We start from the raw sequence: 57,671 nt of genomic DNA, 5'->3' as shown, positions 1-57,671 counted from the left end.
GAACGACCTACTTCTGGGGAATATTTGTTGGATGGAAAAAAACTGTTTATGGAATGGGAAACGGCAGACAAATACACTTATAAAATATTAAAAATAAATGCTTCAGAACTCGTATTGAAAGATGTGGATTTGAAGGTTATTTATTATTATAAAACCAAGGCTGATTAGTTCATACAAACAAATTTATTATAAAGATAGATCAATCAATTAACATCATTTTCACAAGTAACATGAAACATTTTAATAGAGACTAAATGACACAACTATTACTCACCGCTGCTGCACTTCTATTTTTCCTGAATATTCCTGCTCAGCAAGAAAAACCTTTTCTACTTATTAGTCGGTACAATATGGAAAAAAGTTTTATGTGCAGTCCTCGTGCATGGATAAGTGAAGAAGTAAACGACCGTCAAGAATATGCCTTAAAAAGGAATGAATTTGTCCAAGAACATAAAACAAGCAACCCAAGCACTGAATTTATCTCAGCAAAAGAATGTGTGACCGTTTATGAATATAAGAAAAAACAATCAGGTTTTGATTGTCAACCAACAGTGCATGGCATTGTAAAAGGGATGACAATCGAAAGTTATAAGGAACAATTAAAGAATCGTATAGAAAAAATGCTAGTGAATATGCCCCCCAACCCAAAATAGTATTTACCTGGTCAGGCAAAAGTGCGGGAATGCCGTAGCATCAATAATGAAAACTGTCATAAAATTCCCAATGAATATTATAAAGTGAAATTTCAATACCAATCCATAAGGATGAAAAAAAGCCTCTAGAAAAGGAGCTAACATGTCCAAATAAAAAAATAAATCCGATCTAATCATGAAAAATCTACTCGCCCTTTGCTTTATTATGGCAACAACAGGTGCACTTCATGCACAAAATAAAGAATTTTTAAAAATAACAAACGCCTTACAAGAAGAATTGATCGGCAAACAGTTCCTTGGAGGAATGTATGACCCACCATGCTATAACATAGAAAAAATAAGTGTTTTAGAAAACGGTGAAATTTCCATTATAGGAAGCGATAAGGGATGCACAAAAACAATTTTAATAAAGGATTCCCAAACAACCATCAATAATTTGAGAGTTAAAATTTATCAGGCAGAACCAAGAATAAACATAACCTTTTTTACAGAAAATGGCGATAAAGTCTATAGATCGTTGATAGAATTAAAAAATATTTTGAAAAGATAGCATGATCGGCCGTTATTTTCTCATAACGGATGCGCCGTGAATTATAATTTTAAATGTCTACACTAATAATAAAACTGGCTTATGAAAACAATAAAAATAGTATGGGTTGTTACCATCTTCTTATCATCACTGCTATCAAATTCACAGGATTTTGATAGCGCTGATCCCGATCACTGGAAATACTTAATAGAGAATACCACGTATGATGATATAAAAGAATTCATGACATCTCTAGAATATGCTCTACAGGAAGAAACTGCTGAGGGTGCAAAGGAAGTACTTACATTTTCCAATAAAAGTGATCATAAGATCAAAATGATTTATATAAACAAAAAGCTCTCTAAAGTGGGGAGTCTTATTTTTATTATGAGTTTACCGTTATTTTATACTGAATTAGAGGAAAATGCTTATACCATCATCGCCAAAGAAAAGGTAAAAATGAATGGTAAAAAGGAAGAAGCTCGTACTTGGGGAAAGGCCAATTCCCGATATAAGTTCACGACGATAAGCGGTGGCGTTTTCTTTACATTACTTCAAATAGATATTTTGGATGATTCTAAAATAACACACGTAAGTGCTGAACCTTTTCCGTCTGTTCAAAAATACTTGGATAAAATTGAAGGTAAAATATTTGAGGAGAACTCTTCTGTTGATAAGATGATAAGTCAGCGTCTTTCAGTCAATACACACACAAAAAATTCAATAACTATTTCTTCTAAAAACATATATAAATCTGTTTATTCAAATATCGACTGGAATAAATTTTCTCGTGTTACAATGCATTCTGTAAAAAATGAGAAAAAATATACGGAATGTGTTTTTCATTTTTCTAGTGATATAACCTATACTTCATTTAAAAACGGAGAACAATTTGCGACAGGCAACCTAGAAACATTTTCATGCTTTATTTATAAAAAGGATGAAGAAGCCTTCTTAAAAGCGGTCAAATATTGGGGAAAAAGCAGAAGCCTAAAATAAATATTTAATACATAAACACTAAACCTATGAAAAAAATAATCGCAATCTGTATTTTCATTATTTCATCCAATATAGCCGTTGCACAGGATAGACCTGCAACAATAAATAAGCTCAAAGAGCTTATAGGATATAAGGCGAAAGAAGTAAAGAATAATTTAAAAAGTAAGAAATATAAGTATGACGAAGACGATACTGATGACGAAGGGTATTACCATCAATATTTTACAGATAAAAATTACGATGCCGAAATAGATATTTTATATTTTAATAATATTTCACGAGGTGCTGGGTTTGAAGGAATATCTGAAACTGAATACAACCAATTAATACGTTGGCTGAAAGAAAATGACTTTTATTTAAAGACTAAAGGTGATTCAGGAATTAAAAGGCAGGATTTGTGGGAAAGCACAAATCAAAATTGGCGTTTAATAATAACTTATAACGTATACCCAGAGCTGGAACCTCTTAAAATTATGCTTTATAAAACTAAATAGACAGGTAAAAAGCTTTAACGCCATTGTGGTACCACATATGTTACTCAAAAAAGCAGTCAAAGATGGAGCCAACAGTAGGACCTGATATTAATATAGAATACATAAACACTAAACCTATAAGAAAAACAGTCACAATTTGCCTATTAATCTTAGCATCGATAGCAAGCACTAGTTTTGCAGTAAATGAAGCAAACAGTATTCCTCCTATTCAAAAATTTTTAGATAAAATTAAAAGGGATGATAGTTATACAAAACCCACAAGAGTTTCTCAAAAACTCACCGGCAACACCTTCATTGTTACCTTAAATTCTAGCAGTATGAATTTGCAAGAAACCTATTCAGGGATGGACTGGAGTGAATTTTATAGATATAGTTACAAGGAATATAAAGATTATTTCGTTGTCGAATTCTGTTTTTTTAATAGTATAGCGTACCAATTGGATGATGAAGAATTAGGTATTACAAATGAAGTGGTCGATTCCTTTAAATGTAATTTTTTGCCAGAAGATAAAGAGGAGGTTTTAGCAGTTCTTGAAACTTGGGAAGAAAATCTAGAGGATTAAAAATGGAGTATTTTAATGCTGATAAAAGCCCATCAAAATTAAGAATATGAAAATAAAACTAATCATTTTAATTTCAAATATTGCTTTTGCGTTGAAGCATTTGGCGGATTATTGTAATGGTACTGTATACTTCTCGTATTTCCTGATCTATAAATCTAAACTGCCGTAGTTTACTTTCCATTGTCAGGCGAGCGTCTTGAAATTCAAAATCCAGATCGTCTAACCAATTGCGGTAGTTCTTTACCAGATCATTTCTTCTTCTAAAAAGACTGCGCAGCTCTTCTCTCCTCTTATCTGTAACGTGAATACTGTCTAAACAACCATCTTTCAGCTCCTTTGCGATGAGCTGTGCATCGATGCGATCGGTCTTTGTATGGCGTTCTTTACCTTTTCTGAAGATATCGGTTGGATTGACCACTAAAGAGCTCCAACCTTAAGATTTAAAACAACGGTGAGTGACATAACCACAACAACCAGCTTCGTAAGCTGTTGTTACTTCGTAGTCAGAATAATACTTGTCAACGTACCCTTGCAGCTGTTTGGGCAATGGTGGCACGGAGAATGTCTTTCCACCTGAGAGATCTGTGGCACGGTGTATTTTCCAGCTTCGCTTGTGTATATCAATACCAATGAATAACTTAGGTGTCGCAGTTTGTGGAGTGTTCATATCTTTTAGTTTTTGTGAATCTTAAAGATACTCGACAGGCTGCTTTTACATGGATACTAAAAATAATAGGGCAATTGTGGCTTAACCCACTGGTAAAGGAACTTTTGCAAGGGCACCAAATTTTTAAAGCTTGTGCTGAGCTTTGGTCGAAGTATGGCTTATTGAGAAAAAAGATAATAAGAAATCCGCGTGGGGCTTACGGCTTGTGCTTATCCGAAAAGTAGTGGCCTATTTTCCGCCCTAGGATTCTTATACAAGGAAAATGTGCAACCCTAAAATGACTCACATTGCTAACATCAAAATTCGTAATATTGACCCAATAGGGAAGATACAAATATAACAGATGACAGACAGTATATAAAAAAATCAAAATGGCTACTTCAAAAAAAAAATAAAAATAAACCAGAACCTCCTGCCACCGTGCAGAACTTCCCTATTGTAGGTATTGGCGCATCTGCTGGAGGATTGGATGCTTTTAAGCGGTTGCTCGCAGCAATACCCGAAGTTTCAGGGATGGCGTATGTGCTGGTTCAGCATCTCGACCCTACTCACGAAAGTGTTTTGCCAGAAATTTTACAACGGGTAACAACAATTCCTGTACTCGAAATTACGGATGATATACACCTTGCTCCTGACCATATTTATGTAATTCCCTCCAGTAAAATGCTTTTCTCAACCGATGGTGTGCTCAAACTTATCGAACGAGAGAAGAATGCGCTCAACCTGTCCATTGATATTTTTTTTACTTCTCTTGCCGAAGTGCATAAAGAGTTTGCAGTAGGTGTCGTGCTATCTGGCACAGGCAGCGATGGCACATTAGGACTGAAAGCCATTAAAGGACACGGAGGCATTAGCATGGTGCAGGATTCAGAGTCGGCAACTTACGACAGTATGCCGCAAAGTGCAGTAAATGCAGGCGTAGTAGATTTTATTTTAGCACCTGAAAAAATTCCGTTACAGCTTTTGGAAATCAGAAGTACTTACAAAACGAGTCATTTTTTCAAAGAACATGAAGAAATGCCAAAAGACGATGAAGGTATTTTTAAACAAATTCTTTTGCTGCTTCGTCAGCGAAGCGGAGTTGATTTTACTTATTACAAGCAGCCCACTTTTCACAGGCGTATAGCACGGAGAATTGCCATTGTAAAAAAGAAAGACCTGGCCGACTACCTGAAATTTTTACGAACCAACAAGGCCGAACAAGATGCACTTTTTCAGGATGTGCTCATTCCGGTTACTTCTTTTTTCCGCGACCCGAAAACATTTCTCGCATTAACCGAAACAGTTTTTCCTGCTATTCTAAAAAATAAAGCGGCAGACAAACCCATTCGCATTTGGATTGCGGGCTGTTCTACAGGAGAAGAGGCCTATTCTATTGCCATTTGTTTGCACGAATTTTTGGGAGAGAAATCGGCTTATCCTAAAATTCAAATCTTTGCTTCCGATATTTCTGATAAAGTAATTAAAAAAGCGCGTACAGCCTTTTACACCAAAGCCGATGTAGAAAAACTTTCTGAAACTCAAATCAAGAATTATTTTATAAAGAATAACAATGGCTACGAAGTGAATAAACTTATACGCGACATGTGCGTGTTTGCTCCACACAATTTTTTGAAAGACCCGCCATTTGCAAAAATGGATTTGATTAGTTGCCGTAATGTGCTTATTTACATGGATTCTTTTTTGCAAAAGAAGGCATTCACTACATTTCATTACGCGCTTAAAGAAAACGGTTTTCTGCTTCTTGGAAAATCCGAAACTACAGGCGCAACGTCCGATTTGTTTACACAAGTTAATAAGCCCGAAAAAATATATTCGAGAAAGCCCGTTCCAGGTCGGTTTATGCACGTAGCCTCGGAAAAAGGGGATTTAAAAGCTTACTCGTTTAAGGCAAATGTTACCCATAATTCGGTGGTAGTAGAGTCTGATTTTAGAAAAAGCGCAGAGGAGATAATGATTTTAAAATCTCCTGCAAGTGTAGTTGTGAATGAAGATATGGACATCGTTCATATTCATGGAGACATTACACCTTTTCTACAAGCCCCGCAAGGCAAGCCCACGCATAACCTTATAAAAATGGCACGTGAAGGATTAGCATTTGAATTACGCAACGCCATTCATAGAGCAAAAAAGGAACAAATAGCCGTCATTAAAGAAAATATTCCTGCCAAGGTCAACGAAAAACAATTTTTAGTTACAATAGAAATTATTCCTATTACCGATACCGTTGAACCGCATTGCTTAATTCGCTTTGAGCAAAAAGCAACTCCTATTGCGGAAGAACAAAAACAATCTTTTTCAGGAAAAATGGCTGAAACATCTCGAAAACTTTCGGGAAAAAACCAACAATTGGAAAAAGAGCTTTCGCAAAACCGCGATGACATGCGCTACTTAACCGAAGACATGGAAGCCACGAACGAGGAACTGCAAAGCGCCAATGAAGAATTGCAAAGCAGCAATGAGGAAATGCAAAGTTTGAATGAAGAATTAGAAACCTCAAAAGAAGAACTGCAATCAACCAACGAGGAACTCATTATTGTAAATCAAGAGTTGCTTGATAAGCAGGAACAAATCAATGTAGCGCACGCATTGCAGTTGGAAGCCCACAGCCGAATTGAAGAAAGCGAGAAGGAACAAATAAAATTGGCAAGTCAATTAAAATTAGCCACTGATTCTGCTAAAGTAGGTATTTGGTCATTAGACGTTAAAACAGAAAAATTAGAATGGAATGGGCTGTTAAAAAAAATGTGGGGTTATGATGAAAATCTAGATAACCTAATTTTTAAAGATTGGGCAAAATTAGTTTTAAATGAAGATAAAGAATTGGTCTTTCAAAAAATAGAAGAATCAAGAATTAATCACAGTATTTATGATGCAGAATATCGTATAAGACGTGCCAATGATGGCGCTATTGTGTGGATGAAATCGACTGGGCAGTATCAATATGATGAATTTGGTGAAGCTATTACCCTTACAGGAATTAACCTTGAAATTACCCAACATAAAGAAGCAGAAGAAAAAATTCGCGAAAGCGAAGAATTGTTTAAATCTATTTTTGACAATAGCCTTGCGGCAATATTGGTGGCCAATGACCAAGGAAATTATTTATCTGCTAACAAAGCAGCAAGTGAACTTTTGGGCTATTCGGTTAAAGAATTATTGAAAATGAATGTAGGCGATTTAAATACGACTGAAAAACATGGAGCAACTGAGCGTTTTGAGCAATATATGATCAAAGGTGAAGAAAGAGGTGAATTTGACTTTACAGCAAAAAACGGTGAACGTAAATTTGTTCAATACCAAGCAATTCGTATTAAGGCAGATTTCCACCTAAGCATCATGATGGATATTACGGGGCAAAAATTGATTGAAAAATTATTGGAAGAAGCAAAAAGCAAAGCTGAAAATGCACAAGAGATAGCAGAAAATGCGGTAATAGCGAAACAGCAATTTTTATCAAACATGAGCCATGAAATTCGTACTCCAATGAATGCAATTATTGGTTTTACAAAAGTGTTGGCTAAAACAGATTTGACAGAAAAACAAAAGGAATATGTAGGAGCCGTAAAATCAAGCGGGGATACTTTAATAGTGCTTATTAACGACATACTTGATTTGGCCAAAGTATATGAAGGTAAAATGATTTTTGCAAATGCCCCTTTTAAAATAGCAGACTCAATAGCCACCATTCTTAATTTGTTCGAAATAAAAATTCAGGAAAGCAATTTAGAATTAGTAAAAGAATATGATCACAGCATTCCCGAAATAGTGCTGGGCGATGCAATACGTTTGCATCAAATTCTTATTAACCTTTTAAGCAACGCTATAAAGTTTACAGTAAAAGGTAAAATTACGGTTAGTGTTGTTAATCTCCTTAGCGAAGATGCAGAAAAAGTAAGCATCGAAATTAAAGTAACCGATACTGGAATTGGGATTGCACAAAATGAAATGGCAACCATTTTTGAAAATTTTGAACAAGCTCAAAACAACACATCAAGTTTATATGGAGGCACTGGCTTGGGACTTGCCATTGTAAAACAATTGGTAGAAAAACAGGGCGGAACTATTTCTGTAAAAAGCAAAGTTGATGAAGGGTCAACTTTTAGTTTTATTTTAAGTTTTGAAAAAACAACTGCTTCCATAGTTTTAGAAAATGAAACAGGACAATATGAAACTGAAATTAAACCATTAAAGGTATTGGTGGTAGAAGACGTTAAGCTCAATCAATTATTAATGAAAATTGTATTGGATGACTTTAAATTTGATTACGACATTGCCGACAACGGACAAATAGCTATTGAAAAACTTCAAACCAATTCCTACGACATTATTTTAATGGACCTACAAATGCCGGTAATGAACGGATTTGAAGCCACTGAACACATCCGCCATAAAATGAATTTACAAATTCCAATTATTGCATTAACAGCCGATGTAACAACCGTTGATTTAGAAAAATGCAAGGCAGTAGGGATGAACGATTATACTTCTAAGCCTCTTGATGAAAATATATTGTACAGCAAAATTTTGGAATTGGTGAAACTGTAGACATAGGACAACTATTTGTGAGGACAGAAGGCTAGTACCTAAAAGAAATTGGCGGTTCAGTGGTTAAATGAAACTTTGTACTTCGTATCAAGTTTTGTGGTGGCAGACAGTTTAGTGCTTCGTAATCGCCAACTTCTTTTAGCTGCAAAACGTTGGCAACATGCTAAAAAAATCAGACTAAAATTAAAATGACGGAAAAAGACAACAAAAAAGAATTCTATTTTAATTTATTTCTAAATAAGATTCCTACTTCAAATATAGAATTAAAAAAATTTAGCCGTTCTTTTTTGACTCTAAAAGAGTACAACAAGAAGGAATTTTTATATAACAGTGGCGAAATACAAAAAGAAGTCGGTTTCGTATGTCAAGGGCTTTTGAGAAAGTATTACGTCAACGAAAAGGGAAGTGAAATAAATACAGGCTTCATAAGTGAAAATGGTTTTGCTACCGACTATCCTTCTTTTTTAAGACAAAAACCTTCCAAATACCATATACAATGTCTCGAACCAACAATCATTGTGAAAATACCCTATGAGAAATTGCAGTAAGCTTACCAAAAGTATAAAGACAATGAAATGTTTGGAAGGTTGGTAGCTGAAAACGTTTTAACAAGGGAAACAGACAGAGTCGAAAGCCTCTTATTTGAAAGTGCCAAAGAAAGGTACCTTAATTTTATGCACCAAAACAAAGATATCAGCAATAGAATTAGTTTAACTCATCTAGCTTCTCTTTATTATAAAAAGATACCACCATCTGATTGCAATGGGTATTTCCTTCTGGATCATGTACCACTCCTTGTTGCCCAAAAAGAAACTGTTCTAACTGAAAATGCGTTGTATTCTTAATAGTTTCTAATAGCATGGCCACGCAGGTTGTGTTTTTTAAATGGATCAATAACTTGTTATCTTCTTCTATAAGTTCTACCTGATCGGGAAGCTGCAAAGAGCCTTGCCAGATTCCTATTTCTATCAGTATTTCATGACTTTTAAATAGGCATTAGAAGATTTCGGTTTCTATATTCCACCGCGCCTTAGAAAAAATAAGATCGCCATAAACCACCCTAGGTAAAAAGACCTGTTTTTTATGTTTTTAATCACTCCTACCGCTAATTTGGCACACTGCTTTTTGCTTTCCAATACACTACCCAAGCGACAGGGCAAAAGTCAAAGAGCCAAATTGCCAACGCACTTGAATAAGAGGTTAATAAGTAAAGACGTTTTTCATTCGATAAAAGGCAATAAATTGGTTACTTTGTAGATCATATAATCGATTTTCATAAGAAAACATGATAACAGAAAATACTGAAATAAGAAAATTTACTTTCTCTGGACACGACTCTTTTCAGTGTCGACAGCTTTGGCTAAAAAAAGGCTACGATTATGTTATAGAGAATAGAAATTTCAATGATGAAGATGCAGTTGTGCAGCTTGGGGTTGGAAAAAATATGGTTTCATCAATTCGGTTTTGGTTGAAAGCTTTTAACATTGTTGATAACAAGGATTTTCCAACTGAATTCGGAAAACGATTATTTGACGATGATACTGGTTATGACCCTTTTTTAGAAGATGAAGCTAGCTTATGGCTTTTGCATTATCAACTTGTGAAAACTGGATTTGCTTCAATATACAGCATCATTTTCAATGAATTCAGAAAAGAAAAACTTTTTTTTAATAAAGAAACATATGTGAATTATTTAAAAAGAATTGGTGAAAGTGATAATAATTTCAATTTTAATGAAAACACAGTTGCTAAAGACTTTAATGTTTTTACCAACTTATATAAAAATGAATCTGACAGCAAGAATATAGAAGATAGTTTTTCAGGTATACTTTCTGAGATAGAACTTCTAAACACTGCAGGAAACGGAAAGGACGAGCAATTCTACATCGAAAACAATGAAAGAGATAATCTTTCTGAATTTGTCGTATTATATACTATTCTAGATAACGCAAATTACGGCAATTCCATTGGCTTAAATTCGTTGGAGTTCAACATCAACAGCCCAGGTTCAATTTTCGCATTGAATCGTTTGGGATTGATGAATAAGATTTCTGATATAACTGACGAGTTCGGGGAAATAACTTTTACTGACCAAGCAGGAATCAAGGAATTGCAATTCAAGAATAAAGTAGAAGCATTCACAGTATTAGACAGATATTATGGCAAATAATTTCACAACATCGGTTAATATCATCAGGGATACTGATAGGGATTTCAATTACATCCCAACACCAAATGCGAAACAAGTTGTTAGCCAAATAGTTAATGACTTTAAAAAAGGGATTCGTTCTTTTAATGTAGTCGGAACTTATGGAACAGGTAAATCTTCATTTCTTTTAGCATTTGAGCAGAGTGTCAAAGGAACGAAACGTTACTTTGATCCTAATTTCCTTGCCAATCCAAAGTTTGATTTTGTTAAAATCATTGGCTCTTACTCTTCAATTGTTGAACAATTTGCAGATGCTTTTGAGGTTCAAACCAACAAGAATAAACAAGAAAATATCCTTTCAGAGATATTTAACCGATACCATTCCGTTGGAAAAGAGAACAAGGTTTTATTTATTCTAATTGATGAGTTTGGTAAGTTTTTAGAGTATGCGAGTAAACACAACCCTGAGAAAGAATTATACTTTGTACAACAACTTGCAGAATTCTGTAATAACCCAAAGCACAATATTGTCCTAATTACCACAGTCCACCAAAGTTTAGAGTCTTATGCTTATTCTCTAAGTAAAACTCAACAACAAGAATGGACAAAAGTAAAAGGGCGTTTCAGAGAGATTACTTTCAATGAGCCTGTAGAACAGCTTTTGTTTTTGGCGTCGGAATACGTTGATGTTAATTTCGAAACCAAAATTTCAAAATCAGAAATTGAAAAATGCTTGAAGCTCACTACAGAAACAAAAGCCTTCAGCTTTAATAAAGATTTCCTAAAAGAAATTGCATCGAAATTATATCCATTAGATATTCTTTCTGCTAATATCCTTACTCTTTCGTTACAGAGATATGGGCAAAATGAACGTTCATTGTTTTCCTTTCTTGAATCATCTGACCATACAGGTTTGACGAAGTTCAGTAAGCAGGAAAACCCATTTTACAATTTATCAAATGTTTATGATTACCTGAACTTCAATTTCTACTCGTTTTTAACCTCAAGGTACAATCCTGACTTTTCGCCTTGGAGTTCTATTCGTTCTTCTATTGAAGAGGTCGAAAGAGCATTTGATTCAAACATCAACGATTATATCAAAGTAGTAAAAACAATTGGACTTTTAAATATCTTCTCTGCGAGTGGTGCAATCTTAGATTTGAATTTCTTAATTGATTATTTAAAAACTGCTTGTGGTGTATCGGATTCCAAAGATTTAATTAAAAATCTAGAAGCAAAGAATATCATTCGTTATCGATCGCACTCTAAACGATTCATTCTATTTGAAGGAACAGATCTGGATATACAAACCGCATTGATTGAGGCGGGAAATAAAATTTCGGAAGTTGTTGATATAACTACGCTTCTGAATAAGCACATCCAATTCAACCCTGTTTTTGCTAAGCAATATTCTTTTAACACAGGAACACCAAGATATTTTGAGTTCGTAATTTCAGATTATCCAGAATTTAATAAAACTCCTAAGGGAGAAATTGACGGCTATGTAAATCTTGTTTTTAATAGCAAGTTGAAAGAAAGTGATATTCAAAACAAATCCAAGCAACAAGAAGAAGCGATCTTATATTGTTTCTTTAAAAATTCAGCGGAGATAAAAAACTTGTTGTTTGAGATTGAAAAAATTCAAAAAGTACTTGAAGAAAATAAAGACGATAAAGTTGCAAAAAGAGAACTCGAAAATATTATTGAATCACAAATTCGTTTATTAAACCATTATATAACAGACAGCATATACTCAGGCAGCAAAGACGTGAAGTGGTTTTTTAACGGAGAAGAAAAGGAGATAGCTGATAAAAAGGATTTCAACAAACTACTTTCTCAAGTTTGTAGTCTTGTTTATGATGCAACACCTGTTTTTAAGAACGAATTAGTTAACAAACATAAGATTTCATCTTCCATTCATACAGCTAAAAAAAGATATTTTTCAGCATTAGCGAATGATTGGGACAAAGAAAATTTAGGTTTTGAAGATGCCAAATTTCCACCTGAAAAAACAATTTATCTATCTCTTTTAAAAGAAAACGGTATTTCACCCATTAGAGAAAATACTACGGATGTAATTTCTATCGATAGGACTTCTACATTCTATAAACTATGGAAAGCCTCAGAAGACTTTTTAGACAGTGCCAAATCTGATCAACTTAAAATTTCTGAGTTGAGCGAATTATTGAACAAGAGACCTTTCAAACTAAAACAGGGATTAATTGATTTTTGGATTCCCACTTTCTTGTTTTTGAAACGTGACGACTTTGCAATTTTTAATGATGAAGTTTATATCCCAAACCAATCAGAAGAGAATTTGGAGTTGATTGCTAAATATCCTGATAAGTATTCTATTAAAACCTTTAATATAGAAGGTGTAAAGTTAGATATTTTCAATAGCTATAGAATTTTTCTAAATATAGCAACTGAGGAAAAGTTTGATAACAACTCATTTATTGAGACCATTAAGCCGTTTATAGTTTTCTACAAACAATTGCCAGAGTATAGCAAAAACACGGAAAGATTATCTCCATCTGCAATTAGAATTCGAAAAGCCATAGCTACAAGTAAAGACCCAGAGGAAACTTTTTTTGAAGCTTTCCCAAGTGCCCTAGGTTTAACGCTTTCAGTTTTGCAACAAGATAAATCTAAACTTCAAAACTTTACAACTAGCCTACAGGATTCAGTAAGAGAACTACGAACCGCTTATGATGAATTGGTGAAGCGTTTTGAAGATTTTATCTGTAATGAATTCGTTGGTCAGTCTTCTGACTTTGAAGAATACAAAGAGTATCTTCAAAAGCGTTTCTCAAAATTGAAAAAGCATATGCTTTTGAGTAACCAAAAGACTTTTGTGCAAAGATTAGATTCGCCTTTAGATGATCGAAAAGCTTGGTTGAACTCTATAGTACAAGCAGTAACTGGAAAAACTCTCGAAACTTTTTCTGATGGCGATGAAATTTTGCTTTATGAGAGGTTCAAGTCAATGATTTTGGAGTTAGATAGCTTGACAAAAATCTCTAAAACTGATATTGACGAAAGCAAAGAAGAAGTGATTGGAGTTAAAATTGATTCTTTCTTCAGTAAAATTGACCCGAAAGTGGTGAGAATACCAAAGAATAAGAGCAAAGAAATTGAACAGCTAAAAAACGAATTGAAAAATAAATTGGGCAAAGACAATACTTCAAATATTGCCGCAGTATTGAACCTACTTAAAGAATTGTTACAATGAGCAAAGTAAGACACGTATTAGGTATATCGGGAGGGAAAGACAGTGCAGCCCTGGCAATTTATGTCAAAACTAAATATCCTTCCATTGATTTAGAATTCTATACCTGCGACACAGGTAAGGAATTAGAAGAAACCTATCAATTGATAAAAAATCTTGAGGTTTATCTTGGAATCAAGATTGAGCTTTTGCAAGGTGCTGAAAAAAGCTCAGAAGACCCTTTTGACCATTTTTTAAAAATGTATGGTGGTTTTTTACCTTCCTCTAATGCTCGTTGGTGTACGAAAAAACTAAAATTAGACCCATTTGAAAACTATGTTGGTACTGACCCAGTAATTTCTTATGTGGGAATTAGAGGTGACGAAGAAAGAGAAGGATATATTTCTACCAAGAAGAATATTCAATCTATATTTCCCTTTCGCAAGAATATTTGGAGTCTAGATGTTGTAACAAAATTGCTGTCCAACCAAAATATGGAGCAACTTTTGGGAATAGCGAAAAATATAGACTTTGGCAAAAACCAAGATAAAGCATTCCAAACCATTATTCGAAAAGTGGATACGAGTTTTACGCTTGACCAAAAACTGAATATTTTGCTTGATACTAATGTGAAAGCATTTAATCATTTAGTTTTTGATTTCTTGAAAACGACTGATTACCCTTTAGCAACAGAAGCTACTTTTCCGCTTTTGGAAAATGATGAAGTATTAGTGAGAGACGACATTTTCAAAATTTTAGAAGAAAGCGGTGTAGGCGTTCCTGCCTACTACAAAAAAATTGAATTTGAAATCAATGGTAAAAAAGGAGAATACGCAAGAAGTCGTTCAGGCTGTTTCTTCTGCTTTTTCCAGCAAAAAATTGAATGGGTTTGGCTTTATGAGCAACATAAAGATTTGTATCTAAAAGCAATGGAATATGAGAAAGATGGATATACTTGGGCACAAGGAGAGAGCTTAGCGGATATAATTAAACCTGAAAGAATCGAAAAAATAAAAGAAGAGTATATTAAAAGAATGGAACGGAAATCAAAAGCAAAATCACCTTACCTAGTGGACATCTTAGATGATGCCGAGGGTGAAGGTTGTGCAGCTTGTTTTATATAGTAGAATATGAACATTAAAGTATTTTTATCAGGTGGAATGAATGAATCAAACTGGCAACAAGAAGTTATAAACCTAGTTGGCAAAGATGGTTATGTTTATTTCAACCCGCGCGAGCATTTGTTATCAAAGTCAAATGAATATACTATGTGGGATTTATTCTATGTCAAAAATTGCGATGTCGTTTTTGCCTATATGGAAAAGGATAACCCATCAGGATTTGGTCTAACATTAGAAATTGGTTATGCAGCAGCAATGGGCAAACGAATAATTTTAGTTGATGAAAAATCTTCCTTTGATAATAAGTTTGAGCAAAAATTTAAAATAGTTCGAGAATCATCTTCAATTGTTTTTGATAATTTTTCAGCTGGTATAAACTTCTTAAAAAATCTTAGAAATGGTATTTCTACACTATAATATTAATGATATTGAATCTTCGTTAGATATATGGAAGTTTATACAAGATTTAGGCCCAACATTGGTCTCAATAATTGCTGTTTTGGCAACTTTATGGGTGACAAATAAAACTCTTAAATCGCAAACATCTCAAAATTTAATAGCATTAAATGCTCAAAAAGATTTTGAAGCACGACAAATTATTCAGCGAAAGTTAAATGAGTTTTACGGCCCACTTATTCAACAAAGAATAAAAAGCTCAAAACTTTACAAAAAGTTTAGTGCAAAATATCGAGCTAAGGATGAAAATTTTTCTACTCTATTACATCTCTTAACCAATAATCAATTTGCAGGCAATGATAAAATATTATTAGAGCAAATAATCAAATTGGGCGCAGATTCTGAGAGATTAATTCAAGAAAAATCGGGCTTAATTGATGATGTCGAACTCAGGCAAGAAATTATACCAAGAGCTACTACGCATTTCTTACTAATCAGATTGGCTTATAAAGGTGATTTGAAAGACAATACAGGTGAGTTCAAAGATTTAACATACCCAAAAGAACTAATTAGTAAACTAGAAGAGAGAAAAAGTCAGCTTGAAAGGGAATTAGAAAACCTAAACAAAAGGGAAGGATAACGACATTATGATTTTTAAAGAATTTACATATCTCGACAACAACTCCACCACTCCAATCGAACCAAGGGTGCTTGAAGCAATGTTGCCTTTTTTAAAGGACAACTTTGCCAATTCAAGTAGTACCCACTATTTTGGTCAAACAATAAACGAAAGCGTAAACCAAGCGCGCAAACAAATAGCAGATTTTATCAATGCAGAAAGTAAAGAACTGATTTTTACAAGTGGAGCAACAGAAGCCATCAATATTGCTATAAAAGGTGTTGCTGAAAGCTATTTTAGCAAAGGAAAACACATCATCACCGTTTCAACCGAACACAAAGCGGTTTTAGACACTTGCAAAGATTTAGAAAGAAAAGGTTTTGAAGTTACTTATTTGCCTGTTCAAAAAAACGGATTAATTGATTTGACGGAATTAGAACAAGCCATTAGACTAGATACAATTCTTGTTTCCGCGATGTATGTCAATAACGAAACGGGAGTCATTCAACCTATCAAAGAAATTTCATCGATTGCGCATGAAAAAGGTGCTTTGTTCATGACAGATGCAACACAAGCGGTTGGCAAAATTGGAATTAATGTCAGTGAACTTGGAATTGACTTGCTCTGTTTTACCGGTCATAAAATGTATGCTCCGAAAGGAATTGGCGCTTTGTATGTTAGGAATAAAATAAAGCTAACACCACAAACGCACGGTGGTGGACATGAACAAGGAGTGAGAAGTGGAACGCTTAATGTGCCTGGAATAATCGCTCTTGCCAAAGCTTGTGAAATTGCCAGTCAAGAAATGGAACAAAATCAAAAAACCATTTCTGATTTAAGAAATGAATTAGAGAACGAATTATTAAAGTTGCCGAATACTTCACTAAATTGCGATTCAGCAAAAAGAATTTATAACACCGCAAACATTTGTTTTAAAGGTCAGGATGCCAATGTTTTAATTGGGAGAATGAAAAATATTGCAGCTTCCAATGGTTCAGCTTGTTCATCGGCAGTTGTTGAACCTTCTCACGTTTTAAAGGCTATGGGTTTCAGTGATGATGATGCGTTTTCTTCATTGCGTTTTTCATTAGGGAAGTATAATACACTTGAAGACATTGAAATCGTGGTCAACAAAATAAAAGAACTCACTCAACCAAATTTTAAATATGCTTAAAGATTGCGATTGGTCATTGGATAGAGATTACAAAACAGGTTCAGAAAACGAACCTATGCAATTCTATTTGGATGGATTAGCCAATAGTACTGAGTTTAGTTTGTTGTTGGGTTATTTCAGTTCTTCGGCTATCAATTTGCTTTCTGTTGGCTTTGCCACTTTTATAAGCAAGGGCGGTAAAATGAAAATGGTAATCAACCATTTACTTTCATCAAAAGATAAAGAAACGTTATGGCGTGTTGAAGAGAACCCGAATGAAATACGTGTTTTTGATCTTACTGATGCTTCCGATCTGCAAAGAAATCTTGATGAGTATAACACTCATTTTTTTGAGTGTTTAGCGTATTTAATTTCACAAAAACGAATTGAGATTAAAGTAATTAAACCAAAGAACGGAAAGGGAATTGCACATTATAAATCAGGTGTTTTTGGTGATGGAGAAAATTTTGTTGGCTACAAGGCTTCTTGCAATTTTACTTATTATGGTCTATCTGAAAACATCGAAGAATTAGAAGCTTTTCTTAGTTGGGAAAATGGACGGTCTAATAAGCTAATCAAAAGGCAATTAAAACTCATAGACGACTATTTCACTGAAAAAGATGAAGATGTTGAGTATATTCCAGTAAGTGATATCGAAGTTGTTTTGAAAGATAGATTTGGCAAGAAGGACATTAATGAATTGCTTGTTCAGGAAGAACAGCTCCTAAGGAAGAAACAGAGTTTGATTTCAAATCCCAAGCTTAAACGAACAATCACAAAGCTTTTCAGTGAAATTGAGACAATAAGAACAACACCAAAATTTCCTTACTCAGAAGGCCCCAGAGAATATCAGGTTAATGCTTACAACAGTTGGGTTGCAAATGATTATAAAGGAATGTTTGCAATGGCAACTGGAACTGGCAAAACGATTACTTCGCTCAATTGCTTGCTGAATGAATACAAAAAAACGGGAATTTACAGAGCAATTATAACGGTTCCAACGACTGCGTTGGTGGAACAATGGAAAAAAGAATGTGCCAAGTTTAATTTTAAGAACGTCATTACTGTCAGTTCAAAAGAGATCTGGGATAAGAATCTTGCGTTTTTTAATACTGCTTCAAAACTGATTGACAATTCGTATATTGTCATCGTTACTTATGCTTCATTACCAAGGCCAAAGTTTCAAAGTTACTTCACTCAACTTCCAAAAGACACCATTTTAATTGCAGATGAAACACACAATTTGGGTTCACAAGGACTTTTAAAATTGCTACCAAACATACATCTGGAAAAGCGAATAGGGTTATCCGCAACACCGCATAGAAAATTTGATGAATTAGGCAATCAAGCAATTCAAGAGTTTTTTAATGATGAACCACCTTACATCGTTTCTTATTCAATGGAAGAAGCATTGAATATTGGATGGTTGTGTAAATACACCTATCATCCACATATAGTAAGGCTTACAGATCAAGAGATGGAGCAATATAGAAACATATCTCTCCAGCTGTTAAAAATGGGAATGTTTGATAGTGTAAGTGGGGATTTCAAAAGTTCACCACAAATCGAAATGAAACTGCTTGAAAGAAAAAGAATCATTCACAAAGCAGCTAATAAATTAGATGCTTTTAAGGATATTCTAAAAATTGAATTTGATAAAAGAAAGAACCTGAAATACACTTTGATATATGTTCCTGAGGGAATGGAATCAAATTATGATGAAATAGATTTTAGTATTGAAACAGATGATGAAAACAGATTGATTAACGAATATACAAAAGCGGTGAGCCATACAGATGATACTGTGATGGTGAAACAGTTCACTTCAAATTCTACCAACCGTGAAGAAATCTTGAAAAACTTTGAAGAAAGTAAAATTCACGTATTGACCTCTATGAAATGTTTGGATGAGGGCGTAGATGTGCCACGCTCCGAACTTGCAATTTTTTGTGCCAGTACCGGAAATCCAAGACAATTTATCCAAAGAAGAGGAAGAGTTTTGCGTTTGCATAAAGATAAAATCCACGCAACCATTCACGATTTAGTAGTAGTTCCAGAAATAGCAGACGAAAGCACCTTTGAAATGGAAAAGGGTTTAGTAAAGAAAGAGCTTGAACGAGTGGTTGACTTTGCAAATTTGGCAATGAACAAAACAGATACTTACGAAACGCTTAAAAATATTTTGGACTACTACGGTCTAAACCTTAACGACATATAAATCATTCTTATGGCAAGAAAAGACGATATACTCAAAAGTTTTTTAACCCACAGGCTACTTGAAAGCAAGTATGAGTTGAAAAGAGAAGAACTGCCTTCCACAGTTAGAGAAGCTCTTAATTCTGACAAACCAATAGTTAAGGCAATTGCTTTGATAATAGAAGGATTGGACGGCACTTCACCTGTTACTGACTCAGTATTGCGAAACCAAGTTACCCAATTTTTAAATGAGGCATTATGATAATCAAAAAAATACAAATAGATAACTACCTCTGTTATTTCGATACCAACACTTTTGAATTATCGGAAGGTTTAAACATTATCCTTGGTGAAAACGGTGAAGGCAAAACTAAGTTCTTTGAAGCAGTTGATTGGCTTTTCAATGGAGAGAATCGAGAATTAGAGATGCTAGTTTCAGCTAAAAAATTAAATGAAACAGAAATAGGAGATAGTTTTCGTGTAAGGGTTTCAATGACCGTTGAACAGTATGGTGAGAAAAGTATTATCACAAAATCTTTTCTTGCGAAGAAAGAAAAAGCTAATGAGTGTTCGACTTCAAGTTTTATGATTGAAGGCATATCTGAAAATAGTTCAGGTGAAAGAACGCAAGTTGATGGTACGGATCTTTTAAAACGAATATTCCCATCAGAAATTCTCAGATATTCAATGTTCAAGGGTGAAGCCGAACTCAGTATTTTTGAAAATGAGGATGCATTAGCAACTTTAGTAAGTAATTTTCCAGTTGTTATACGTTACGATAAATACTCAGAAAAAGGTAGCTTTCTTAGAGAAAAATCTGAAAAGGCGGTAGAGGATTCTTCTAAGCGAAATAAAAAGAATTTAGCAGATTACAATAGGATAGAAAGTGAAATAAGTCGTTTACAAAGAGAAAAAGATAAATATGAAGTCCATCATAATTCTACAATTGACGAAATCAGAAAAATTGAAGAACATTTACAGGATGCCGAAAAGAATGTTAGTAACGCAGATGCTTTAGATATCCTCAACAAACGGATTAGAGGAATCGAAGAAAAGATTTCAGACCTAAATGTTAACATTGATGAGAACTACACTACTTTCCTATTTGATGAAAATTGGATTTTAGTAAATTTTGAATTATTCCAAAAAGAGTTTGCAGATAAAGTATCTGCTCACAGCAAAACCCGAAGAGAACTTCAATCTAACTTTGACAAACAAAAAGGAGTAAAGGAAGGTGAAAAAAAGGCAAAAGCTGAATTGTTAAACAATGCAGTTCCGCTTCCTATAGGTGTGCCTTCAAAATCTCATATGGAAGAAATGCTCAATGATGAAATCTGCAAAGTTTGTAATCGTGAAGCAAAAAAAGGCTCTGAAGAATATGAGTTTATGATGAAAAGACTTAAATCGTATTTAGAAAGTCAAGTAATAGTAGATAATGAACCTGATAATGCTGAACCACTTTTCAAGTTTAATTATACAAATAGACTTGATAATTTGAGTATAAGCCATGAAGATAACTTGAAAAATCTAAGACTAATAAGAACTAAAATCAAGAATCTTTTTGAATATAATGAAGCACGTAAAAGTGATCTTGCAGAACTTAACGAACAACTAACAAATGAAAAAATAGAAAGAGAACAAATTGTGGGCAAATCAAGCATTGCAGAAGAAAAATTGATTGATGTACTAAAAAATTACAATGCTTGGCAAAGAGATCTAAAAAATCGAAATCAAGACCAAGTTGATTATGCGATGAAATTAAAACTTATTGAAAATGATTTACGAGAAAGGAAAGAGGATAAGGATAAAATTGACACAAATTCTGCTAATTCATTCGAGATTAAGACAAGAAATATTTTTCGTGATATTGAAACCATCTTTATAGACACCAAAAAGAAAAAGTTTGATGAATTCATTGATAAATTACAAAAAAAGTCAAACAGCTTTTTCAAAACAATCAACATTGACGCTTTCACTGGGACAATCGTTTTTACACAAAAAAATAAAGTTAATCGTACAATAGTTGAAGTTATGTTACAAGAGGATGGTAGGACTTTCTACAAACCAAATCAATCATTGTTAACCTCAATGCATATATCAATTCTATTTGCAATTTCTGAATTGGCATCAGAGATAAAAGAGGAAAACTTTCCTATGATTTTTGATGCTCCAACATCTTCATTTGGAGAAAATAAAACAGCCCAATTCTTAAATCTAATTTTCGAAACAGAGAATCAAAAAATTCTGCTCATCAAAGATTTTCTTCACACAGATAAAGCAACAAAAACACTTTCAATCAAAAAAGAATTTGAGAGTGTCAGAAGGAATAAAGCTTTTTGGGTTAAGTTAAAAAGACCTTTTGATCCAAACAACTTGAAAACCATTAACTCACAAGTAATCACATTATAAGATGAAGAATTTATTTGAAAAATGGAAGACTAGAATTCCAAAATATAGTGAGACACACAAAGACTTGTTTACTTCACTTTCACAAAAGTTTGGTGCAGAAGGCGAAAAGAAGATCAACCTTGGTAAACATTTCAGTACCAACTACGAACTATATACGTATGCTTTTTTCTTAGGGCTATACAATAATGAATTTACTCCAATCCCTGATGGAGCAAAGAAAACGGATTTTAGTCACCATATTCAACATTGGGGTAGCAAGACAACAATATCGACACGTAAGGACTTTACCAACTTACAGGAGAATATATTTATTGCACTTGTAGCAAAAACAGATATCAACTTGATTGATCTTGAGAAAGGAGAAGTTGAAGAAGATGAAGCTGTTAAATTGATTCTTAAAACTATGGAGTCCTACACTAATGGAGGTCTTATTCTGATTAAAGAAAAACTAGAAGAAAATCCTAACTACTTCCTTCAACCGACGTCATTTTTAAATATGATTTTAGAAACTAAAAAAGTATAGAAATTCCAACGCTCATAAGAACACAAAAGTAAACGTTTCCTCGCCTGAATAGGCATGGACAGAATTTTTTGCAGAGTAACCTGGGATACATTCAGGAGTGTTAGACACAGAAGCTGTATACATCTCAACTAGTTCAACTTGGTTCACGATCTATATGGCGGCAACTTCTTCCTAGAGGTAAAATACCTTTTCAAAGAAAGAGTATTTTTTTCGTTCTTGTAGACCATAATATAGCATGCCAGTTAAAAAAGTATGAATTCCATACGTTATGAGATTTAGAATTCTGGTTAAGAGGAGTGGTTTTTTCAAGATCTTCCATACTAAAGGCGGTACCAGAATCCATTAAAATACGGATTTGTTCACACAGATGAAAAACCACAGGGTACAAATTGAGAAAACACTACCGATAGCTATCGGCAGATGTTGAATTATTTCGATACTTCCGTTCGTTCTCCGTGCAACGAGAGCTCAGCACAATCAAGTGCGTAAAACCAATACCGGTTTTACCGATAGCGCTACACCTTTACCGAGCTCCTTTTGTAAGCTTCCCCTTAAACCGAACTGTTTAAAAGTAGAATAATTATCTTAATTTTAAACCATTATAATGTAATTATGACCCTTATACAGCATCTTGGAATTAAAACAGAAATAAATATAACTTAATATGAAACTTCTTTTCAAAGCTTTTTTATTAATTATTGCGTGTTCCTGTATGACCCATAGAAAGTCTCCTACAATTGTTTATCTTCCGAATTGGAGTTATGAATTTAATTATTCATATTACACCATTACGAGTGAAAATGAATATGATTTTGACCATAAATCACAGAATGAACCTCTAGTAAGAAAAGAACTTTCTCATGGTAAATTGGTGATGAAAGTTTTGGATGGAAAGATTAACGGCAACCAACAAACTATCCTTTATAATTATTACGATGATGAAAAAATTATAGACGAAGAAGCAACAGGATTGATTAAAAACAGCTCTCGCCTTTGGATTCATCCACCTCGTTCAGACATTTTTAAAGTTCTTGAATTTGCACCATTTCCGTATATAAACTTCGATAAAAATGAATGGAGTCAGGGAATTGTTCTTGATCCAGATGATTGGGACATTGATATTGAGCGTAAGAGCGTAATTTTAAATAATAAATATATAAAACGAGGAACTGAGTTTATAGAAACGTCATTTGGCAAATTGAATTGTGTTGTAATTGAGGCAGGGGGAAAAAGTAATTTAGGTTCAGCTAAATTGACTATTCATTACAATGACAAATATGGTTTTGTTTCTTTAAATTATGATTTAATTGATGGTTCCAAATTAGAAATGGAATTGAAAAAAGTGTTTAAATCTTAAAGTGGTTGCGTTTCCACACTATAAACAAGCAGACTTTAAAGACTGCGGTCCCACCTGCCTTAAAATCATTGCCAGACATTATAAGCAGTCCATAGATATACAGCGATTAAGAACGCTGTCTGAGACCATAAGAACAGGAAGTAACTTGCAAGGAGTCAGCAATGCTGCTGAGGTGATAGGATTCCGTTCTATGGGTGTAAAAGTCATTGCACAACAACTAGAAGAAGCACCATTGCCCTGTATCCTGCACTGGAACGGCAATCATTATGTGGTGTTGTATAAAGTAACCCAATCAAAAAGGTTTCTTCCCTTTGGGAAGACGGAAGATGGGAAAGGGAATATTACCTACCACATCTCTGACCCAGCACACGGCTTATTAAAATACAATCAAAGAGAATTTCTAGATCTTTGGATCGGCAAAGATGCGACCAATGAAACTGAAGAAGGTATTGCATTACTTCTAGAACCTACACCTGCTTTATACGACCAAGAAACTACTGGAGAAGAAAAAAAGGAATTTGGTTTTTCTATTCTTTCTCGTTATGTATTGAAGTACAAAAAGTATTTATGGCAGCTGGTTTTAGGGCTTATTGCAGCCAGTATGCTGCAATTAATTTTTCCCTTTCTTACCCAAAGTATCGTTGATATTGGGATCAAGAATCAAGATGTTCAGTTTATTCCACCTGTAAGTACATAATAACAAAGCCATTAAAACCCAAATAACCACTTAAAAAACAACGTTTTTTTATGAGCGAAAACACAAATCTGACGTTTTACACCTTTAGAAACCCGTAATTTATTACTAAAAGCTAGTAATAAATTACTTAAAACCTGTTGATTTGCTGTTTTAACCACGCGATTTGATTGTCTTTTTCCTGAAGTCGTGCCTCATATTGAGCGATAAGTTGCTTGGGTATTTGATTGATAATTCCTGTGCTGTTATCTTTAAATTCATTGCCCGATTGATTAAAAGTAATGCCGTTACTTTTCAATGCTTTTATAATATCTATTTCTAACAAATCGCCGAGTATAGCTAGTGATTGAATGCTAGGAGTGGTTTTGTCCATTTCATAATTGGCATAGGTTTTTTACGTAGTCTTGACATACTACAAAACTGATCAAAACAACAGTTTTTTAAGGGATTGCATAAAAGGGGTTGTAAACTCGTATAATTTTATCTATGTTTTTACCGTTATAACAAAGGCGGTTCCGAAAAGCCTTCAATGAGTAGGGATATATTTTAAATTAATAATTATGAAAAAATTCATTTTAAGTAAAACACAAATGTCTAGCCTTTTTGGAGGCGACCGAGTTATAAACACTCCAGGTAGGAATCGTCCACAAGAAAGCGGTTGTTCCACTCGAGTAGATGATGGTTTTAACGATGACAATAATGATGGTGTTCAACAATGTGACGAAAAAGAATTCAAAAGCGTAACCCTAGAATGTCCTACGAATTGTTAAGAAGTTCAAACTTTATTTTAAAAGGTAAATTTGTTTTGATAATTTACCTTTTTTTTATTGGTTGTGTAAAAGAAAATAAAGATTTAGATGTTAAAAACATCACTGAATTGCACCAATACACGGATGATGATCTTAATAAAATCACTGAGATCTATTTCAAGGATCAATTTTTAAGAAGGGCAACCTATGTTCTTGAAGAAATTGATAAAATTAAGGTGGTTTCTAAAACAGAAAAAAGAAATTATTATAATGACCTTGCTCAGATAAGAAGTGCAATTAATAAATGTTATCGAGTAAAACAAGATGGTGATAATATAATAGAATTACTTGAAATTATTAAAGATAAACCATATCCATCTGTAAAAGATTCTATTCTTGATGTACCTGTTTTTATAATTTTCATGCATACCCCAGATGAGTTAAAAACATCTGTTAGAAATTATATTACTGATCAATATAATAAAGGTAATCTGAAAAAATTTGAAAATGAAAAAATCATGTGGCATTTGAACGGTAGGGAATGGGACAGTTTTCCATCTGCTGAGGCTGGTATTAGATATTATACTGATAACCAGGTTTTTGAATATTTTGAAGATTTCAATAACTGTGACTAGTTTATGAAAAAGTTAGTACATGTTTTATTAATCTCAGAATCACATGATACAACTGCCAATAAATTAGCAAATGCTTTTTATAACAGTAATTTGATTTGCACTAGGATAAATATTAATGATTTTATCCAATTAAAAATAATCAATGGTAGATTAGAATGGTTAAATAGATTTTCTGTTGTTATTTTTAGAAGAGGTAATCTCAATTTTTACAATTCTAATAAAATATCTAAGGATTTTCAAAATTATTCAAGATTTGAGCATCATTCCATTCAGTTGTATATTGAGTCTATTTTAGCAACAAATACTTTAAAAATTGGAAGTTTTAAATCTGAATATCAAAACAATAAGTTAATCAATCTTAAAATGATTGAAAAAGCAGGTTTTCTGGTTCCTGATTACATAGTTACAAATCAAAAATCAGATTTAATATCTTTTATGGAGACATATAAAAAAGGTGTCATTACGAAAGATTTAAATAAACAAATTAATTTTGTAAGTAATAAAAATAAATATATCACTGCTGGAACTGTCGAAGTTTCCTTCGATGATTTATCCGAACTAGAAGAGACTTTTTTCCCGTCATTTTTTCAAAAAAAAATTGATAGTGCCTATGAAATACGAGGTGTCTTTATCCTAAATAAAACATTCAACGTAGCATTAATTTCGGATAATAAAGATATTATTGACGTTAGAGACAGAATGAATAATGTACGTTTCGCACCTTTAAATTTAGCAAAGGCCTTAGAGGAAAAAATGAAAACTTTAAGTAAGTTAATGGATCTTAATTTATTTTCGTATGATTTTATGGTGGATAAAAATGGAATTTTTTTTTTGATTGACATTAACCCTATGGGACAATTTGATTTAGTAATGGAATATAGCAATCATAGTATTGGTGATCATTTAATTGATCAAATAAACGTATTTAATAAAGGATTAAATGTTACATAATTCAATTAATTTTCTAAAATCATCAAAAACTCTCATCACAAAAAAGAATATTGATCATACAAATAAGCTGTTTTTAATAGAAAAAATTAACGGTTACCATAGAGTTACAAATCCAAAAGTACCTATTACCAAAATATGAGTCAAAAATTAATTTCATCATGTATATTAACTAATGGCTATGCTAGAAGTCTTATTCATAATTTAATAACCGGAGAAATATTTCAGATTTCAAAATCAACAAGTCAGTATTTAGATAATAATGATTATTTAATAAACCTCAAAGACATAAAATTGGACGATGATATTTATGAGGATTTGCAAACAATAGTGAATCTTGGTATGACAATGCCAAAATCACTCGATAGAGTTAGTTATAAATCTAGAATAAATTCCTTCAAAAAACATTCGTTAAATTTAGTTGTAGATTTGGATTCGCGTTCTTTAAACGTTGATTGGGTTAATCAAATTAAAGAACACCAAATAAATGAAGTTCAGTTAAGAATATATAATTTAAAGGATTAAAAGTATTTGATTTATATTTTAAAACAATTATGTGAATCTGATAACTTCGTCACTTGTATTCAAATATTGCTCAACTATTCTTTATATAAGAAGTTAGAAAAGAGCGGCATTTTCAAAGCTTGTAATAAATTACATTCATTAATAATATATGAGGTTTCAAAAGATAATTTATCTGATACTTTAGATGAAGATCATTTTCAAAAGGTCATGTTACCATATTCTTTAAAATTTGCCAAACAATGCGGTAAGATTGAAACATCATATTTTGTTAGTAACATGGAATCATTTTTTGTTTCTAAAACTTGTAATTCTTGTTTAACAGGCAAAATCTCCATAGACACCAGCGGCGACATAAAAAACTGCCCATCCATGCCAGAAAGCTATGGAAATATTAAAGACACTACACTAGAAGAAGCCATCAATAAACCAGATTTTAAAAAGTACTGGAATGTAACAAAGGATCAAATAGACATCTGTAAAGATTGTGAGTTCAGATATGTATGTACAGATTGCCGTGCTTATACAGAACGCACCACTTTTAAGGAAGATATAGACTTATCCAAACCACTAAAATGTGGTTATAATCCTTATACCAATGAATGGGCAGAGTGGAGTACCAATCCTTTAAAAGAAAAAGCCATCGAATATTACGGCATGCAGGAATTAGTTAAAAAAGATAATGCCTAAATTCCCACACTATAAACAAGCTGAGTTTAAAGACTGTGGTCCTACATGTCTTAAGATTATTGTTAGACACTACAAGCAAACTATAGATATACAGCAGTTAAGAACACTTTCTGAAACTATAAGAACAGGTAGTAATCTTCAAGGAGTCAGCAATGCTGCTGAGGTGATCGGATTCCGTTCTCTAGGAGTTAAAGTCAATGCACAACAACTGGAAGAAGCACCATTGCCCTGTATCCTGCACTGGAATGGCAATCATTATGTGGTGCTTTATAAAGTAACCCAATCAAAAAGGTTTCTTCCCTTTGGGAAGACGGAATGTAGGCTTCCCTAAAAATAGGACAGTTATAAATTCGAATTTACTAACTTTAAATTCAAACTGTCACAATGAGAAACAGCAAATTTAACGAGAGTCAAATTATCAAGGCCCTCAAGGAAAATCAACAAGGTAGAACCGTAGGCGATATATCAAGAGAATTGGGTATCGACAAGAGCACCTTTTATTACTGGCGTAAGAAATACGGTGGTATGGAACAGCAAGAGCTTAAGCGTCTAAAAGAACTTGAAACAGAGAATAACAAGCTCAAACAGATGTATGCGGATGTTAGTTTAGACAATAAAATGCTAAAAGATATATTGTCAAAAAAGTTCTAAAGCCTTCCGACAAGCGAGTTCGTGTCAAATACCTTGTTAAAGAGTTCACCGTATCTATTTTACGTGCCTGTAAGGTTGTAGGTTTAAGTAGGTCAATGTGGTGCTATCAGAGCAAGAAAGATGACAGTGAAGTGATTGATAAGCTCACAGAACTTGCAGAATCTTATCCCACTAGAGGTTTTGATGAGTATTACCACAAAATCCGTCGTGAAGGCTTAAAATGGAACAGGAAACGTGTATTACGTGTTTATCGCGAGATGAAACTTAGTTTGAGACGCAAGCATAAAAAACGTTTGGTTAAACGTGTGAAACAACCTTTAGAAGTGCCTGCTGTACTCAATGAGTGCTGGAGTATGGATTTTATGAGTGATGCTCTTACTGATGGCAGAAAGCTTAGAGTATTTAATGTTATAGACGACTGTAATCGAGAAGCCTTAGCTATTCAAGCGGGATTATCATATCCAGCAAGAGCTGTTGTAGAAACGCTTGAATGCTTGAAAGAGGAAATAGGAACACCTAAGTATGTAAGGTGTGATAATGGGCCAGAATTTATATCTAAAACCTTTATGAATTGGTGTAAAAAGAACTTTATAGAAATTAAATATACACAACCTGGAAAACCAATGCAAAATGGATATATAGAACGTTTTAATCGTTTTTTTAGAGAAGATATACTAGACGCTTATTACTTCAATGACACATATCAATTACAAAAGATTAGCGATAACTGGAGAGAAGACTATAATTTTAACCATCCGCATAAATCACTAGGAAACAAATCCCCTAAGGAATATATGCCCAGATTTGATGAAGAATTTAAATTCTTCATCAAATCTGACCTAAATAATAATTATTTATCGAACTTTAGGGTGTCCTAAAAAGGGGAAGCCTACAGGAAGATGGGAAAGGGAATATTACCTACCACATCTCTGACCCAGCACACGGCTTATTAAAATACAATCAAAGAGAATTTCTTGATCATTGGATAGGAAAAGATGCGACCCATAAAACTGAAGAAGGTATTGCATTACTTCTAGAACCCACACCTGCTTTATACGACCAAGAAACTACTGAAGAAGAAAAAAAGGAATTTGGTTTTTCTATTCTTTCTAGATATGTATTGAAGTACAAAAAGTATTTGTGGCAATTGGTGTTAGGACTTATTGCAGCCAGTATGCTGCAATTAATTTTTCCTTTTCTTACACAAAGTATTGTAGATATAGGGATTAAGAATCAAGATGTTCAGTTTATTTATTTAGTGCTTTTTGCTCAACTGGCCTTGTTTGCAGGTCGTACGGCTATTCAAGTAGTGCGAAGTTGGATTTTATTGCATTTGAGTACGCGCATCAATATCTCGCTGGTATCTGATTTTTTTATCAAGTTGATGAAATTGCCTATTGCTTTTTTTGATTCTCGAGTAACAGGAGATATTTTACAACGCATCAATGACCACAGGCGCATTGAGCGCATTCTTACCACCTCTTCCCTAGATGTGCTGTTTTCTATGGTGAATCTGGTCATATTTTCTGGTGTACTCTTGTATTATAATGTCAGTATTTTTGGAGTTTTTGCGTTGGGTAGTTTTCTGTATTTTTTATGGATTGTTATTTTTCTTAAAAAACGTAAAGACCTCGATTACAAACGCTTTGCTCAGGTAAGCCAGGAGCAAAGTAAGGTTATAGAAATCATCAATGGCATGCAGGATATCAAACTCCACAATGCCGAGAAACGCAAACGCTGGAACTGGGAATTTACACAGGCTAGATTGTATAAAGTAGCTGTGGAAGGTCTTGCCCTAGAACAATACCAGTCGGTAGGTTCTGGTTTTATCAATGAATTGAAAAATATTATTATCTCGGTATTATCGGCTACCTTAGTGATCTCGGGAGATATTACCTTGGGGATGATGCTGGCGATAAGTTATATAGTAGGCCAACTCAACGCACCTATAGGACAGTTGATTGGTTTTATAAAGGAGTGGCAAGATGCTAAAATCTCTTTAGAGCGATTGGGTGAAATCCATAACAAAGAAGATGAAGAATCTGACCCAACCCAAAAAATAAGCGATTACTCCACAGAGGAGGATATTACATTAGAAAATGTATCCTATAGATATGTGGGAAGTGAGCAGCTGGTCTTAGAAGAATTGAATTTAACCATTCCGGCTCATAAAATAACCGCTGTGGTAGGAGTGAGTGGTAGCGGTAAAACTACGTTAATGAAAATGCTCCTTAAATTCTACGATCCTATAGAAGGAACGATTAAAGTAGGGCAGCACCATCTTAAAAACATATCCCAAAGCGCCTGGCGAGACAGCTGTGGTGTCGTTATGCAAGAAGGGTATATTTTTAATGACAGCATCGCTCACAACATAGCCGTAGGAGATGATTACATCGACAAGAAAAAACTAGCTCATGCGATAGATGTGGCAAATATTAGGGATTATATAGAGTCACTACCCCTTTCTTACAATACCCAAATAGGGATGGAAGGAATAGGACTCAGCACCGGACAAAAGCAACGTTTATTAATCGCTAGAGCGGTGTATAAAAACCCTGATTTTCTGTTTTTTGATGAAGCCACCAGCGCATTGGATGCCAATAATGAAAAGGTCATCATGGACAAGCTCAACACCTTTTTCAAGAATAAAACAGTGATGGTCATCGCTCACCGACTCAGTACCGTAAAAAATGCAGATCAGATCGTGGTACTCGATCAAGGCAAGATCGTAGAACAAGGAACTCATGAAAGTTTGATTGCTGCAAAAGGGAATTATTTTGATTTGGTTAAGAATCAGTTGGAGTTGGGGAATTAGAGAAAAGGGAATGAGGGATGAGGAAGGTGGAAGGTGTAATGAGCTGTGAGCTTTGAGGGATGAGGAATATGGAAATAGGATTCAAGAAAGAATAGTCAAGATTCAAGACAAAAGACTGGCTTGTTACCGCTGCGAGCTAAGGTTGCTGACTTATGACGTAGGACTAACTATTGTTTGAAAGGATCTAAGAAGCAGAAATATGTAAAGTAAGAATTCCCTTCCCTTGGGGAAGGGCTAGGGATGGGTTTTTTACCGCTGCGCGCCAACGTTGCTGACTTATGACGTAGGACTAACTATTGCTTGAAAGGATCTAAGAAGCTAGAAATATGTAAAGTAAGAATTGCCTTCCCTTTGGGAAGGGCTAGGGATGGGTTTTTTACCGCGGTGCGATAAGGTTGCTGACTTAGGATGTAAGACTTTTGGAGGTATAAAATTGATATTTCGAAAGCTAGAAATGGCACCCTTCAGGGTTTGGGAAAAGGTTTCGGATGGAGTTTTGGTTTCCGTTCCCCAACCCTAAAGGGTGCGGAAACACAAGCTTTATTCGTTTGCAGAAACCTCACCCTTCAGGGTTTGGGAAAAGGTTTCGGATGGAGTTTTGGTTTCCGTTCCCCAACCCTAAAGGGTGCGGAAACACAAGCTTTATTCGTTTGCAGAAACCTCACCCTTCAGGGTTGGGGAAAAGGTTTCGGATTGAGAATATGGATTATAGATTATAGAAATAGGATTCATGAGTTTCAGATCTCGAAAAGGCAACAATAGCGAGCATTGAGGTTTTCTCTAAATGCGATTCAAAATTATCGAGATAGAAGGTAGCGAAGCCGTCCTGCGACGGCTTGACAAATAAATGCTTGGTTGATTGGTAGCGTTGCCACATAAGACTTATTAAAAATTGAACATTTAAAATTAATAATAGAGAATAATAAAAAAGATTTCCGCCTTTGCAGAAAATAGTATGCCAGACCAATTAGAAGACATAGAATTGCGCAGTGAAGAAGTACAAGAAATTCTCACTAAAGTACCTAGTAGCATCATTAGGTATGGGAATACCTTGTTTTTAATCGTGATCCTGTTGCTTTTATTCATCTCGTGGTTTGTAAAATATCCAGATATTATTGTGTCACAAGGGATTATTACTACCGCAGTGCCACCTCAAAAAGAATACAGCAAGATCACCACTAGCATTCAGCATTTGTTGGTTCAAAATGATCAAAAAGTACAATCAGGTACTATTCTCGCTGTACTTCAAAATGCCGCAAATTACAAAGATGTGCTGTTGCTGGAGCAGGTTCTCGATACGATCACTTATGACAAAAAGAATTTTCAATTTCCTTTGGACAGTTTGCCCATTCTTTTTTTAGGAGATCTGGAAGCGCCATTTGCTGTTTTTGAAAATGCTTATATCCAGTACCAGCTCAATAAGGACTTGCAACCCTTTGACAACGATGCCTTAGCAAATCGATCTACTAGAATTCAGTTACAGGCTCAGTTGAGGAATATGCTTTCGCGAAAGCGGATACAACAAACAGAATTAGACTTTAAAAAGAAAGAGCTCGATCGCCATAAAGTACTTTTTGAAAAAGGAGTGATTGCAGCGCAAGAATATGAATTAAAACAACTGGAATATGCTCAAAATGCGCGTGCTTATCAAAGTATAGATGCGAGCATTTCTCAGTTAAGAAATCAGTTGAGCAATACTTCCAGCTCGCTAGAAGGTATTAAAATAAGCCGTACTAAAGAAGATTTGCAATTGTATAAAGCGGTCATACAGTCTTTTATCCAACTCAAAAAAGCAGTTCACGATTATGAGTAATTGTATATTTTAAGAGCCACAATGAATGGGCTTTTGGGTTTTACGCAATACTGGCAAGAAGACCAGCAAGTGCAGCAAGGCGATTTGCTATTTACGGTATTTCCAGAAAATTACGAGGCCTACATTGCTGCCTTAAAAACTCCCATGTTAAATTCTGGCAAATTAAGAGCTGGACAAAAAACCTATCTCAAATTACAAAACTTTCCAGAAACAGAATTTGGCGTTTTAGAAGGAAAAGTAACGACCATATCCCAAGTTCCAGACAAGGATGGTTTTTATTATGTTCAAATAGCACTTTCAGACACCTTAATGACCTCTTATAAAAAAGAACTAAAACTCCAACAAGAAACCAGCGTCATCGCCGAAACAGTAACCGAAGACTTGCGACTCATAGAGCGATTCTTTTATCAGTTTAAGGATATTTTTTCTAGGTCTTAAAATGGAAGAAGCTGGTTTTAAGAGGGGAGATCTGTACCTATAGATTTTTACTCGGTAGGGAAAAAAAGGGCAGTTGGAGCAGGTGCGATGCGGTTTACTAAACTCTTAAAAATTTAGATAACTATCGAGACTGCTGGAATCTTCTATAGGTCTTTTCTTGCTCCATGAGTGGTTCACATCAAGTAAGAAATCTTGTATCAACCTCATATGCTTTGCCTTACAAAAGGCGCAAATCAATTATTCATTGGAATAGTGTATTTTTAATTAAATAATTTAAAGACTATTATTATGAAAACGAAGCTTCTAGGATGCTGCTTAATGGTACTACTGTTTTCTTGTAAAGAAGACCAAACAGACAAAGCGGTAGTCGATCGAGAAATGGTGCAATATACGATTGAACAATTCATGGATAACGAAGCTGTAGGTGGTGGAAGTTTTTCAACAGATAACAGTAGTTTACTTATTTCTAGTAACCGTTCTGGAATCAATAATGTGTATACTATTCCTGTTAAAGGAGGAGAAATGACTGCGATTACATCTTCAGACAGCACATCAATTAGGGCAGAATCTTATTTTCCAAATGACCATAGAATGCTATTGAGTGCCGATGGTAATGGTGACGAAATAGACCATTTATTTGTAAGAGATATAGAGGGTAACATAACAGATATTACCCCAGAGAAAGGTGCGAAATCCAATTTTTATGGCTGGTCAAAAGACGACCAATATTTATATTTTGGCTCTAACAAAAGAAATCCGAGATATTTTGATGTATATAAAATGTCAATTGATGACTTCTCTTCTGAAATGATTTATCAAGATGATAGCGGACTCAATTTTTCAGGAATGTCTAGTGATGAAAATTATTTTGCACTAACTAAATCCTTAAATACCAATGATAGCGATTTGTTTCTTTATGACGTAAAGACTAAAGAAATGATTAAAATTAATTCAAATCAAAGTAAGAACTCGTCTCAAGATTTCTCTAATGACAATTCTAAATTCTATTATACAACAGATGATGGTGGGGAGTTTTCCTATTTAATGTCTTATAATTTAGCTTCTCAAGAAAAGAAAAAAGTGCTAGAAAAATCTTGGGATATTGCAGGTAGTGGTTTTACTTCTGAAGGAACCTATATGGTTGTTTATGTAAATGAGGATGGTAAAAATGCCATTGAAGTTTTAGATACTAAAACGATGAAACCTATTGATTTGCCAGATTATGAGGATAAGAGTATCACCAGCGTTGGTTTTAGCGATGATGAAAAATGGATGCGTATGTATGTGGGTGGTTCTAATGCACCATCAGACTTATATACTTATAATATGGAAACTAAAGAGCAGTATAAATTAACTGATGTTCTTAATGACGCTATAGATGTTGAAGATTTAGTGACCGCCAAAGTGATTCGTTTTAAATCCTTTGATGGCGTGGAGATTCCTGCTATTTATTACTTGCCACTTCAAGCCTCTGCAGAAAACAAAGTGCCGGCAATGGTATGGGTTCATGGGGGTCCTGGTGGACAAACCCGTCAAGGGTTTAGTTCGCTTATTCAATATATGGTCAATCATGGTTATGCCGTTTTAGCGGTTAATAATCGTGGTAGTAGTGGTTATGGAAAAACATTTTATCAAATGGATGACCTTAATCACGGTGAAAAAGATTTACAAGATTGTGTAGAAGGTAAAAATTGGTTGGCTTCACAAATAGAAATTGATGGTGAGAAAATAGGCATTATAGGTGGTTCTTATGGTGGATACATGACTATGGCAGCATTAACTTACACTCCAGAAGAGTTTGATGTAGGTGTCAACCTTTTTGGTGTTACGAACTGGATAAGAACTTTAAAGAGCATTCCTCCTTATTGGGAGTCCCAAAGAAAATCTCTTTACCTAGAATTGGGAGATCCTTTTTCGGCAGATTCTGTTAGATTAAAACGCATATCTCCTTTATTTCATACCGATAAAGTAACTAAACCATTAATTGTGTTGCAAGGTTCGCAAGATCCAAGAGTCTTACAAGTAGAGAGTGATGAGATTGTTGCTGGAGTTAGAAAAAATGGTGTTCCAGTAGAATATGTCTTGTTCGAAGATGAAGGTCATGGTTTTGTTAAAAAGGAAAATCAAATAGAATCCTATAGCAGAATCCTAAAGTTTTTAGATACCTATCTTAAAAAGGAAAATGAGCCAATTGATGGTGCTCCAAAAAGCACTGAAATGGAAGGTCTATAAAAATAACAACTGATTTGTATAAAATAGAACAGCCCTAAATGTTTCCTTTACTAAGTGTGGGAAATAAACTTAAGACATGTATAGCATATAGCTTGTAAAGGGTATTGCAAAACTTTCTGTTTATCAGAATAGTTAGCGTCTTTTTAAAGGCCATGTGTTCTATGTAATACCTCTATGATTCTAGTCAAGCCTATGAAAAAAATGATCATCTTATTTTTATTGATTTTCATTACCGCTAGTTGCGGAACAAAAAAAACAGTAATGGAAACGGAACAAAACTCATACTATCCTATTAATAATGAAAATGCGAAGTTTAAATACGTTAACTCAGATGCTTTTGTCTATCATAATGACCTGTCTAAAAAAGTTCAATTCAATAATAAGACTTACCAAGTGCGCCATATAAGATATTCTTGGGGAAAGGAGGTTGAGACCTTTTACAGAATGGAAAACGGGAATGTGCTGTATTACGATACCAAAAGCGAGAAAGAGAATATCATGATGCCCAAAAAACCAGTAATTGGATTTAAATGGATAAACTCAGACAAGTCTTGGGAATACGAAATCATAGAATTAGAGGCAGAATTGGAAACACCAGCCAAAAAATATTCTAATCTTCTAGTAATAAGAGCAACTCAATTAACTAATCGAGACCAAACGAAATTAACTGAGTATTTGAATTACTATAAACAAAACCTTGGGAAGGTTGCAAGTATTGGAAATGGAAAATTAATGACCTACCGAGTAGAATAAAAACATAAGATCTAAGATGGAAAGTAAAAAGGGAATGATGATCATCCTGTGGTTATTTATTTGTGCTGGAACAGTTTTTAGTCAAACAAAACTTTCAGAATATCAGCTTAAAAGACTCGACAGTATTGCTGCGCAGGACGTACCAAAAAACGCACCTGGAATTGCAACCGCCATCATCAGTAAAGGAGAGGTGCTATTTGAAAAATATGCCGGTATAGCAGATTTTAAGGACAGTCTTAAAATAGATAAAAATACCAGATTCAATCTTGCATCTAACGGGAAACAGTTTACAGCATTAGCCATCCTTATTCTAGAAGAAGAAAACAAAATAAAATTGTCGGATGACATTCGTCAGTATTTACCTAAGCTGTATCCAAATATTAAATTTGAAATTACTATTGTCAATTTACTCACCCATTCCAGCGGAATAAGAGATGTTTATGATCTATGGTCTTTAAAAGGAATAACTTGGTGGGAACACTCTTTTAATAACCACGATGTTTTGGAGCTGATTCAAAATCAAAAAGATCTAAATTTTGAACCTTCCACTACCTACCTTTACAGCAACACCAATTATATTTTGCTGGCATTAATTGTCGAAAAAGTGTCTGGCAAATCGTTCAAAGAATTTACAGACCATATGTTTGTAAAGCTCCATATGCCCAGTACATCTTTTGAGTCTGACTACTCTCAAATAGAAGGAACGATCGCAAGAGCCTATTTTAATTTTGATACATGGACTACCTATGATTGGATTTGGAATGTTGTTGGAGATGGTAATTTATTCTCCACCTTAACAGATCAAATTCAATGGGAGAAAACGATTCAAGGCGCTGTAAAGAGCGAAATTAAAAGTAATCTGATACAGAAAAGCCAAGAATTAGTCCAAGAAGAAATGGTCGATAACTACGGTTTTGGACTGGAGTTTGGAGCATATAAAGGTTTGAAATACCAATTTCATGAAGGTGCAACTGGTGCTTGGAAAGCTACTCTTGTTAGATTTCCAAGCGATAGTATTTCAATGCTCACCTTAACCAACACAGGGAAATCTATTCCTTCTATGCAAACCAGACAAATGGCAGACCTCTTTTTTGACTTGGAAAAAGACGAGAAATACCTCGTTACCCAACCTGCTAAGATTGGAAATTACGTGAGTGAAGATCTGATATTAGGAACCTATTTAACTATGAATAACTTTTCGTTTGAGTTTCTAAAAAAAGAGGATGGGAAACTGTATCTCAAACGAAGTGGTAGAAATGACATTGAATTAGTAAGAGAAGCCGATAATATTTTTCATCAAAAATTTGACAAAGACTTTAAGCAAGAATTCATCGAAAATGGAAAAGGCGAGATGGAAGTCACGGCCTACTATATCAATCATTCCCCCATTACCCTAACAAGGAAAAAAAGCGACTGGAAGGAGTATGATTACCAAGCTTTAAATGGAAAATACCACAATTCAGAAACAGAGGTGACTATTGAAATTAGTCATTTGTCTAATAGGGACTATGCAGTGTTGATCGGTGATCAAGAAAATGTTGGTTTGCTTATTACTCCATCAAAATTGATGCTGAATAATTATGTTTTTGAATTTACTAATGGTACAAAAACCATTAGCTCATTATCATTGAATGCTGATAGAATCATAGCAGTAAACTTCGAACGTTTCAATTGAAGTTACTAAAAGCCAACACTAATAATTCCTAAAGGGATGGTCTAGAGAACTATAGAAAGTTAAGGGAGATTTATTTCAGATAGGATCAATCTTCTGCAATAACTTTGATTCTACTTTTTACAATTTCGGCCAGCTCACGAGCTTTTACCACGTCATCAGCTACGACAGTTACATGTCCCATTTTTCTAAAAGGACGGGTTTCTTTTTTACCGTAAATATGCGGGGTCACTCCTGGTAACGCTAGTATATCTTCTATACCATCGTAAATGACTTTACCGGTATGCCCTTCTTCTCCTACGAGATTTACCATCACACTAGCCACCGTACTTTCGGTTACCCCTAATGGCAAATTGCACACGCACCTGATGTGTTGCTCAAACTGGTCGGTGATCGCACCTTCTATGCTGTAATGACCAGAGTTATGTGGTCGTGGCGCTACTTCATTAACTAGAAGTTCGCCAGATGTAGTTAAGAACAGTTCTACAGCTAGTAAACCTACATGCTCATATGCTTCAGAAACTTGCAATGCCAATTCTCTTGCTCGATCAGAAATACCACTATCAATTCGTGCCGGACAGATCACATATTCCACTTGATTAGCTTCAGGATGGAATTCCATCTCTACTACTGGATAGGTTTTCATTTTGCCATTAGCACTACGGGCAACGATAACGGCCAGTTCCATTTCAAAATCTACCATATCTTCATAGATACATTCTACTTGCGGTAAATCTTTTAAATCGCTTGCTTTTCTAATCACTTTTACTCCTTTACCATCGTAACCACCTTCGGCACTTTTCCAGATAAATGGATAGGCTCTATCGTGATCTAGGTTTGGTTTTGGATAGACTTCAAAAGCGGCTGTAGCAATATTTTGATCTTGATAAAAGGATTTTTGACGTCCTTTATTCCGGATCAGGTTGAGGACTTTTGCACTAGGGGAAACAGCAATTCCTTTATCTTCGAGATCCTGTAAGGCTTGAACGTTCACATTCTCTATTTCTATGGTCAGTACATCGACTTGCTCGCCAAATTCCATAACGGCTTCATACTCCATAATATCTCCTTCAAAGTACACATCGCAGCCCTGGAAAGCTGGTGCGCTGTCGTCTTTATCCATGACATAAGTAGAAATGTCCCACTTTCTGGTGGTGTAAAGCATCATTTTGCCCAGTTGACCACCGCCTAAAATTCCTAATGTAAAACCGGATGAGAATTGTGTCTGTTTCATGTTTCAAAAATAAGCGGTTAAATTGAAATGAAACTTGAATTGGAACTCGAATTTGAATTGGAACTTGAATTGGTAGCAGCAACAGGTCTATCACTCCTTTATAATTCGCATTTTCTTCTCAAATTAGAACAGCTATAGAGGTCTGTGACCCACTCGTTTTTTATACTGATGTTGCCGATTTATAGGTGCCTACATCTACGGTAAACTGCTGCTGCATACTGTTTACTAATCATTATCTTTGCAAAAAATTATTTGTTGTGATTAAGATCCACGATCTTTATTTTAAACCCTTTTTGAGTGCACAGGAAATAGCTGCTGCCATTGATAACCTCGCCTACCAGCTCAACAGAGATCTCGCAGGTAAAAACCCTGTTTTTTTAGGGATTCTTAACGGGAGTTATATGGTTCTGGCAGATCTTACTCGTAAGTTTCATTACGATTGTGAGGTGAGTTTTTTAAGGGCCAAAAGCTATCAAGGAACCACTTCCACTGGTGTCGTTGAACTGGGTGACGAGCTGGATATTGATCTAGCAGGGAGGACAGTTGTGATCGTGGAGGATATAGTAGACAGTGGTTTGACAATAGATACGCTTTCGCGAAAGCTAAAACAACACCAGCCCCAAGACCTGAAAATAGCCACTCTATTTTTTAAACCTGAGGTATATGATCGAGAGTTAAAAATCGATTATGTAGGAAAGAATATTGAAAATAAATTTGTCGTGGGATACGGCATGGATTATAATAATTTAGGGCGCAATTTGCCCGAACTTTACGTACAAACACAACGCATGAAAAACATCGTTTTATTCGGTCCTCCAGGAGCAGGAAAAGGAACTCAGGCCACTCGTTTAAAAGATAAATACGGACTGGTTCACATCTCTACTGGAGACGTTTTCCGTTACAATATAAAAAATGGTACCGAGTTAGGAACATTGGCAAAATCCTTTATGGATAAAGGAAATCTAGTTCCAGATGAGGTGACCATTAAAATGCTTAAAGCTGAGGTGGAAAAAACACCAGATGCTGCTGGTTTTATTTTTGACGGTTTTCCAAGAACAGACGCCCAAGCAGAAGCATTGGACAAATTACTAGCCTCAAAAAATGAGAAAATCGACGGTATGGTAGCGCTAGAAGTAGATGATGAAGTACTTGTAGAACGTCTGTTAGAAAGAGGTAAAGAAAGCGGCCGCCCAGATGATGCAAATGAAGGGGTAATCAAAGATCGTATCGCGGTATATTACAAGCAAACAGCACCTTTAAAAGACTACTACGCAGCACAAAATAAATATTATGGTGTTGATGGAGTAGGAGAAATGGACGCCATCACAGAACGATTGAGCGTAGAGTTTGATAAGCTTTAATCAAGTTCAGAGTTCAGAGTTGAAGATTTAAACTTGAACTTGAACTGGAAATCGAAGAGATCAGAAACCTCACCCTTTTTGCCTCCGACGACCTTTTTTGGGAGGGGAAGGCATCACGAAAAGGTTTCGAAGAATACCGATTGCCTATTAAAGAATATCGAAGCGGAATGCTGGTTGGAGCGAGAGCGATTCACTGAACCTGTCGAAGTTTCGAACTGTCGAATTGGGAAGCTGGGATGAATTACAGAGATTGAAATCGAAGAACTAGAAATTTCAACCTTTAATAGGTGCACCGGGCTTACCGAAGTGGTAGGGGAAAAGGTTTGAAGGCATGTCGAATACCAATTAGCCATTAACTGGCAACAAATAACGATTAACAAATAACCGTTTTCTAATAAATAACTGACAACCGAAAACTGTCAACTGATACATAAAAAAATGACTGAAGGAAATTTTGTCGATTATACAAAAGTAACTGTAGAATCTGGCCGTGGCGGTAAAGGAAGTACCCACTTGCACAGAGAAAAATACGTAGAGAAAGGTGGTCCTGATGGTGGTGATGGTGGTCGTGGTGGTCATATTATCCTTAAAGGAAATAAGAACCTTTGGACCCTGTACCATTTTAAATACAAACGACACTTTAAAGCTGCTCAAGGAGGAAACGGAGCAAAACAACGCAGGTCTGGTGAAGATGGAGAGGATATTGTTGTGGAACTTCCTTTGGGAACCGTGATCAAGGATACAGAGACAGGTCAAATTGTACACGAAATCTTAGAAGACGGTGCAGAGTATATCATCTGTGAAGGTGGAAAAGGTGGTCGTGGGAACTGGCACTTTAAATCGTCTACAAGACAGACGCCTCGTTATGCACAAACCGGAATGGATAGTAATGCCTTAGATGTGACTTTTGAACTCAAGATCCTTGCTGATGTTGGTCTGGTGGGATTTCCTAATGCTGGAAAATCAACCTTGCTGTCGGTACTTACCTCAGCAAAGCCTAAGATTGCCAACTATGAGTTCACAACTCTCAAACCCAATCTAGGAATTGTAGAATACCGGGACTTTAAAACTTTTGTTATTGCAGATATTCCTGGAATTATAGAAGGGGCCGCAGAAGGTAAGGGGATAGGACACCGCTTCTTAAGGCATATAGAGCGCAACTCAACTTTGTTATTTCTCGTACCTGCAGATGCTGATGACATCAGCGCTGAGTATGATATTTTGGTCAACGAATTGAGAAAATACAATCCAGAAATGCTGGATAAAGAACGATTTGTGGTCATCTCAAAATGCGATATGCTGGATGAAGAACTGATCGAGCAAATGCGTGAAGGACTAGACAAAGAAGGCGCTTTTAATGGCGCACCTTACATGTTTATCTCTTCTATCTCGCAGATTAATTTAATGGAATTGAAGGATCGTTTATGGGCGATGTTGAATGCGTAAAGGCAAAGTAATGATTGCTTAAATTTTCTTCGACACAATAAAATAACACCGTAAAAAAAATCTATTCTAGCTGTCTTGATGATGACGCTTACAACGCAAACACAAGATTATTTTGGAACTTGGAGCTTTAAAGTGAAGATCGTGAGCCAATTCAGGATGCTGCTAAAAGGGAGGAAGAACTCGATAAAGCCATTAACTTGGTTTATAACAGGTTCGATTCGTTTAAATTAAAGTTCCTTAATTACATGGTAGATCAGATTATTTTTTTGGTCAAAATTAATTAGTACTACATTCGGCTCAAGGAAATCTGCTCACCCTATATAGTGGGATCAATTATTAGTTTTAAGTCATAAAAGAGCTAAATATAATTCAGAAGAAATATCTATTTACCTACAAAAAGATACTATAACAGCAGAAATAAACTATAGTTATCTTATACAAGAAGCTTATGAAAACAAGGACCTAGAAATCAAAAGTATTTAGGCAATTGGAAAGTAGAAGAAGTACGCGTAACTAAAGACTTAGTAGGAGCAGAAAGGTATGAGATAAAGGTCTTATGATGACTTTCAATTTTATAACTAATGAAATATATCTATAGAAGGTCCAAAAATGGAAACTCTAAAGAAATTTAGGATTGATGCTGCAACTTATGAACTGGTGTAACAATAGATGTAAAAACTAACGAAGAGAAGATTATTTACAATATGCATGAAGTAACTAAAAACTACAAGATTATTTCTCAAATTGAGCAGCGCAGGTATTTATATCTTATTCAAGATAATTAGCCAGGTATAATTACAAGGTTAAAGTTTGGAGTTTGATACATCCATGTTTTCTTATAAATAGAAAGAACTATTCTAAACCCCAAATTGATCAAAATGGTGATTTAAATGTTTCCACTGCATAATACCCCACTGTTCTTTAGTAAATTTTCCAAACACAGGATGAGGAGTGCGGCTCTCATTATCGCGATCTTCCCATAATTCATCCATATATTTTTGTAAACTCAGCTTTTCTTTTTCAAAGTTAAAACCTCCAGTACTTCTAAATATTATAGGGGTTGGAACGTTTTTTCTGTACGGTTTAGAACTGTACATCATTTTTTTAAATAACACTTTTACCAGCCAGTTAGGCTTCATGGTTATATCAGATTTATTTACCGCTATCTTTAATGGTCCTTGACAGTGATTTATCATTTGTGCAGCGGTCATCTTACCCCATTTGGGAACCGTTTCTAGCTCTATATTTTTAAGTCTAGAATGTAATTCTTCATATGCATTTTGATCAAAAAAGGAAGCCATAATGATTCGATTTAGTTAGTATTACTCATAAAGTAGGTAGTTCAGTCTGATTTTTTGATAGTCTTCAAGTCCTTTCTCCCATGTCAATGCGATTTCTTGTGCGCTCATTCCTTTCTCGATCTGGGTTTGTAAGATAGTTGTTCCTGCTAGTTTGGTAAAAAAGGGGTTGAAGAAGTTTTGTTTTGATGGCGCTTTCGCGAAAGCGTCTACTAAAAAGGCCAATTCTAAATGATCTAGTTTTTTATAAGTTCTAAGATCTACCCCAAAGCATTTCTTTCCGTTAAACACAGGTCTTTTGGCACCTTCATTAGGCGTCGGAGTAAAAGCAAAGTCTGTATATTTTGCTAAAGATGGAGATCCATAAACCTGAAATTGCATTTCAGTACCACGACCTACGCTTACCTCAGTTCCTTCAAAAAAGCAAAGGCTAGGATACAGATTTATAGCTTGATCGTTAGGTAAATTAGGAGATGGCTTGATAGGGACGCTGTAGGGAGTAGCGTGTGTATATTTTTTGCATTTGATAATTTCCAAGTCGGCCTGTAACTTCTTATCCAACCATTTTTCTCCATTAATCATCATCGCATATTCTCCTATAGTCATTCCGTGTACCACAGGGACTGGGTGCATGCCCACAAAGCTTTGATACTTTTTTTCTAGAATAGGTCCGTCTATGTAGTGCCCGTTAGGATTAGGTCGGTCCAGGAGAATGAGTTTGCGGTCGAACTCTGCACAAGCTTCCATTACATAATGAAGGGTAGATATATAAGTGTAGAAACGAGTGCCCACATCTTGAATGTCAAATAAAACGATGTCCACGTCTTCTAGTTGTTCTTTAAATGGCTTTTTATTCTTGCCATAAAGAGAAATGATAGGAATGCCCGTTTGTTCATCTACGCCATCCTTGATGCTGGCGCCAGCATCTGCAGTGCCTCTAAAACCGTGCTCTGGGGCAAAAACACGTTTGATCTCTATTCCATGAGCCAGTAAGGTGTCTACTAGATGTGCGTAACGCACTTTATCCCTAATATCCCATTCTTTAGAAACGACAGTATCTCCCGTTTTTACAACACTGGTTTGATTTCCTACTAAAGCAATTCTTTTGCCTTTTAGTTTTTCAATCCACTCTCCTAATAGGTAAGCCGCCGGAATAGGTTCGTTATCATTTATCTCTATCAGAAGCTTTTGGTCTCTGTCTTTTTCAAGAACAAAGTTTTCTCCTTGAGGTGAAGTAGGCGTATTGTTACCATTGGTTTTAGAATTACAGGAAGTCATTCCTACAACCATAGCGATTATGGTATATTTGAATATTGAATCAAAAAATGTGAATCTAGAGTATTTCATTGCTAAAAGGGTACAGAGTAGTACAAGTTATAAAAATAGCGTAAGTGCGCCGATTATAAAAATTGCAGTAGCAGCAATTGCAATAGGTATTATTGTGATGCTAATAGCTATTGCCACTGGCGTGGGGCTACAAAAAAAGATAAAAGAGAAGGTAAGTGCCTTTAATGGTCATGTAAGTGTGTCGCTTTTTGACCGTAATAACTCTATAACGACCATAAAACCCATCTCAAGTAACCAGGATTTTTATCCAGATTTTGTCGCTGTACCAGAAGTTACCCATATTCAAGCAGTAGCTACAAAAGGCGGAATGATACGTACCGCAACCGATTTTGAAGGTATTATTCTCAAAGGGGTAGGTGGTGATTACGATTGGAAATATTTACAAGATTTCTTAGTGGAAGGTAAATTACCAGATGTTTCTCAGGAGCAAACCTCTTTTGATATTCTTATTTCTGATGATATCGCTGCTCGGTTACAGTTAAAAGTAGGGGACAAAGCGCCTACTTATTTTATGAAAACTAACGGTCAGGAGCCTATAGGAAGAGCTTTTACGGTTTCAGGAATTTATGACAGCGGGCTAGAAGAATACGATTCTAAATTTATAGTAGGAGATATAAGAAATATACAACGCATCAATAAATGGGATGCCGACCAGATAGGAAAGTTTGAAATCTTTATCAATGATTTTGACCGACTTAATGAAGTAGGAAGGGCCATACAATTGAATACGCCTTCAGAACTAAATGCAAGAACTATCGAACAAGAACTACCTGCAATTTTTCAATGGCTGGCACTGTTAGATGGCAATATTTTTGGAATAATAGGTATCATTCTTATTGTAGGAATTATAAACATGATTACTGCATTACTGGTCCTCATCCTTGACCGGACTAATATGATAGGGGTTCTCAAGTCGCTCGGAGCTTCCAATTGGACGGTGCGCAAGATCTTCCTTTACAACGCCATGAACTTGGTGTTTAAAGGACTGATCATTGGAAATGTCATCGGTTTAGGCTTGATAGGAATCCAATTCTTCTTCAGTCCGCTTACCTTAGATCCTCAGTCTTACCATGTGACAGAGATGCCTGTTTATATCTCGTGGTGGCATGTGATTGCTCTGAATTTAGGAACTTTTATAGTTTGTTTGATCGCTTTAATTATTCCTACTTTGATTGTCAGTAAAATAAGCCCTGTGAAGGCGATGAGGTTTGAGTAGGTGCTGTTATACTACCGTAGCTGAATGAAAAGCCAATTACTTTTTTGATTCATTTTTTTGCAAGCATTAAATCCTTCTAACAAAAATCTGTCTGTGAGATAGATACGATCACTCAGAACACTAAATATTTTGATCCAAATAAAGCAGTGCATTTTACTGCGCTTGAGTTAGCAGATAGGAAGAAATTAGCAGAAAAGGTTCTAATAGATTCTAATAATTTTCTATCCTCTAAAAACTACCAACCCTTAGAACTTTTCCCAGCTTCCAGTTCATCCTCCATATTATCAGGAAGTTGTGCAAAGAAGTCAGTACCCGTTAATATTTCAATTTCGTCTACGCTGGTAATAAAGTTGTAGATGGATTGGGTTGAGTTTTCATGCGGCATTAAAAAAGCCAGCATTTTACCTCCATTTGCATCATAACGATACAGAATTTTATAATACTGTTCTGGAACCGATACCTTTTCTGTTCCTATAGATTTTAAATCGTCTGTTAAGACAGAACCGGTAATGACATAAAGCTCCTCATAACGCTTGGCATAGTACCTGGTTTTTTGTTCTAATGTATTCCAGATACCCGCATTAAAATCGTGCCTCTGCGGACTTATGTTAGAGGTTAAAAAAGTTTCGTCGTGAGCAGCTTTGGTAGATTTTCTATCTCCAGCAGGAACGAGGTGTCCTTTGTCATAACCACTCTTTTTGTAGTTGCGCCAGTGAGCGGCTCCAGTGGTTACTTGATCATCAATTTCAAAATAAGGTCTTTTATAATTACTAGTATTGATGTCTGACGCTCTTAAAACATGCGCCGTCCATTCGGCTTGCTCATGTTGTTCGTTATAAGAAAGACTGTAGGTATGGTGATTTACAATTTGGTTTTTAGATGATGGTAAGAAATCTTTTAGAGATAAAGATTTGATCCCTTTTCTATTTACATCAGTGTTCAGAAAATCTTTTGTAGAGCGGTTTTCTTGTGAGTAGGTGCTATTAGCTTTATTCTCATAGAAATAGTAAGCTGCTGCGCAGGCAAGAATGATTAATGGGTAAACGTATTTTCTCATTTAACTTGTTTTTACATCCAGTGCGTCTCGCAGTGCATTTCCTAAGAGCATAAAAGCCATTACTAAAGTCATGATAGCAATTCCTGGAACTATGGCAAGATAAGCCTTGTCAAGAATGATGTATTGGTAATGATCTTTAATCATACTGCCCCAACTGGGCATAGGTGGTTGTGCGCCTAATCCTAAAAAGCTCAAACCACTTTCTATAAGTATGGAAGCTGCAAAATTTGCCGCACTAATGACAATGACAGGCGCCATAATGTTAGGTAAAATATGTCGGGTAATAATTCTAAAATCAGGAAAGCCTAAAGCTTTTGCGGCTGTTACGTATTGGTATTCTTTGGCTACAATCATCTGTCCACGCACCACACGTGCCACTTCTACCCACATGGTAAGTCCTACTGCGATAAAAACAGTGAGAAAACCTTTTCCTAAAGCAATACTTATAGCGATCACCATCAGTAGGGTAGGAATGGACCAGGTTACATTGATGAGCCACATGATAGCAGCGTCTATTTTACCGCCGTAATATCCGGCAATAGCTCCTAAAAAAACACCAATAAGTAAGGAGATCAAGACCGCCACAAAACCAATAGAGATACTTATTCTTGTCCCTATCATCATGCGGCTCAATAAATCACGACCATACTTGTCAGTACCTAATAGAAATGTTTTTTGTGAGGTGTAGCTTTCGCGAAAGCGAGACAATTCTAATCCATTATCAACGGTAAAATTGGCATCTACAAAAGAGAGTTGCTTGCCGTCCACGTCAAAAGGACGGTAGAAAACACTGCCGTTATCGATTTTTAAATCGGCATAAGGGATTTCTTGTACGGTAGATTTTTTTCCATTCCACCAGTCCCAAAAACTAGACTCAGCAGTTGTGGAGGGGAGAACTAACATACCTACGGTAAAACCTGGCGGTTGGGAATGTATAGAAATGTGCATTTGGTTGGCATATTGCGTATCGTCTGGAGCTATTACGTAAGCAAATAGGGCAACTAGTGCATAAAATAGAATAACAAAAAAACTCAAAACGCCCCAGAAGTTTTTTTTAAACTTTTGGAGCGCTAGAGAACTTAATGATGTAGTTTTAAAAGACATTAGTCCTTAACACTCCATTTAGTCTTGTTGTCATTTTTGATATTATTCATACGCAGATCTTTAAGTACATTTACGGCTTCTTCAACGTAAATATCTTTTTTAAGATTTTTGATCCATGCTTCACGTTTGTCTCCTAAAGAACTGTCCGTTTTAACTAATGCTTTTTCATAGGCCAGCATGTCAAATTCTAAAGTGCTCTTGTAGTCAGATAGAGATTCAAATTTCTCCGTTTCTTTTTCAAGTCGGTCTAATCGCTCTGTGTAAGCTATAAAATTTAAAGGGATGTCATTATCCTCTCGTTGATTGCTCAACCATTTTGCGTTTTCATCTAGTAATTTAAAATTTGGATTTGCGTCAACTCTTTCCTGAGCCCTTTTGATCGACTCGGCTAGATTTGCATAACCAGTAAATTTGTCATATTCTGCCTTTGGAATTTCATCATAAGGAAGTGGAAACTGCTCGTCGCGTTCTCCTACTTCAATATAGCTGAATCTTCCTGGGGTGACCACATCACTTTTTACACCTTCTAATTGTGTGCTACCACCATTAATTCTATAGAATTTTTGGGTGGTTAATTTGATAGCTCCTAAGTCACCGTATTCATTATTACGTACCCATTGGTTCAAATCTTCAAAATTCTGTACCGTTCCTTTTCCAAAGGTTTGCTTACTTCCTATAATTACCGCACGGTCGTAATCTTGTAACGCAGCAGCGAGAATTTCACTAGCACTAGCGCTGAATTCGTTTACCATAATTACTAATGGTCCATCCCAGAGAATTTCTCCACTGTCACTATCTCTTAAAGTTCGTGTTCTTTTATCTTTTAAAGCGACTTGTACAACGGGCCCTTCATCGACAAATAATCCTGCCATTTCAATCACCTCTCTTAAAGAACCACCGCCATTATTGCGTAGGTCTAAGATAAGTCCGTCCATACCTTCGGTCTTAAGTTTTTTAATTTCTTGAGAGATATCATTACCAGCAGCACGACCACTAGGGTCTTCCATATCAAAATAAAATTTAGGTAAATTGATAAACCCAAATCTAAAAGCATTGTCTTGTCCTATAACAGACTTAGCAAAAGTTTCTTCTATTTGAACGACATCTCTTGTAAGAGTTATATCCTCAATAGAGCCGTCTACTTTTTTAAGAGTTAGAATCACTTTACTTCCTTTAGGTCCTTTGATCAGTTCTACCGCATCCCCTATTCTCATACCTACAATAGAGGTAGCAATAGTGTCATTTTCTTGAGCGACCTTAAGGATTTTATCTCCTACTTCAATGAGTTCACTTTTCCATGCTGGTCCACCAGAAATGATTTCCAATACACTGATGTAATCCATCTTCTTTTGAAGTCTAGCGCCTATACCTTCTAACTTACCACTCATAGAAGTGTCAAAACGATCTTTGTTTTGTGGTGGAAAAAAATTAGTATGAGGATCGAAATGTGTCGTGATGCTATTTACAAAAACAGAGAAATAGTCCAAACGCTCTACATCATCCGTGAGATCAAAGTTTTCTAGCATTGATTTCTTAATTTCTGCTCTAGTTTCTTTTTCTAATTCTGCAAGACTCTTTTGCTCTTCTTCTGGATTTTCTTTTTGATCTTCCACCTTATCGTAATAAGTTCCTAAAGCAGATAGTTTCAAAAGCTTTCTCCAGTGATCTTTTAATTCTTTTCTATTTTTTGAATAAGGGATTTTTTCATAATCTGTATTGATGCGTTCATCAATGGAAAAATCAAATGGTTTCTCGATTAATTCAGCAAATATTTTTTGAGATTCTTCTTGACGTTGTAGGAGCCTTTCATAAGTAAGATTGAATAAATCTACTTTACTATCGCGTATTTGATCATCTATCAAATATTCATAAGCTTGAAATTCTTTATAGTCGCTTTCTAGGAAATATCTTTTCCCAGGATCGAGGTCCTTGATGTAATTATCAAAGATATCTTTGGAGAATTCATCTGTGAGGTCAGCTGGTGAAAAGTGATTTCTTTTTAAAACATGAGAAATTAAGTTAACGAGTAACTGTTCTTTTTCTTTATCTCCAGGGTCTACCCTATCGTTAGTGAAACTGCAGCTAGCAGTTGCTACAAGTAGGGTAAAAACCGCTAGTATAAAATTATTTTTTAGGAAATTCATAAGGATTTTCATTTGTCTCTTTCTATGCATGTAAAAACCGTGCCAATTTAAGTTGGTTAAAGTAAGGCAAGAATCTTACATGGTACGGCTAATTTACTTAATTTTAACCACCTTAAAAATCTTATGGAAAATAAAAAGAAGCCACTCATTCTAGTTACTAACGATGATGGTATTACCGCAAAAGGAATCAGAACATTAATAAGTATCGCTAGAGAGCTAGGTGATGTAGTCGTTGTGGCACCAGACAGCCCGCAGAGTGCCATGGGTCACGCTATAACCATCAACGACACGCTTTATGTGAAAGAGTTTTTACAACACGATTACGACCATAAGGAATATACAACAAGCGGCACACCTGTAGATTGTGTGAAAATGGCAAGTCATGAAATACTCGATCGCAAACCAGATTTATGCCTTAGTGGTATCAATCACGGAAGTAATAGCGCGATCAACGTGATTTATAGCGGTACGATGAGTGCAGCCATGGAAGCGGGAATAGAAGGGATTCCAGCCATAGGCTTTTCTTTATGCGATTATTCTCATGATGCAGACTTCGCCTCATCTCGTGAGCATATAAAACAAATTATTGTGCAAGTTCTAGAGAAAGGAATGGCAAAAGGAGTTATTTTTAATGTCAATATTCCAAAAGCTACCAAAGAGGAAATTAAAGGGGTGAAAATATGCCGTCAAGCAAATGCTTATTGGGTAGAAGAATTTGACAAGCGCACTAATCCAAATGGTAAAGACTACTACTGGCTTACCGGTAAATTTGTAAACAACGATAAAGGAGAAGATACCGATGAATGGGCACTAGCTCATAATTATATTTCTATAGTTCCTACACAATATGACCTTACCGCTCATCATTATATAAGCGAACTAAATACATGGAATTTTGGTAATTAAGATTTTAAAAGGATTTATCTTAGGACTTATTGCAAATACAATAGGAACTTATCTGTATGTTTATTTTGCTACAGACAAGGGTTTTGAGTACATCATAAAAGAAGGGTATAGCCAAGGTTTTTTAGGGGGACTTATAGGTTTAGGGGCTGTGCTTAACTTGGTGCTGTTTTTCTTTTTCCTCACTTCAAATATTGGGAAATTTAAAAAACCCATGCAGCCATATGAAGCTCGTGGGGTACTACTGGCAACCATTCTTGCTGCACTGGCAGTTTTATATTTTGAATTCTAGCTTATGAAATATTATTTGATTGCAGGCGAGGCGAGTGGTGACCTTCATGGGGCGTTGCTTATAAAAGAGCTCAAGAAGAAAGATCCAAAGGCAGAGTTTCGATTTTGGGGTGGCGATTTAATGCAGGCCGAGGGTGGAACTCTTGTAAAACATTATAAAGAGCTTGCCTTTATGGGCTTTGTAGAAGTGTTGAGCAATTTAAAAGCCATTCTTAAAAACATCAGGATTTGCAAGGAAGACATTGAAGACTTTCAGCCAGATGCGATGATCTATATCGATTATCCGGGGTTCAACTTTAGGATCATGAAATGGGCAAAAATCAAAGGCTACCGAAATCATTATTATATATCTCCACAAATATGGGCGTGGAAAGAAGGACGCATCAAAGCCATTAAGAGAGATGTTGATCAGATGTATGTGATCCTACCTTTTGAAAAGGATTTTTACGAGCAAAAACATCAATTCCCAGTACACTTTGTGGGGCATCCATTAATTGATGCCATCGCGCAAAGGAAACAGGTAGATCATATCAAATTTATCGATACCTACCATCTAGACGATAGACCGTTAATTGCACTGTTGCCAGGAAGTCGCAAACAAGAAATTAAAAAAATGCTGAGTGTCATGCTGGAAATGGTAGATCGTTATCCAGATTACCAATTCATTATTGCTGGAGCACCAGGTCAGGAGGAGTCATTTTATAGCGGCTACCTCAAAGATTATCCAGTAACTTTAGTCATGAACCGCACCTATGACTTGATGAGTTTATGTCATGCGGCATTAGTTACCTCAGGAACAGCAACGCTGGAAACGGCACTTTTTAAAGTGCCACAAGTAGTTTGTTATAAAGGAAGTTCTATAAGCTATATCATTGCTAAAAGGATTGTCAAACTGGATTACATATCACTCGTGAATCTCATTATGGATCAACCGGTGGTTACCGAGTTGATACAGTCTAACTTCAATAAGAAAACACTGCAAAAAGAGTTGGATTCCATCCTCGATCCGACACAGCGCAATCGCATTTTTACAGATTATTATGAGTTGGAAAAAAAGCTGGGAGGCATAGGCGCCAGTGAGAATACGGCTGGTTTGATTTATTATGATATTAAGAAGCTAGAACAATAAAACAGTCATATGTCGTATATTAATAATTACTTATCAGCGTTATTCTCGTTGAAAAAAGGAATTCTAACAGATGTTATACGGGTGTTTTTTACATGGGTCAGACACAAAATGAGTTCCATTTATTTACACAACATTTTGAAATTTAACGGGTAGTATGCGTATAATTATTCCACTTTCGTATCGCAAGTATGGCATCAACTTCTTTTTATTCTGCCTAGGAGCTATGCCTGCCGGCAGGTCGGAAAGAGAGACAAATAGAAAGCAAAATAACAGTAATAAAAAATCTGTTCCTATAGTTTTATTATCATTAATGTTACTGCTGTACTTAGGACTTACCTCATGTGGAAGTTCTAGGCCTAGAGTAATTACAACTAAAAAAGAAGCGGCACAAGCACCGAGAGCTAGCGTTTATAAAAGCCCTAAAACCCATGGAGCCGAAACCGAGGGAAAGGAAATAGAAGAAGCGCAAATGGAGGTAGAATCAAATGACAAGCCTTATGCAGAGAGCACTCCTTTTATAGACGAAGTAGTGGAAAATGCGATGCGTTATAAAGGAGTGAAATACCGTTATGGAGGCACCACCACAAAGGGCATGGATTGCAGTGGTTTGATTTGTACGGCTTTTGAGGAAGCTGGCAAAAGCATGCCGCGTAGCAGTCGTTCTATGTATTCAAAAGCTGATGAGCTGGATCTGGATCAGGTGAGAAAAGGCGACTTTCTATTCTTTGCCACTGGTAAAAATAAGCGACAGGTCAACCATGTCGCATTGATTACAAAAGTAACGCCCGGAGAAATTGAATTCATACATTCCACTACATCGCGAGGTGTGATGACGTCTACCTTAAACGAAGCCTATTGGATAAACGCTTTCTTAAGAGCTGGAAGAATCGATTAAAATAGATTAGGTATATTTAATCATGCGCTGGCTTGATTATCCATTTTATAGAATTTTATTTTTTCTTATCGCAGGAATTATTTTTTCTAGCGGTATAGAATTGCCTACGCACCATTATCTATACGGCTTGGGCATATCTTTTTCGATTGCTGTACTTTCCTTGCTTATAAACAAGTATTCATTTTTTTCAAAAGCATTTTTTGCTGTATCCGTTTACTGCTTTTTCTTTTTTCTAGGGGGAATTCAAATTCAGTTTCATAATCAGCTAGCAAGTAATCACTTTATTAACAGACCATCACAAGCTCAAGATCAGGTCATTTCTTTTGAGCTAAAACAACGATTAACCTCCAATAAATTTAATGATCGCTTTTATGCTGAGGTATTGTCCTTGGGTCAAGAAAGCGTTTCAGGAAAAGTATTGGTATTATTTAAAAGAGCTGACAGTCTGGGTTACCTGGTAGGTGATAGGCTAGTCGTTTATGAGCATATTGATTTACCTGCATTTGCACCTAATCCTGGTGATTTTGATTACAGAGCTTATTTAAAGTCCATTGATGTCTATGGTCAGATGTATGTTGATCAAACTCGCATATGGAGCGAAGAGAAGGTTCCTGACAGAATGGACGTTCTATTAGGTGTTAGAAATGCGATTCTAAATAAACTAACTGCATCCAGTTTAAAGGAACGTCCTCGAGCGATGATTGAAGCTTTGGTTTTAGGACAACGACAAAATGTTGATCCCGAGCTGACCAGAAGCTTTAGAGATGCAGGGGTCATTCATATTCTTGCTCTTAGCGGTTTGCATGTAGGAATCATTCTACTGATTCTAAGATTTCTTACTCAAAGAATAGTACGACTGAAATACGGTCGCTGGATTCAAAGTGCGGTTCTTATTATTCTTTTATGGTCTTTTGCTTTGCTCACAGGAATGTCACCTTCCATTATGCGAGCAGTAACTATGTTTTCTTTTGTGGCTATAGGTATGAATCTCAAACGCAAAGGATCGGTTTATCACAGTTTGACTTTATCTGCTTTTGTGTTGCTGATTTATGATCCGCGATTGCTGTTTCAGGTGGGCTTTCAGTTGAGCTATATGGCGGTATTTTCTATTGTATTGATACAACCGGTACTGGTGGGATTATGGACTTGGCGCAATAAGGTCAAAGATTTTTTCTGGAGTATATGTACAGTAACCATAGCAGCTCAAATAGGAGTAGCAGGAGTGAGCCTATTTTATTTTCATCAGTTTCCCGGATTGTTTATTCTTGGAAATTTACTGCTACTGCCCCTGTTGCCATTGATTATAGGCGCTGCGTTATTATTGATTGTTTTGTTGCTCATTGGGTTTCCTACCGACTGGCTAACGACTGCTTTAAATGTAATACTGGAATTCATCATGGAAACCGTTGCTACAATCAGTTCTTGGGATGCGTTTATTATAACAGACATATATATCACCTGGTGGGAAACGATTTTGATGTATACGACTCTGTTTGGTTTGGTTTTGTTTTTAGTTCCTTATTTTAAGAGAAGTAGAAAAGAACGTTTTTACTTGAAAAAGCCCAACTGGATGCTGCACCTAAGTCTCGTATCTGTGATACTTTGGATGGGGATAACTAGTTTTGAAAAGTATGCCTACACTGAAGAACAGTTTTTAGTACTGCATCAAGCTACTGGAAGTGCGGTCAGTTTGAGCAATAAGGATCAAGTGCTGTTACTGACTGATTTGCATGTCATGGATTCTACAAGAGCCGTTATTAGTTTAGAGCGATTAAAAAATATAGAAAATCATCGAGGCAAGAAGTTGTCTACAGCCCATTTACAAAGTTTGGTGCACTATAAAGACACACAACTGGTGGTTATCGCCGAAAATGCCGTCTATGATATTTCTATTAAGAACGCTACAGTATTGTTGTCGCACTCTCCTAAAATAAACATAGAACGACTTATTCTAGACACTCAACCGAAAATGATTATCGCCGACGGATCTAATTATCGAAATGTAGTAGAGGCCTGGAAAGTCACTTGTGATCAAATGAATATTAGATTTTTAAACACCTATGAAGAAGGTGCAATAGCAATCGATTAACCCTGGAGTTTGTATTTAAAATCACGCTGGTAATCGTTCCATTTTTTCCCCGTATTGATAGACTTGTAAGTCTGGTCTGAGAGCATGGTGATATAGATTTCCAACTTTTTAGCATCTAATTTACCAGGAACTGGATTGATAATGGTTCCTTTTTTATCAAAAAACACCAGTGTAGGATATTCAAATATTCTTATAAATTCTGCAAATTGATGTTGTGCGCGATCGTTGCGCTTTTTAAGAGGATTGCGGTAAGTAGCGCCTTTGTAGTTGATTACTTCAGTTCCTTCAGCATTAAATTTTACGGGATAATAGTTCTCGTTGATGTAGTTGGCGATATCCGCTTTCGCGAAAGCGTATTTATCCATCCATTTACAATTAGGACACCAGTCCGTGTAGGATTTCATCAAAATTTTGCGAGGTTCTTTTTTCTGTGCTGCAAGGGCATCATTCATGCTCATCCAGTTGACCTGAGAAAAACTAAATGCCGAAAACAATAGAAATACAATAGGGAATAATTTCATAAAGCAAATTTACAATTTCTACTAAAGCAAAAAACACACCGAAGCAGTGCGTTTTTTGTTAAAAATATAATTTTCAAATGATATTCTTGATATCCGTGTATATTATTTACTAAAAACAGGGTTTTTAATTGAACTCAGTGTCAGCAAGTTCATAGCCTTCTTGTTCGAGTTGTTCTTTGTTTTTATCTTCTGCTCCGTGAGTTAAGCGCTTTAAAGGTTTAAGCAAAGCGATTACTAATAAGCCAAAAATAACACAGAAAACAGTGATACTGGTAAATACAGTTAATTCACCTGCTCCTTCTGCGCTTTCACCAATAATTCCTGCTACTTTATTCCCTAATCCTGTTGCCGCAAAATACACACCCATCATCAGTGCTCCATATCTTATTGGAGCTAATTTTGTTATAAACGACAAGGCTACTGGCGAGGCGCATAATTCCCCTAAAGTGTGAAGTAGGTATGCCAAGGCTAGCCAGTACAATGCAGACTCTCCTAATTCTTCATATTGTAAAGAGGCTCCTATCATAAAGACAAATCCAAGTCCCATCACAATTACTCCAAAGGCCATTTTGAATAATGAAGAAGCTTCGTTACCACGGTTTTTCCACCAAATCCATGCACTTGCTACAGGTATAGCAAAAATGATAATGTACATAGGGTTAAAAGCTTGCATAATTGCGCTTGGAACTTCCCAACCTAAAAAGAATCTATCTGTTTTGGTTTGTGTATATAAATTCATAAGTCCACCTGCTTGCTCAAAGGCACCCCAAAAAACAATGACAATTAAAAACGAAAGCAACAAGACAACATAGCGGTCTTTGTCAATTTGAGTGTCTAGATCTTGAAAAATTGCCATCATCATACCAACGACAAAAGATAAAAACAAGAATAATAATCCATAAGCCCAGTCCCACATAAAAAGGGCGGCTAGTGAAGCTATAGTTAAAATAACCCATGCAGATAGCGATCCTTTGTTGCTAATCATGTTTTTTAATAACTGTGCTATAGAAACGTTTCCGTCGTCTTTTACCGCTTTTGCAGGTTTGTTACCAACGTGGCTCAAGTGCTTTTGACCAAACATATAAACTACTTGACCTAATGCCATCCCAATTGCTGCTAATCCAAAACCAGCATGCCAACCATATGATTTAGCTACCAGACCTACAATAATCGATGCCGCAGCTGCTCCTACATTAATTCCAATATAAAAAATACTAAATCCTTTATCTCTTCTATCGTCTCCAGGTTCGTATAAACCACCTACAAGAGTGGATATGTTTGGTTTTAAAAGACCTACACCAGCAACAATAAGGGCTAGTCCAGTATAAAAGGCCCAGTTTTGCTCTATAGATAAAATACCATGTCCTGCACATAATAATAAGCCACCGTAAAGAACGGAGCGTTTCTGACCTATAATTTTATCTGCTATTATGCCACCAG

General features: G+C 35.5%; 54 protein-coding genes (2 of these 54 cut by a window edge). 42 read left to right on the top strand and 12 right to left on the bottom strand.

The window, feature by feature from the left end; translation table 11 throughout:
- The 6 genes from F0365_RS02375 to F0365_RS02350 all read left to right on the top strand — a co-directional run.
- Nucleotides 1–168 carry the final stretch of a hypothetical protein gene (locus F0365_RS02375; protein WP_169932181.1) on the top strand. The gene continues 357 nt to the left of window position 1, outside the view, so 168 of the gene's 525 nt are visible here — the last part of the coding sequence; its start codon lies beyond the left edge, outside the window; its stop codon occupies nucleotides 166–168.
- An 86-nt stretch (nucleotides 169–254) separates the two neighbouring features.
- On the top strand, nucleotides 255–653 hold the full coding sequence (locus tag F0365_RS02370) for a hypothetical protein (protein WP_169932180.1): 399 nt from the start codon (nucleotides 255–257) through the stop codon (nucleotides 651–653).
- A gap of 175 nt (nucleotides 654–828) precedes the next feature.
- Entirely contained in the window at nucleotides 829–1,203 is a 375-nt protein-coding gene (locus F0365_RS02365) for a hypothetical protein (RefSeq protein WP_169932179.1), read from the top strand.
- Nucleotides 1,204–1,284: 81 nt separating this feature from the next.
- Nucleotides 1,285–2,181 carry a hypothetical protein gene (locus tag F0365_RS02360; protein WP_169932178.1) on the top strand — a complete coding sequence of 299 codons (897 nt, stop codon included), beginning with the start codon at nucleotides 1,285–1,287 and terminating at the stop codon, nucleotides 2,179–2,181.
- Nucleotides 2,182–2,207: 26 nt separating this feature from the next.
- Nucleotides 2,208–2,675, top strand: coding sequence for a hypothetical protein (locus tag F0365_RS02355; protein WP_169932177.1), 468 nt, complete (start codon nucleotides 2,208–2,210; stop codon nucleotides 2,673–2,675).
- A 62-nt stretch (nucleotides 2,676–2,737) separates the two neighbouring features.
- Nucleotides 2,738–3,238 carry a hypothetical protein gene (locus tag F0365_RS02350; protein ID WP_169932176.1) on the top strand — a complete coding sequence of 167 codons (501 nt, stop codon included), beginning with the start codon at nucleotides 2,738–2,740 and terminating at the stop codon, nucleotides 3,236–3,238.
- Between the two features lie 73 nt (nucleotides 3,239–3,311).
- Here the strand turns inward: F0365_RS02350 and F0365_RS02345 are convergent, their stop codons facing one another.
- Together F0365_RS02345 and F0365_RS02340 are read right to left on the bottom strand one after the other, a co-directional pair.
- Nucleotides 3,312–3,656, bottom strand: coding sequence for an IS110 family transposase (locus F0365_RS02345; RefSeq protein ID WP_169932175.1), 345 nt, complete (start codon nucleotides 3,654–3,656; stop codon nucleotides 3,312–3,314).
- 15 nt (nucleotides 3,657–3,671) lie between these two features.
- Complete coding sequence (locus F0365_RS02340; protein WP_169932174.1) at nucleotides 3,672–3,905, bottom strand: hypothetical protein; 234 nt, start codon at nucleotides 3,903–3,905, stop codon at nucleotides 3,672–3,674.
- A 420-nt stretch (nucleotides 3,906–4,325) separates the two neighbouring features.
- On the opposite strand from F0365_RS02340, the gene F0365_RS02335 reads away from it, so the two are divergent.
- Both F0365_RS02335 and F0365_RS02330 read left to right on the top strand, forming a co-directional pair.
- Nucleotides 4,326–8,453, top strand: coding sequence for a CheR family methyltransferase (locus tag F0365_RS02335; protein ID WP_169932173.1), 4,128 nt, complete (start codon nucleotides 4,326–4,328; stop codon nucleotides 8,451–8,453).
- A 188-nt stretch (nucleotides 8,454–8,641) separates the two neighbouring features.
- Nucleotides 8,642–9,001, top strand: coding sequence for a Crp/Fnr family transcriptional regulator (locus tag F0365_RS02330; RefSeq protein ID WP_169932172.1), 360 nt, complete (start codon nucleotides 8,642–8,644; stop codon nucleotides 8,999–9,001).
- A gap of 157 nt (nucleotides 9,002–9,158) precedes the next feature.
- Here the strand turns inward: F0365_RS02330 and F0365_RS02325 are convergent, their stop codons facing one another.
- On the bottom strand, nucleotides 9,159–9,395 hold the full coding sequence (locus F0365_RS02325) for a hypothetical protein (RefSeq protein WP_169932171.1): 237 nt from the start codon (nucleotides 9,393–9,395) through the stop codon (nucleotides 9,159–9,161).
- 343 nt (nucleotides 9,396–9,738) lie between these two features.
- Between F0365_RS02325 and F0365_RS02320 the strand changes: the two genes are divergently transcribed.
- The 12 genes from F0365_RS02320 to F0365_RS02265 all read left to right on the top strand — a co-directional run bounded on the left by F0365_RS02320 (nucleotide 9,739) and on the right by F0365_RS02265 (nucleotide 24,281).
- Nucleotides 9,739–10,623 (top strand): DUF4007 family protein, encoded by an 885-nt coding sequence (locus tag F0365_RS02320; RefSeq protein WP_169932170.1) that lies wholly within the window; start codon nucleotides 9,739–9,741, stop codon nucleotides 10,621–10,623.
- The gene (locus F0365_RS02315) at nucleotides 10,613–13,834 is read left to right on the top strand and encodes a hypothetical protein (protein ID WP_169932169.1); all 3,222 of its coding nucleotides are present in this window, start codon (nucleotides 10,613–10,615) and stop codon (nucleotides 13,832–13,834) included. Before F0365_RS02320 ends, F0365_RS02315 begins: the two co-directional genes overlap by 11 nt.
- Nucleotides 13,831–14,934: a phosphoadenosine phosphosulfate reductase family protein gene (locus F0365_RS02310; protein WP_169932168.1), complete on the top strand. Its 1,104-nt coding sequence runs from the start codon at nucleotides 13,831–13,833 to the stop codon at nucleotides 14,932–14,934. Before F0365_RS02315 ends, F0365_RS02310 begins: the two co-directional genes overlap by 4 nt.
- A gap of 6 nt (nucleotides 14,935–14,940) precedes the next feature.
- Nucleotides 14,941–15,348, top strand: coding sequence for a nucleoside 2-deoxyribosyltransferase domain-containing protein (locus F0365_RS02305; RefSeq protein WP_169932167.1), 408 nt, complete (start codon nucleotides 14,941–14,943; stop codon nucleotides 15,346–15,348).
- Nucleotides 15,329–15,967, top strand: coding sequence for a hypothetical protein (locus tag F0365_RS02300; protein ID WP_169932166.1), 639 nt, complete (start codon nucleotides 15,329–15,331; stop codon nucleotides 15,965–15,967). The genes F0365_RS02305 and F0365_RS02300 overlap by 20 nt, the downstream gene beginning before the upstream one ends.
- 7 nt (nucleotides 15,968–15,974) lie before the next feature.
- Nucleotides 15,975–17,120 carry a cysteine desulfurase family protein gene (locus F0365_RS02295; RefSeq protein WP_169932165.1) on the top strand — a complete coding sequence of 382 codons (1,146 nt, stop codon included), beginning with the start codon at nucleotides 15,975–15,977 and terminating at the stop codon, nucleotides 17,118–17,120.
- Complete coding sequence (locus F0365_RS02290) at nucleotides 17,113–19,317, top strand: DEAD/DEAH box helicase family protein (RefSeq protein WP_169932164.1); 2,205 nt, start codon at nucleotides 17,113–17,115, stop codon at nucleotides 19,315–19,317. The genes F0365_RS02295 and F0365_RS02290 overlap by 8 nt, the downstream gene beginning before the upstream one ends.
- A 9-nt stretch (nucleotides 19,318–19,326) precedes the next feature.
- A complete protein-coding gene (locus F0365_RS02285; protein ID WP_169932163.1) occupies nucleotides 19,327–19,557 on the top strand; it encodes a hypothetical protein in 231 nt (76 codons plus the stop codon).
- Nucleotides 19,554–21,704, top strand: a complete 2,151-nt coding sequence (locus F0365_RS02280; protein ID WP_169932162.1) for an AAA family ATPase — start codon at nucleotides 19,554–19,556, stop codon at nucleotides 21,702–21,704. The genes F0365_RS02285 and F0365_RS02280 overlap by 4 nt, the downstream gene beginning before the upstream one ends.
- A gap of 1 nt (nucleotide 21,705) precedes the next feature.
- Complete coding sequence (locus tag F0365_RS02275; protein ID WP_169932161.1) at nucleotides 21,706–22,227, top strand: hypothetical protein; 522 nt, start codon at nucleotides 21,706–21,708, stop codon at nucleotides 22,225–22,227.
- A gap of 664 nt (nucleotides 22,228–22,891) precedes the next feature.
- On the top strand, nucleotides 22,892–23,584 hold the full coding sequence (locus F0365_RS02270) for a hypothetical protein (RefSeq protein ID WP_169932160.1): 693 nt from the start codon (nucleotides 22,892–22,894) through the stop codon (nucleotides 23,582–23,584).
- Nucleotide 23,585: 1 nt separating this feature from the next.
- On the top strand, nucleotides 23,586–24,281 hold the full coding sequence (locus tag F0365_RS02265; RefSeq protein ID WP_169932159.1) for a cysteine peptidase family C39 domain-containing protein: 696 nt from the start codon (nucleotides 23,586–23,588) through the stop codon (nucleotides 24,279–24,281).
- Between the two features lie 127 nt (nucleotides 24,282–24,408).
- Here the strand turns inward: F0365_RS02265 and F0365_RS02260 are convergent, their stop codons facing one another.
- Entirely contained in the window at nucleotides 24,409–24,651 is a 243-nt protein-coding gene (locus F0365_RS02260; RefSeq protein WP_169932158.1) for a hypothetical protein, read from the bottom strand.
- 187 nt (nucleotides 24,652–24,838) lie between these two features.
- Between F0365_RS02260 and F0365_RS02255 the strand changes: the two genes are divergently transcribed.
- The 14 genes from F0365_RS02255 (at nucleotide 24,839) to F0365_RS02195 (ending at nucleotide 38,199) form a co-directional block, all read left to right on the top strand.
- Nucleotides 24,839–25,048 carry a hypothetical protein gene (locus tag F0365_RS02255; RefSeq protein WP_169932157.1) on the top strand — a complete coding sequence of 70 codons (210 nt, stop codon included), beginning with the start codon at nucleotides 24,839–24,841 and terminating at the stop codon, nucleotides 25,046–25,048.
- Nucleotides 25,030–25,662: a hypothetical protein gene (locus F0365_RS02250; RefSeq protein WP_169932156.1), complete on the top strand. Its 633-nt coding sequence runs from the start codon at nucleotides 25,030–25,032 to the stop codon at nucleotides 25,660–25,662. Before F0365_RS02255 ends, F0365_RS02250 begins: the two co-directional genes overlap by 19 nt.
- Before the next feature lie 3 nt (nucleotides 25,663–25,665).
- On the top strand, nucleotides 25,666–26,613 hold the full coding sequence (locus F0365_RS02245) for a hypothetical protein (protein ID WP_169932155.1): 948 nt from the start codon (nucleotides 25,666–25,668) through the stop codon (nucleotides 26,611–26,613).
- Between the two features lie 135 nt (nucleotides 26,614–26,748).
- The gene (locus F0365_RS02240; protein WP_169932154.1) at nucleotides 26,749–27,135 is read left to right on the top strand and encodes a hypothetical protein; all 387 of its coding nucleotides are present in this window, start codon (nucleotides 26,749–26,751) and stop codon (nucleotides 27,133–27,135) included.
- A gap of 6 nt (nucleotides 27,136–27,141) precedes the next feature.
- A complete protein-coding gene (gwsS, locus tag F0365_RS02235) occupies nucleotides 27,142–27,822 on the top strand; it encodes a grasp-with-spasm system SPASM domain peptide maturase (RefSeq protein WP_169932153.1) in 681 nt (226 codons plus the stop codon).
- Nucleotides 27,815–28,153 carry a cysteine peptidase family C39 domain-containing protein gene (locus F0365_RS02230; RefSeq protein ID WP_169932152.1) on the top strand — a complete coding sequence of 113 codons (339 nt, stop codon included), beginning with the start codon at nucleotides 27,815–27,817 and terminating at the stop codon, nucleotides 28,151–28,153. The genes gwsS and F0365_RS02230 overlap by 8 nt, the downstream gene beginning before the upstream one ends.
- 53 nt (nucleotides 28,154–28,206) lie before the next feature.
- Nucleotides 28,207–28,473 (top strand): transposase, encoded by a 267-nt coding sequence (locus F0365_RS02225; RefSeq protein ID WP_169932151.1) that lies wholly within the window; start codon nucleotides 28,207–28,209, stop codon nucleotides 28,471–28,473.
- Nucleotides 28,455–29,351: an IS3 family transposase gene (locus tag F0365_RS02220; protein ID WP_169934729.1), complete on the top strand. Its 897-nt coding sequence runs from the start codon at nucleotides 28,455–28,457 to the stop codon at nucleotides 29,349–29,351. The genes F0365_RS02225 and F0365_RS02220 overlap by 19 nt, the downstream gene beginning before the upstream one ends.
- A gap of 35 nt (nucleotides 29,352–29,386) precedes the next feature.
- On the top strand, nucleotides 29,387–31,288 hold the full coding sequence (locus F0365_RS02215; protein ID WP_169934728.1) for a peptidase domain-containing ABC transporter: 1,902 nt from the start codon (nucleotides 29,387–29,389) through the stop codon (nucleotides 31,286–31,288).
- Between the two features lie 955 nt (nucleotides 31,289–32,243).
- Nucleotides 32,244–33,101, top strand: a complete 858-nt coding sequence (locus F0365_RS02210) for a hypothetical protein (RefSeq protein WP_240961831.1) — start codon at nucleotides 32,244–32,246, stop codon at nucleotides 33,099–33,101.
- Nucleotides 33,102–33,122: 21 nt separating this feature from the next.
- Nucleotides 33,123–33,539, top strand: a complete 417-nt coding sequence (locus tag F0365_RS16495) for an HlyD family secretion protein (RefSeq protein WP_240961830.1) — start codon at nucleotides 33,123–33,125, stop codon at nucleotides 33,537–33,539.
- A gap of 288 nt (nucleotides 33,540–33,827) precedes the next feature.
- Nucleotides 33,828–35,771 (top strand): S9 family peptidase, encoded by a 1,944-nt coding sequence (locus tag F0365_RS02205; RefSeq protein WP_169932150.1) that lies wholly within the window; start codon nucleotides 33,828–33,830, stop codon nucleotides 35,769–35,771.
- 261 nt (nucleotides 35,772–36,032) lie between these two features.
- Nucleotides 36,033–36,524 carry a hypothetical protein gene (locus F0365_RS02200; protein ID WP_169932149.1) on the top strand — a complete coding sequence of 164 codons (492 nt, stop codon included), beginning with the start codon at nucleotides 36,033–36,035 and terminating at the stop codon, nucleotides 36,522–36,524.
- Nucleotides 36,525–36,540: 16 nt separating this feature from the next.
- On the top strand, nucleotides 36,541–38,199 hold the full coding sequence (locus F0365_RS02195; RefSeq protein WP_169932148.1) for a serine hydrolase domain-containing protein: 1,659 nt from the start codon (nucleotides 36,541–36,543) through the stop codon (nucleotides 38,197–38,199).
- A gap of 85 nt (nucleotides 38,200–38,284) precedes the next feature.
- Here F0365_RS02195 and purK read toward each other — a convergent pair whose 3' ends face one another.
- Nucleotides 38,285–39,430, bottom strand: coding sequence for a 5-(carboxyamino)imidazole ribonucleotide synthase (gene purK, locus F0365_RS02190; protein WP_169932147.1), 1,146 nt, complete (start codon nucleotides 39,428–39,430; stop codon nucleotides 38,285–38,287).
- 257 nt (nucleotides 39,431–39,687) lie between these two features.
- Between purK and F0365_RS02185 the strand changes: the two genes are divergently transcribed.
- Entirely contained in the window at nucleotides 39,688–40,791 is a 1,104-nt protein-coding gene (locus F0365_RS02185) for an adenylate kinase (protein WP_169932146.1), read from the top strand.
- Nucleotides 40,792–41,229: 438 nt separating this feature from the next.
- Nucleotides 41,230–42,237 (top strand): GTPase ObgE, encoded by a 1,008-nt coding sequence (gene obgE / locus F0365_RS02180; RefSeq protein ID WP_169932145.1) that lies wholly within the window; start codon nucleotides 41,230–41,232, stop codon nucleotides 42,235–42,237.
- 857 nt (nucleotides 42,238–43,094) lie between these two features.
- On the opposite strand, the gene F0365_RS02175 is transcribed toward obgE, so the two are convergent.
- Both F0365_RS02175 and F0365_RS02170 read right to left on the bottom strand, forming a co-directional pair.
- Nucleotides 43,095–43,538, bottom strand: a complete 444-nt coding sequence (locus F0365_RS02175; protein ID WP_169932144.1) for a DUF1569 domain-containing protein — start codon at nucleotides 43,536–43,538, stop codon at nucleotides 43,095–43,097.
- A 21-nt stretch (nucleotides 43,539–43,559) separates the two neighbouring features.
- Nucleotides 43,560–44,882: an exo-beta-N-acetylmuramidase NamZ domain-containing protein gene (locus F0365_RS02170; RefSeq protein WP_240961827.1), complete on the bottom strand. Its 1,323-nt coding sequence runs from the start codon at nucleotides 44,880–44,882 to the stop codon at nucleotides 43,560–43,562.
- Here F0365_RS02170 and F0365_RS02165 point away from each other — a divergent pair.
- Nucleotides 44,863–46,098: an ABC transporter permease gene (locus F0365_RS02165; RefSeq protein WP_169932143.1), complete on the top strand. Its 1,236-nt coding sequence runs from the start codon at nucleotides 44,863–44,865 to the stop codon at nucleotides 46,096–46,098. The two genes, F0365_RS02170 and F0365_RS02165, sit on opposite strands and share 20 nt — an antisense overlap.
- Nucleotides 46,099–46,333: 235 nt before the next feature.
- Here the strand turns inward: F0365_RS02165 and F0365_RS02160 are convergent, their stop codons facing one another.
- Genes F0365_RS02160 through F0365_RS02150 form a run of 3 tightly spaced genes read right to left on the bottom strand, consistent with a single transcriptional unit; the run spans nucleotide 46,334 to nucleotide 50,403 of the window.
- The gene (locus F0365_RS02160) at nucleotides 46,334–47,155 is read right to left on the bottom strand and encodes a DNA/RNA non-specific endonuclease (protein ID WP_169932142.1); all 822 of its coding nucleotides are present in this window, start codon (nucleotides 47,153–47,155) and stop codon (nucleotides 46,334–46,336) included.
- Nucleotides 47,156–48,259, bottom strand: coding sequence for an ABC transporter permease (locus F0365_RS02155; protein WP_169932141.1), 1,104 nt, complete (start codon nucleotides 48,257–48,259; stop codon nucleotides 47,156–47,158).
- Complete coding sequence (locus tag F0365_RS02150; protein WP_169932140.1) at nucleotides 48,259–50,403, bottom strand: carboxy terminal-processing peptidase; 2,145 nt, start codon at nucleotides 50,401–50,403, stop codon at nucleotides 48,259–48,261. Before F0365_RS02150 ends, F0365_RS02155 begins: the two co-directional genes overlap by 1 nt.
- 123 nt (nucleotides 50,404–50,526) lie before the next feature.
- Between F0365_RS02150 and surE the strand changes: the two genes are divergently transcribed.
- The 5 genes from surE (at nucleotide 50,527) to F0365_RS02125 (ending at nucleotide 55,710) form a co-directional block, all read left to right on the top strand.
- The gene (gene surE / locus F0365_RS02145; protein ID WP_169932139.1) at nucleotides 50,527–51,309 is read left to right on the top strand and encodes a 5'/3'-nucleotidase SurE; all 783 of its coding nucleotides are present in this window, start codon (nucleotides 50,527–50,529) and stop codon (nucleotides 51,307–51,309) included.
- Nucleotides 51,299–51,598 carry a hypothetical protein gene (locus F0365_RS02140; protein ID WP_240961825.1) on the top strand — a complete coding sequence of 100 codons (300 nt, stop codon included), beginning with the start codon at nucleotides 51,299–51,301 and terminating at the stop codon, nucleotides 51,596–51,598. The genes surE and F0365_RS02140 overlap by 11 nt, the downstream gene beginning before the upstream one ends.
- A gap of 3 nt (nucleotides 51,599–51,601) precedes the next feature.
- The gene (gene lpxB / locus F0365_RS02135) at nucleotides 51,602–52,726 is read left to right on the top strand and encodes a lipid-A-disaccharide synthase (RefSeq protein ID WP_169932138.1); all 1,125 of its coding nucleotides are present in this window, start codon (nucleotides 51,602–51,604) and stop codon (nucleotides 52,724–52,726) included.
- A gap of 154 nt (nucleotides 52,727–52,880) precedes the next feature.
- Nucleotides 52,881–53,621, top strand: coding sequence for a C40 family peptidase (locus F0365_RS02130; RefSeq protein ID WP_240961821.1), 741 nt, complete (start codon nucleotides 52,881–52,883; stop codon nucleotides 53,619–53,621).
- Nucleotides 53,622–53,643: 22 nt separating this feature from the next.
- Nucleotides 53,644–55,710, top strand: coding sequence for a ComEC/Rec2 family competence protein (locus F0365_RS02125; protein WP_169932137.1), 2,067 nt, complete (start codon nucleotides 53,644–53,646; stop codon nucleotides 55,708–55,710).
- Here the strand turns inward: F0365_RS02125 and F0365_RS02120 are convergent.
- Together F0365_RS02120 and F0365_RS02115 are read right to left on the bottom strand one after the other, a co-directional pair.
- Entirely contained in the window at nucleotides 55,707–56,231 is a 525-nt protein-coding gene (locus tag F0365_RS02120) for a thioredoxin family protein (protein WP_169932136.1), read from the bottom strand. The genes F0365_RS02125 and F0365_RS02120 overlap by 4 nt on opposite strands.
- A gap of 124 nt (nucleotides 56,232–56,355) precedes the next feature.
- Nucleotides 56,356–57,671, bottom strand: the 3' portion of a protein-coding gene (locus F0365_RS02115; RefSeq protein WP_169932135.1) for a peptide MFS transporter. It continues 229 nt past the right edge of the window; the window shows 1,316 of its 1,545 coding nt (coding positions 230–1,545); the start codon falls outside the window, past its right edge; the stop codon is at nucleotides 56,356–56,358.

Origin of the sequence: Nonlabens sp. Ci31 (assembly GCF_012974865.1) — a bacterium.
Classification (GTDB): domain Bacteria; phylum Bacteroidota; class Bacteroidia; order Flavobacteriales; family Flavobacteriaceae; genus Nonlabens.
Note: the sequence above shows the minus strand (reverse complement) of the source record. Positions and strands in the feature narration are given on the sequence as shown.

Excerpts from the sequence above, each read along its gene's own strand:
- F0365_RS16495 (WP_240961830.1), top strand. The coding sequence starts at position 33,123 with ATGAATGGGCTTTTGGGTTTTACGCAATACTGGCAAGAAGACCAGCAA.
- F0365_RS02150 (WP_169932140.1), bottom strand. The coding sequence starts at position 50,403 with ATGAATTTCCTAAAAAATAATTTTATACTAGCGGTTTTTACCCTACTT.
- obgE (WP_169932145.1), top strand. The coding sequence starts at position 41,230 with ATGACTGAAGGAAATTTTGTCGATTATACAAAAGTAACTGTAGAATCT.
- F0365_RS02340 (WP_169932174.1), bottom strand. The coding sequence starts at position 3,905 with ATGAACACTCCACAAACTGCGACACCTAAGTTATTCATTGGTATTGAT.
- F0365_RS02370 (WP_169932180.1), top strand. The coding sequence starts at position 255 with ATGACACAACTATTACTCACCGCTGCTGCACTTCTATTTTTCCTGAAT.
- F0365_RS02285 (WP_169932163.1), top strand. The coding sequence starts at position 19,327 with ATGGCAAGAAAAGACGATATACTCAAAAGTTTTTTAACCCACAGGCTA.
- F0365_RS02360 (WP_169932178.1), top strand. The coding sequence starts at position 1,285 with ATGAAAACAATAAAAATAGTATGGGTTGTTACCATCTTCTTATCATCA.
- F0365_RS02155 (WP_169932141.1), bottom strand. The coding sequence starts at position 48,259 with ATGTCTTTTAAAACTACATCATTAAGTTCTCTAGCGCTCCAAAAGTTT.
- F0365_RS02275 (WP_169932161.1), top strand. The coding sequence starts at position 21,706 with ATGAAGAATTTATTTGAAAAATGGAAGACTAGAATTCCAAAATATAGT.
- F0365_RS02200 (WP_169932149.1), top strand. The coding sequence starts at position 36,033 with ATGGAAACGGAACAAAACTCATACTATCCTATTAATAATGAAAATGCG.
- F0365_RS02240 (WP_169932154.1), top strand. The coding sequence starts at position 26,749 with ATGAGTCAAAAATTAATTTCATCATGTATATTAACTAATGGCTATGCT.
- F0365_RS02130 (WP_240961821.1), top strand. The coding sequence starts at position 52,881 with ATGCGTATAATTATTCCACTTTCGTATCGCAAGTATGGCATCAACTTC.
- F0365_RS02355 (WP_169932177.1), top strand. The coding sequence starts at position 2,208 with ATGAAAAAAATAATCGCAATCTGTATTTTCATTATTTCATCCAATATA.
- F0365_RS02160 (WP_169932142.1), bottom strand. The coding sequence starts at position 47,155 with ATGAGAAAATACGTTTACCCATTAATCATTCTTGCCTGCGCAGCAGCT.
- F0365_RS02245 (WP_169932155.1), top strand. The coding sequence starts at position 25,666 with ATGAAAAAGTTAGTACATGTTTTATTAATCTCAGAATCACATGATACA.
- purK (WP_169932147.1), bottom strand. The coding sequence starts at position 39,430 with ATGAAACAGACACAATTCTCATCCGGTTTTACATTAGGAATTTTAGGC.
- F0365_RS02230 (WP_169932152.1), top strand. The coding sequence starts at position 27,815 with ATGCCTAAATTCCCACACTATAAACAAGCTGAGTTTAAAGACTGTGGT.
- F0365_RS02170 (WP_240961827.1), bottom strand. The coding sequence starts at position 44,882 with ATGAAATACTCTAGATTCACATTTTTTGATTCAATATTCAAATATACC.
- F0365_RS02300 (WP_169932166.1), top strand. The coding sequence starts at position 15,329 with ATGGTATTTCTACACTATAATATTAATGATATTGAATCTTCGTTAGAT.
- F0365_RS02305 (WP_169932167.1), top strand. The coding sequence starts at position 14,941 with ATGAACATTAAAGTATTTTTATCAGGTGGAATGAATGAATCAAACTGG.
- F0365_RS02295 (WP_169932165.1), top strand. The coding sequence starts at position 15,975 with ATGATTTTTAAAGAATTTACATATCTCGACAACAACTCCACCACTCCA.
- F0365_RS02330 (WP_169932172.1), top strand. The coding sequence starts at position 8,642 with ATGACGGAAAAAGACAACAAAAAAGAATTCTATTTTAATTTATTTCTA.
- F0365_RS02320 (WP_169932170.1), top strand. The coding sequence starts at position 9,739 with ATGATAACAGAAAATACTGAAATAAGAAAATTTACTTTCTCTGGACAC.
- F0365_RS02260 (WP_169932158.1), bottom strand. The coding sequence starts at position 24,651 with ATGGACAAAACCACTCCTAGCATTCAATCACTAGCTATACTCGGCGAT.
- F0365_RS02270 (WP_169932160.1), top strand. The coding sequence starts at position 22,892 with ATGAAACTTCTTTTCAAAGCTTTTTTATTAATTATTGCGTGTTCCTGT.
- F0365_RS02350 (WP_169932176.1), top strand. The coding sequence starts at position 2,738 with ATGGAGCCAACAGTAGGACCTGATATTAATATAGAATACATAAACACT.
- F0365_RS02175 (WP_169932144.1), bottom strand. The coding sequence starts at position 43,538 with ATGGCTTCCTTTTTTGATCAAAATGCATATGAAGAATTACATTCTAGA.
- F0365_RS02195 (WP_169932148.1), top strand. The coding sequence starts at position 36,541 with ATGGAAAGTAAAAAGGGAATGATGATCATCCTGTGGTTATTTATTTGT.
- F0365_RS02125 (WP_169932137.1), top strand. The coding sequence starts at position 53,644 with ATGCGCTGGCTTGATTATCCATTTTATAGAATTTTATTTTTTCTTATC.
- surE (WP_169932139.1), top strand. The coding sequence starts at position 50,527 with ATGGAAAATAAAAAGAAGCCACTCATTCTAGTTACTAACGATGATGGT.
- F0365_RS02290 (WP_169932164.1), top strand. The coding sequence starts at position 17,113 with ATGCTTAAAGATTGCGATTGGTCATTGGATAGAGATTACAAAACAGGT.
- F0365_RS02255 (WP_169932157.1), top strand. The coding sequence starts at position 24,839 with ATGAAAAAATTCATTTTAAGTAAAACACAAATGTCTAGCCTTTTTGGA.
- F0365_RS02120 (WP_169932136.1), bottom strand. The coding sequence starts at position 56,231 with ATGAAATTATTCCCTATTGTATTTCTATTGTTTTCGGCATTTAGTTTT.
- F0365_RS02225 (WP_169932151.1), top strand. The coding sequence starts at position 28,207 with ATGAGAAACAGCAAATTTAACGAGAGTCAAATTATCAAGGCCCTCAAG.
- F0365_RS02205 (WP_169932150.1), top strand. The coding sequence starts at position 33,828 with ATGAAAACGAAGCTTCTAGGATGCTGCTTAATGGTACTACTGTTTTCT.
- F0365_RS02310 (WP_169932168.1), top strand. The coding sequence starts at position 13,831 with ATGAGCAAAGTAAGACACGTATTAGGTATATCGGGAGGGAAAGACAGT.
- F0365_RS02250 (WP_169932156.1), top strand. The coding sequence starts at position 25,030 with ATGTCCTACGAATTGTTAAGAAGTTCAAACTTTATTTTAAAAGGTAAA.
- F0365_RS02315 (WP_169932169.1), top strand. The coding sequence starts at position 10,613 with ATGGCAAATAATTTCACAACATCGGTTAATATCATCAGGGATACTGAT.
- lpxB (WP_169932138.1), top strand. The coding sequence starts at position 51,602 with ATGAAATATTATTTGATTGCAGGCGAGGCGAGTGGTGACCTTCATGGG.
- F0365_RS02280 (WP_169932162.1), top strand. The coding sequence starts at position 19,554 with ATGATAATCAAAAAAATACAAATAGATAACTACCTCTGTTATTTCGAT.
- F0365_RS02365 (WP_169932179.1), top strand. The coding sequence starts at position 829 with ATGAAAAATCTACTCGCCCTTTGCTTTATTATGGCAACAACAGGTGCA.
- F0365_RS02210 (WP_240961831.1), top strand. The coding sequence starts at position 32,244 with ATGCCAGACCAATTAGAAGACATAGAATTGCGCAGTGAAGAAGTACAA.